Annotated in this window: 46 protein-coding genes (2 of these 46 cut by a window edge); 20 read left to right on the top strand and 26 right to left on the bottom strand. The window is 71.1% G+C overall.

Going from position 1 to position 57671, the window contains the following annotated elements; all coding sequences use genetic code 11:
• Together ung and RGI145_RS20095 are read right to left on the bottom strand one after the other, a co-directional pair.
• On the bottom strand, window positions 1-455 hold the 5' portion of the coding sequence (gene ung, locus RGI145_RS20100) for a uracil-DNA glycosylase (protein ID WP_075800323.1). It extends 313 nt beyond the left edge of the window; only the first 455 of its 768 coding nucleotides appear in the window; its start codon is at window positions 453-455; its stop codon lies off the left edge, out of view.
• 65 nt (window positions 456-520) lie between these two features.
• A complete protein-coding gene (locus RGI145_RS20095; protein ID WP_075800322.1) occupies window positions 521-1771 on the bottom strand; it encodes an MFS transporter in 1251 nt (416 codons plus the stop codon).
• A 354-nt stretch (window positions 1772-2125) separates the two neighbouring features.
• Here RGI145_RS20095 and RGI145_RS20090 point away from each other — a divergent pair, with 354 nt between their 5' ends.
• Both RGI145_RS20090 and RGI145_RS20085 read left to right on the top strand, forming a co-directional pair.
• Window positions 2126-3067 (top strand): DMT family transporter, encoded by a 942-nt coding sequence (locus RGI145_RS20090; RefSeq protein ID WP_075800321.1) that lies wholly within the window; start codon window positions 2126-2128, stop codon window positions 3065-3067.
• Between the two features lie 412 nt (window positions 3068-3479).
• On the top strand, window positions 3480-4274 hold the full coding sequence (locus RGI145_RS20085; protein ID WP_237183338.1) for a hypothetical protein: 795 nt from the start codon (window positions 3480-3482) through the stop codon (window positions 4272-4274).
• A 39-nt stretch (window positions 4275-4313) separates the two neighbouring features.
• On the opposite strand, the gene RGI145_RS20080 is transcribed toward RGI145_RS20085, so the two are convergent.
• The 5 genes from RGI145_RS20080 to RGI145_RS20060 all read right to left on the bottom strand — a co-directional run bounded on the left by RGI145_RS20080 (window position 4314) and on the right by RGI145_RS20060 (window position 12723).
• Window positions 4314-7013: a bifunctional diguanylate cyclase/phosphodiesterase gene (locus RGI145_RS20080; protein ID WP_156878697.1), complete on the bottom strand. Its 2700-nt coding sequence runs from the start codon at window positions 7011-7013 to the stop codon at window positions 4314-4316.
• A gap of 169 nt (window positions 7014-7182) precedes the next feature.
• Window positions 7183-8838 carry an acyl-CoA dehydrogenase family protein gene (locus RGI145_RS20075; protein ID WP_167668382.1) on the bottom strand — a complete coding sequence of 552 codons (1656 nt, stop codon included), beginning with the start codon at window positions 8836-8838 and terminating at the stop codon, window positions 7183-7185.
• A 13-nt stretch (window positions 8839-8851) separates the two neighbouring features.
• Window positions 8852-10351, bottom strand: coding sequence for an AMP-binding protein (locus RGI145_RS20070; protein ID WP_075800318.1), 1500 nt, complete (start codon window positions 10349-10351; stop codon window positions 8852-8854).
• A gap of 37 nt (window positions 10352-10388) precedes the next feature.
• Window positions 10389-11222 carry a p-hydroxycinnamoyl CoA hydratase/lyase gene (locus tag RGI145_RS20065; protein WP_075800317.1) on the bottom strand — a complete coding sequence of 278 codons (834 nt, stop codon included), beginning with the start codon at window positions 11220-11222 and terminating at the stop codon, window positions 10389-10391.
• Between the two features lie 40 nt (window positions 11223-11262).
• Window positions 11263-12723 carry an aldehyde dehydrogenase gene (locus RGI145_RS20060; protein WP_208864030.1) on the bottom strand — a complete coding sequence of 487 codons (1461 nt, stop codon included), beginning with the start codon at window positions 12721-12723 and terminating at the stop codon, window positions 11263-11265.
• 90 nt (window positions 12724-12813) lie between these two features.
• Between RGI145_RS20060 and RGI145_RS20055 the strand changes: the two genes are divergently transcribed.
• From RGI145_RS20055 to RGI145_RS20040, 4 genes are all read left to right on the top strand, one after another.
• Complete coding sequence (locus RGI145_RS20055; protein ID WP_075800316.1) at window positions 12814-13296, top strand: MarR family winged helix-turn-helix transcriptional regulator; 483 nt, start codon at window positions 12814-12816, stop codon at window positions 13294-13296.
• Window positions 13297-13365: 69 nt separating this feature from the next.
• Entirely contained in the window at window positions 13366-14592 is a 1227-nt protein-coding gene (gene mhpT / locus RGI145_RS20050) for a 3-(3-hydroxy-phenyl)propionate transporter MhpT (RefSeq protein ID WP_075800315.1), read from the top strand.
• A gap of 15 nt (window positions 14593-14607) precedes the next feature.
• On the top strand, window positions 14608-15192 hold the full coding sequence (locus RGI145_RS20045; protein WP_237183337.1) for a DUF3237 domain-containing protein: 585 nt from the start codon (window positions 14608-14610) through the stop codon (window positions 15190-15192).
• A 4-nt stretch (window positions 15193-15196) separates the two neighbouring features.
• Window positions 15197-16855 carry a tannase/feruloyl esterase family alpha/beta hydrolase gene (locus RGI145_RS20040; RefSeq protein ID WP_075800313.1) on the top strand — a complete coding sequence of 553 codons (1659 nt, stop codon included), beginning with the start codon at window positions 15197-15199 and terminating at the stop codon, window positions 16853-16855.
• Window positions 16856-16921: 66 nt separating this feature from the next.
• Here the strand turns inward: RGI145_RS20040 and RGI145_RS20035 are convergent, their stop codons facing one another.
• A complete protein-coding gene (locus RGI145_RS20035; RefSeq protein WP_075800312.1) occupies window positions 16922-18208 on the bottom strand; it encodes an MFS transporter in 1287 nt (428 codons plus the stop codon).
• Window positions 18209-18389: 181 nt separating this feature from the next.
• Window positions 18390-19586, bottom strand: a complete 1197-nt coding sequence (locus RGI145_RS20030; protein WP_237183336.1) for a citrate synthase family protein — start codon at window positions 19584-19586, stop codon at window positions 18390-18392.
• 45 nt (window positions 19587-19631) lie between these two features.
• Here RGI145_RS20030 and RGI145_RS20025 point away from each other — a divergent pair, with 45 nt between their 5' ends.
• The 5 genes from RGI145_RS20025 (at window position 19632) to RGI145_RS20005 (ending at window position 23971) form a co-directional block, all read left to right on the top strand.
• Window positions 19632-20699: a DUF2332 domain-containing protein gene (locus tag RGI145_RS20025; protein ID WP_075800311.1), complete on the top strand. Its 1068-nt coding sequence runs from the start codon at window positions 19632-19634 to the stop codon at window positions 20697-20699.
• A 107-nt stretch (window positions 20700-20806) separates the two neighbouring features.
• Window positions 20807-21181 (top strand): DUF2946 family protein, encoded by a 375-nt coding sequence (locus RGI145_RS25230; RefSeq protein WP_075800310.1) that lies wholly within the window; start codon window positions 20807-20809, stop codon window positions 21179-21181.
• Between the two features lie 178 nt (window positions 21182-21359).
• The gene (locus tag RGI145_RS20015) at window positions 21360-21830 is read left to right on the top strand and encodes a copper chaperone PCu(A)C (RefSeq protein WP_075800309.1); all 471 of its coding nucleotides are present in this window, start codon (window positions 21360-21362) and stop codon (window positions 21828-21830) included.
• A 34-nt stretch (window positions 21831-21864) separates the two neighbouring features.
• A complete protein-coding gene (locus tag RGI145_RS20010; RefSeq protein WP_075800308.1) occupies window positions 21865-22365 on the top strand; it encodes a YcnI family copper-binding membrane protein in 501 nt (166 codons plus the stop codon).
• A 10-nt stretch (window positions 22366-22375) separates the two neighbouring features.
• The gene (locus RGI145_RS20005) at window positions 22376-23971 is read left to right on the top strand and encodes a copper resistance CopC/CopD family protein (protein WP_075800307.1); all 1596 of its coding nucleotides are present in this window, start codon (window positions 22376-22378) and stop codon (window positions 23969-23971) included.
• A gap of 29 nt (window positions 23972-24000) precedes the next feature.
• Here the strand turns inward: RGI145_RS20005 and RGI145_RS20000 are convergent, their stop codons facing one another.
• Together RGI145_RS20000 and RGI145_RS19995 are read right to left on the bottom strand one after the other, a co-directional pair.
• A complete protein-coding gene (locus tag RGI145_RS20000; RefSeq protein WP_075800306.1) occupies window positions 24001-24672 on the bottom strand; it encodes a potassium channel family protein in 672 nt (223 codons plus the stop codon).
• A complete protein-coding gene (locus RGI145_RS19995) occupies window positions 24665-26083 on the bottom strand; it encodes a TrkH family potassium uptake protein (protein ID WP_083671230.1) in 1419 nt (472 codons plus the stop codon). The genes RGI145_RS20000 and RGI145_RS19995 overlap by 8 nt, the downstream gene beginning before the upstream one ends.
• 154 nt (window positions 26084-26237) lie before the next feature.
• Here RGI145_RS19995 and RGI145_RS25480 point away from each other — a divergent pair, with 154 nt between their 5' ends.
• Both RGI145_RS25480 and RGI145_RS25475 read left to right on the top strand, forming a co-directional pair.
• Entirely contained in the window at window positions 26238-26477 is a 240-nt protein-coding gene (locus RGI145_RS25480) for a hypothetical protein (protein ID WP_075800305.1), read from the top strand.
• A 448-nt stretch (window positions 26478-26925) separates the two neighbouring features.
• Window positions 26926-27438, top strand: a complete 513-nt coding sequence (locus RGI145_RS25475; protein WP_167668380.1) for a GrpB family protein — start codon at window positions 26926-26928, stop codon at window positions 27436-27438.
• A 564-nt stretch (window positions 27439-28002) separates the two neighbouring features.
• On the opposite strand, the gene RGI145_RS19980 is transcribed toward RGI145_RS25475, so the two are convergent.
• The 3 genes from RGI145_RS19980 to coxB are packed head-to-tail and all read right to left on the bottom strand — an operon-like array spanning window position 28003 to window position 31783.
• The gene (locus RGI145_RS19980; protein ID WP_075800303.1) at window positions 28003-28383 is read right to left on the bottom strand and encodes a hypothetical protein; all 381 of its coding nucleotides are present in this window, start codon (window positions 28381-28383) and stop codon (window positions 28003-28005) included.
• Window positions 28380-30941 carry a cytochrome c oxidase subunit I gene (ctaD, locus tag RGI145_RS19975; RefSeq protein WP_075800302.1) on the bottom strand — a complete coding sequence of 854 codons (2562 nt, stop codon included), beginning with the start codon at window positions 30939-30941 and terminating at the stop codon, window positions 28380-28382. Before ctaD ends, RGI145_RS19980 begins: the two co-directional genes overlap by 4 nt.
• On the bottom strand, window positions 30938-31783 hold the full coding sequence (gene coxB / locus RGI145_RS19970; protein WP_075800301.1) for a cytochrome c oxidase subunit II: 846 nt from the start codon (window positions 31781-31783) through the stop codon (window positions 30938-30940). The genes ctaD and coxB overlap by 4 nt, the downstream gene beginning before the upstream one ends.
• Before the next feature lie 36 nt (window positions 31784-31819).
• On the opposite strand from coxB, the gene RGI145_RS19965 reads away from it, so the two are divergent.
• Window positions 31820-32317, top strand: coding sequence for a DUF2231 domain-containing protein (locus tag RGI145_RS19965; RefSeq protein ID WP_027281168.1), 498 nt, complete (start codon window positions 31820-31822; stop codon window positions 32315-32317).
• On the opposite strand, the gene RGI145_RS19960 is transcribed toward RGI145_RS19965, so the two are convergent.
• The 5 genes from RGI145_RS19960 to RGI145_RS19940 all read right to left on the bottom strand — a co-directional run bounded on the left by RGI145_RS19960 (window position 32295) and on the right by RGI145_RS19940 (window position 39070).
• Window positions 32295-32810, bottom strand: coding sequence for a CopD family protein (locus tag RGI145_RS19960; protein ID WP_075800300.1), 516 nt, complete (start codon window positions 32808-32810; stop codon window positions 32295-32297). The two genes, RGI145_RS19965 and RGI145_RS19960, sit on opposite strands and share 23 nt — an antisense overlap.
• A complete protein-coding gene (locus tag RGI145_RS19955; RefSeq protein ID WP_075800299.1) occupies window positions 32807-33553 on the bottom strand; it encodes a cytochrome c oxidase assembly protein in 747 nt (248 codons plus the stop codon). The genes RGI145_RS19960 and RGI145_RS19955 overlap by 4 nt, the downstream gene beginning before the upstream one ends.
• Before the next feature lie 226 nt (window positions 33554-33779).
• Window positions 33780-34919, bottom strand: a complete 1140-nt coding sequence (gene solA, locus RGI145_RS19950; protein ID WP_075800298.1) for an N-methyl-L-tryptophan oxidase — start codon at window positions 34917-34919, stop codon at window positions 33780-33782.
• Window positions 34920-35016: 97 nt separating this feature from the next.
• Window positions 35017-37431 (bottom strand): transketolase, encoded by a 2415-nt coding sequence (locus tag RGI145_RS19945; RefSeq protein WP_075800297.1) that lies wholly within the window; start codon window positions 37429-37431, stop codon window positions 35017-35019.
• A 34-nt stretch (window positions 37432-37465) separates the two neighbouring features.
• Window positions 37466-39070, bottom strand: a complete 1605-nt coding sequence (locus RGI145_RS19940; protein WP_075800296.1) for an ABC transporter substrate-binding protein — start codon at window positions 39068-39070, stop codon at window positions 37466-37468.
• A gap of 160 nt (window positions 39071-39230) precedes the next feature.
• Here RGI145_RS19940 and RGI145_RS19935 point away from each other — a divergent pair, with 160 nt between their 5' ends.
• The 3 genes from RGI145_RS19935 (at window position 39231) to RGI145_RS19925 (ending at window position 44464) form a co-directional block, all read left to right on the top strand.
• The gene (locus RGI145_RS19935) at window positions 39231-40151 is read left to right on the top strand and encodes a LysR family transcriptional regulator (RefSeq protein ID WP_075800295.1); all 921 of its coding nucleotides are present in this window, start codon (window positions 39231-39233) and stop codon (window positions 40149-40151) included.
• 63 nt (window positions 40152-40214) lie between these two features.
• Window positions 40215-42473, top strand: coding sequence for a hydroxymethylglutaryl-CoA lyase (locus tag RGI145_RS19930; protein WP_167668379.1), 2259 nt, complete (start codon window positions 40215-40217; stop codon window positions 42471-42473).
• Entirely contained in the window at window positions 42470-44464 is a 1995-nt protein-coding gene (locus RGI145_RS19925) for an aconitase family protein (protein WP_075800294.1), read from the top strand. Before RGI145_RS19930 ends, RGI145_RS19925 begins: the two co-directional genes overlap by 4 nt.
• Before the next feature lie 8 nt (window positions 44465-44472).
• Here the strand turns inward: RGI145_RS19925 and RGI145_RS19920 are convergent, their stop codons facing one another.
• Entirely contained in the window at window positions 44473-45246 is a 774-nt protein-coding gene (locus RGI145_RS19920) for an alpha/beta fold hydrolase (RefSeq protein WP_075800293.1), read from the bottom strand.
• Window positions 45247-45414: 168 nt separating this feature from the next.
• Here RGI145_RS19920 and RGI145_RS19915 point away from each other — a divergent pair, with 168 nt between their 5' ends.
• Window positions 45415-47289 (top strand): glycoside hydrolase family 15 protein, encoded by a 1875-nt coding sequence (locus RGI145_RS19915; protein ID WP_075800292.1) that lies wholly within the window; start codon window positions 45415-45417, stop codon window positions 47287-47289.
• 68 nt (window positions 47290-47357) lie between these two features.
• Here RGI145_RS19915 and RGI145_RS19910 read toward each other — a convergent pair whose 3' ends face one another.
• Window positions 47358-47999 carry an aspartate/glutamate racemase family protein gene (locus RGI145_RS19910; protein WP_075800291.1) on the bottom strand — a complete coding sequence of 214 codons (642 nt, stop codon included), beginning with the start codon at window positions 47997-47999 and terminating at the stop codon, window positions 47358-47360.
• 91 nt (window positions 48000-48090) lie between these two features.
• Entirely contained in the window at window positions 48091-49032 is a 942-nt protein-coding gene (locus RGI145_RS19905) for an N-carbamoyl-D-amino-acid hydrolase (protein ID WP_075800290.1), read from the bottom strand.
• A 118-nt stretch (window positions 49033-49150) separates the two neighbouring features.
• On the opposite strand from RGI145_RS19905, the gene RGI145_RS19900 reads away from it, so the two are divergent.
• Window positions 49151-50053 carry a LysR substrate-binding domain-containing protein gene (locus RGI145_RS19900; protein ID WP_075800289.1) on the top strand — a complete coding sequence of 301 codons (903 nt, stop codon included), beginning with the start codon at window positions 49151-49153 and terminating at the stop codon, window positions 50051-50053.
• Window positions 50054-50127: 74 nt separating this feature from the next.
• Here RGI145_RS19900 and rbsK read toward each other — a convergent pair whose 3' ends face one another.
• The 3 genes from rbsK to RGI145_RS24765 all read right to left on the bottom strand — a co-directional run bounded on the left by rbsK (window position 50128) and on the right by RGI145_RS24765 (window position 56883).
• Window positions 50128-51093: a ribokinase gene (gene rbsK / locus RGI145_RS19895; protein ID WP_075800288.1), complete on the bottom strand. Its 966-nt coding sequence runs from the start codon at window positions 51091-51093 to the stop codon at window positions 50128-50130.
• 263 nt (window positions 51094-51356) lie between these two features.
• A complete protein-coding gene (locus RGI145_RS19890; RefSeq protein WP_075800287.1) occupies window positions 51357-52739 on the bottom strand; it encodes an aminotransferase family protein in 1383 nt (460 codons plus the stop codon).
• Between the two features lie 433 nt (window positions 52740-53172).
• A complete protein-coding gene (locus RGI145_RS24765; protein WP_083671224.1) occupies window positions 53173-56883 on the bottom strand; it encodes a PAS domain-containing protein in 3711 nt (1236 codons plus the stop codon).
• Window positions 56884-57336: 453 nt separating this feature from the next.
• On the opposite strand from RGI145_RS24765, the gene RGI145_RS19860 reads away from it, so the two are divergent.
• The gene (locus RGI145_RS19860) at window positions 57337-57549 is read left to right on the top strand and encodes a hypothetical protein (RefSeq protein ID WP_075800286.1); all 213 of its coding nucleotides are present in this window, start codon (window positions 57337-57339) and stop codon (window positions 57547-57549) included.
• Window positions 57550-57568: 19 nt separating this feature from the next.
• Here the strand turns inward: RGI145_RS19860 and RGI145_RS19855 are convergent, their stop codons facing one another.
• A protein-coding gene (locus tag RGI145_RS19855) for an arsenic transporter (RefSeq protein WP_075800285.1) crosses the window boundary here: on the bottom strand, window positions 57569-57671 show its final stretch. It continues 1157 nt past the right edge of the window; 103 of the gene's 1260 nt are visible here — the last part of the coding sequence; its start codon lies off the right edge, out of view; it ends in the stop codon at window positions 57569-57571.

Here is a 57671-nt window from a genome sequence, read left to right as displayed (position 1 = left end):
CTGCCGGGACGTCCTTCCTCCACGGTCAACGAGGTGTTGAGCAGCAGGACGCCGGCATCCGCCCAGGCGGTCAGGCAGCCATGGGAGGGCGGACGGAGGCCGAGATCGCTTTCCAGCTCCTTGTGGATGTTCCGCAGGGAAGGGGGCAGCTTCACGCCCGGCGGCACGGAGAAGGAGAGGCCCATGGCCTGCCCGGGCCTGTGATACGGGTCCTGACCGAGGATGACGGCCTTCACCGCGTCCAGCGGGGTCCGTTTCAGGGCGGCGAAGATCCGGTCGGACCGGGGAAAGATGGTCTTGCCCGCTTCCGCCTCGGAACGGAGGAAGACCGCGAGCGCCCGCATATAGGCGGCATCGAACTCCGCGCCGATCGCATCCCGCCAGGAGGCAGGGAGCGCCGCCCGGGCCTCCGCCCAGGGCGATTCCCCATCCGCATCCTTCCGATCCGGGACCATGCCGTGACTCCCCATTGCGGCGGCGCCTTATCCGCCAAACCGGCCGCCGGGGCCACCTTCCCGACTCAGCGCACCGCTTCCTGCGACACGCGGATGAGCTCCGTGCCCACCGGTGTCGGCGACTGTACGCGGAACTCCTCTTTCCGCGCCGGCGCGGCATGGCGTGTCATCCGCCAGATGCCGTAGAAGGCGATCAGCAGCTGCGCCAGCACCGTCATCCAGGGCAGGCTGCGCGGCCCGAAGGCGGACATCGCGGCCCCGATCGCCAGCGGCCCGACCGCCGCGCCGGCCCCCTGGACAAGCAGCATCCCGCCGGAAGCCGCCACGAATTCCTCCGGCGGCACGGAATCGTTCACATGGGCCAGGACCACGCTGTAGGTCGGCACCACCAGGCCACCGAAGACGAAGACCAGGCCGAAATACACCCAGGCCGAGGCACCGGAGGGGGTGAACAGGGCCATGGCGCCCAGCACGCCCACGGCGATCAGCGCGATGGCCACCACCAGCAGCCTGCGGTCGATCCGGTCCGACAGCAGGCCGAGCGGCCATGTCATCGCCGCGGCACCTAGGGCGCCGGCGGCCATGAAGATCGCGATGCCCTGCTGCTCCAGACCGATGGACTGCGCCAGCAGGGGACCGAGCGCGAAGAAGGCACCCGCGCTGATGCCGCAAAGGAAGGCCGCGACGAGGCCGAAAGGGGACTGCGCATGCAGCCTGAACAGGTCGATCCGCACTGGCTGGGCCGGCAGCGGCGGCGCCTGGGCCTGGGACAGCGTGACCGGCAGGACGGCGATGGTCAGGATGATCGACACCAGGGCGAAGAGCGCGAAGCCGCCAGGATCGGCGACCGGCAGCAGGAGCTGGCCGACCACGCCCGCGACCAGCCCGGTCATGCCATAGATGGACAGGATCTGGCCGCGCACCTCGTTGGCGGCGGCACCGTTCAGCCAGCTTTCCACAACCATGAACAGGCCGGCGAAGCAGAAGCCGGTCAGCATGCGTGCGATGACCCAGGCCGCGGGATCGACCCAGAGCAGATGGATCAGCGGCACCATCGACGCCGTCGAGGCCAGGGCGGCGAAGCTGCGGGTCTTGCCGACGCGCAGGATCAGCCGGCTGGCGACGAGCGAGCCGATCATGAGCCCGGCGGAGAAGGCACCGCCGATCAGGCCGATCGCCGTGGGCGAGAAGCCCTCCATGCCACCGCGCACGGCCAGAAGCGTGCCTTGCAGCGTGTTGCCCATCTGCAGCAGGCCGAAGCCCGCGAGCAGGGCGACGATCACCGACAGGGTCGAGGCGAAGGGGGCTTTCTGCATGGCGGCATGCCTAGCACGAAGCCGCCGAGGAGGAATGGCAGCGGCGGCCCGGAGGGTGTCCGGCCATGTCGGCGCACTGGAAAAAGCGCCATATTTTACATAAGAAATATTATCGAATTTACGGACTTGCCCCGAGACGGGAGGCTGTCTTTCCCACTGTCTCCCCCCTCGCTGCATGTGGTCCGGGCACCCACGCCACGCCTGCCCTGACTCCGGGCAATTCCTGCACGGGAAGGCGTTTCCGTCGATCCCCACCGCCTGCCGCGCTTGCTCCACTGACCTATAGTCGCCCGCAAACGATCATTCGCTGTCGCCGGGCATGGGCGTCCGCGTCGCATACAAAGGATCCGGCTCATGGAGGCTTCCGACACCGCGGGCGGCGTTTCGCCCGGATCGCGTGGCCGGGACGCCATCCGCACCGGCATCGTCCCGGAACCGGACCAGCGGAACCTGCGCAAGGCTGTGCTGATCATGCTGCTGGGCATCGCGCTCTTCTCCATCCTCAACGGCGTGGTCAAGGATCAGGCGGCCCGCTTTCCGGTGAACCAGATCGTCTTCTTCCGGAATGCCTTCGCCCTGCCGCCGCTGATCGTGGTTCTGGTGATGACCGGCAGCCTGCACCGGCTCCGGACGAGGCGACTGCCCCGGCACCTGACGCATGCGCTGACCATGACCGCGATGCTGATGCTGTCCTTCATCGGCTTCCGGCTGATCCCGCTGGCCGAGGCCACGGCTATCTCCTTCGTGCGGCCGCTCGTCGTCATCCTGCTCGCGGCGCCCCTGCTGGGCGAAAAGGTCTCCCTCCTGTCCTGGATCGCGGTTCTGGCGGGCTTCGCCGGCGTCCTGGTGGTGGTGCAGCCGGGCGGAACCGGCCTGGCGCAAGGCGGCGCGCTCTTCTCGCTCGCGGCCGCCTGCATCGGCGGCCTCAACATGCTCCAGCTCCGTGCCCTGTCGATGACGGATCACACGGCCGGGGTCGCGGTCTGGTTCCTCGCCCTGTCCTCGCTGCTGCTGCTGCCGACGCTGTTCTTCTCCTGGGAGACACCGTCAGTCGCCGACCTCGCGGGACTGATCGCCATGGGCCTGGCCTCCGGCCTGTGCCAGTACCTCATCATGCGCCCCCTCGCCTATGCCGGCGCCGCCGCGCTGGCGCCGGTGCAGTACACCAGCCTGCTCTGGTCGATCGCCATCGGCTGGCTCTGGTTCGGGGACGCGCCCACCCTGGAGGTGCTTCTGGGCTCGGCCATGGTCGTCGGTGCCACCATGCTCGTCCTGCGCGGCGGCCGGCCGGCCTGATCCGGTGCCGGGCTGTGGCCGCCGGATCACAGTGTGTTCAACGCCTGTGCGAGACCAGGGAATCCGGGACTGCGATGCTAGGGTGACGGTCATTGCAACAGGCCAGTCCGGCATCCGGGCGGCCAAGCGAGTGTCGATGACCACCTCGTCGCATCACCCCCCTTCCCGGCCTGGTTCCGGCTCGCGAAGTCTCCTCCCACGGTGCCTCCCACGGGGCCTCCCTCTGGGTTGCCCTCCGTTCGGCTGGGCGCTGGCGATCGCCCTGGCGGGCTGCACGCCATCCGTGGCGCAGTCCTCCGGAGACCTTGTCGCAACCGCGCCACCGGGCTTTCCGACAGTGACCCCGCCCGCCGCTTCCCCGCCGCTCCCGCCCGGAACGGACCCGGCTGCCTTCCCGGTGCCGCTGCCCGGGATGCCGGCTCCCGCCGTCCCGCCGGAGGAGCCGCCCCTTTCCGCTGCCGCCACGGAAGCCGAGATCGGGCGTCTCAGGGCGGATTTCGCCCGCGAGGTGCCGTCGCGGCTGACAGCGGCGGCCCCGGGCGAGGCCCTGATGCCGCAACGCGCCGCTGCGGTGGTGGCGGCCAGCGGCCGGCTCGCCATCGACCGGCCGCAGCTGGCCGTCGTGGTGGACCGGAACCCCCGCGTGCAGACCCTGTGGCTGGTGGTGGCCCGGCCCGATGCCCCCTGGGCGGTGATCGGCCGTTCGCGGATCTCCACCGGGGAGACCAACCACTTCGACCACTACATCACGCCGGTCGGCGTCTTCCTCAACACGGACGCCATCCTGGGCTTCCGCGCGCAGGGCACCTTCAACGAGAACCACATCCGCGGCTATGGCGTGAAGGGCATGCGGGTCTGGGATTTCGGCTGGCAATCGGCCGAGAAAGGCTGGCGGGCCGATCGCGAGCGGGGCGACATCCGGCTGGAGATGCATGCCACCGACCCGGACCGGCTGGAGCAGCGGCTGGGACGGCCGGACAGCCAGGGCTGCGTGCGCATCCCGGCGGCACTGAACCGCTTCTTCGACCGCCACGGCGTGATCGACCGTGACTATGAGCGGGCGGCGGTGGAGGACATCCGCTTCCGGGCGCTGCTGCTGCCCGATCGCAGCCCCTCGCTCCTGGCCGGGCAGGCGATGATCGTGATCGATTCCGCCCTGCCCCTCGTCACGCCGCCGGCCGGGGCGAAGGTGGCCGCCCTGCCGTGACATCCTCGCGGTGGCGGCCCGACATGTCATGCCTTGCTGTCAGGCCGCCTCGCTGCCCCGCTTCCGGGTGAAGGACGCGAGCAGGCCATTGATCTCCGCGGCCGGGCGCGGCGGGCTGAAAAGATAGCCCTGCCCCTCGTCGCAGCCCTCGTCCAGCAGCAGCCGGCGCTGCTCCTCCGTCTCGATGCCTTCGGCCTGGGTCAGCATCCCCAGGCTCCGGCCCAGTCCCACCACGGCATGGACGATGGCGGCGCTGTCAGGGTGCTCCCCCATCTCCCGCACGAAGGACTGATCGATCTTAACCTTCGTGAAAGGAAAGTTCCGTAAGTAGCTGAGTGAGGAGTAACCCGTACCGAAATCGTCCAGGGCAATGCCGATCCCCAGGGTTCGCAGTTCCTGCAGCACCGCGAGCGTTTCCGCCGTATCGGCGAGCAGCGCACTCTCCGTCACTTCCAGTTCCAGCCGGGTGGGCGGCAGTCCGGCCGTTTCCAGCGCGGCCCGGACCTGCGCCACCAGGGCACGCCCCTGGCCGAACTGCGCGGCCGACAGATTCACCGCCACCTTGAGCCCGTCCGGCCAGCCCGCCGCCTCCCGGCAGGCCTCCCGCAAGGCCCAGGCGCCAAGGGGCAGGATCAGGCCGCTTTCCTCCGCGAAGGCGATGAAATCCCCTGGCATGACCAGGCCCCGGATCGGATGGCGCCAGCGCAGGAGCGCCTCGAAACCTGTCACATCACCCGAAGAAACACGCAAAACCGGCTGATAATAAAGCAAAAACTCACCATCCCGCAGCCCGCGCCGAAGATCGGCCTCCAGTTGCCGGCGAAGCTGGATCTCCGTTTCCATCGACGGAGCGAAAAGGCGGTGGCAATGCCGGCCGGCACCCTTGGCGTGGTAGAGGGCGAGGTCAGCCCGGCGCAGCAGCGTTTCCTCGTCGCCGGCCTCTCCCGGTGCGAGCATGGCGATGCCCAGGCTGGCGCTGATCGTCGCCGGCCGGCCACCGATGTCATAGGGATGGCCGAGCGCCGCGACGATCCTTTCCGCGAGCGGGACGGCCGCCTCGCTCCGCCCCGCATCGGCCAGCAGCACGGCGAACTCGTCGCCCCCGAGACGGGCCACGGTATCGGCCTCGCGCAACTGGTGCCGTAGCCGTTCCGAGACGATGCGGAGAAGCGCATCACCGGCCGGATGGCCCAGCGTGTCGTTGACTTCCTTGAAGCCGTCCAGGTCGATGCAGAGCAGGGCACAACCCCGCCCGGCCGCCGCGCCCGCCACTGCCTCCCGCAGCCTTTCGCCGAACAGCGTCCGGTTGGGCAGCCCGGTCAGCGGGTCGTGCCGCGCCATGTGGACGATGCGGGCTTCCGCCAGCCTGCGCTCCGTCACATCCTCCAGGCTCGCCATCCAGCCGCCATCGCCCATGCCGCGGAGGAGCACGGACAGGGCCCGGCCATCGGCCAGCACCCAGGTGAAGGAGGATTGCTCCTCCGGCGGCAGGCCATCCCCCAGCCTGGCCCGCAGCCAGGACGCCAGCGACCTCACGTCCTGCCGGCGGAGTCCGCGCCGCGCGAGGCTGCGCCGCGCGACCCGACGCAGCGGCTGGCCCAGCACAGGCTCGTCCGGCGGCAGGCGCAGCATGGCGAGGAGGCGGGGATTCATCACCTGCACCGTCCCGGCCTCGTCCACCATGCAGAGACCCTGGATCATGTTGTCCAGCGCGGAGCCGAAGCGCAGGTCCCGCAGCCGCAGCGCACGCTCGGCCCCTTCCCGCTCCCGCGCCAGGGCCAGCTGCGCCTCGACCGCGTCATGGGCGGCCTTCGCCTCCGCGGCTTCCGCCCTAGCGAGCAGGAGATGCGCGCGCATCTGGCGCCGCCCCAGCAGGACGACCCCCGCCAGCCCCAGCTCCAGCAGCAGCGTGCCGACCGCCAGGGCCGTCACCTGATGCCGCCAGTCCTCCAGCATCGCCGCCTCGGTGGTGCTCGCCGCCAGGATGACCGGAAGGTGTTCCAGGATGCGAACCGCGAAGACGCGGTCCCGGCCGTCCAGAGGGCTGCGCAGCCAGAACACGGCCGCCTCCCCCGGGGCCGGCAGGCTCAACCCGGCCAGCGTATCCCGGAAATCCCTCGGATGCGGCTGGGTCACCGGGGGATGACGCGCCAACAGCACGCCGTCGCGGCGGAGCAGCGTGATCGCCTCGTCCGGATGGCTGGCGACATCGCGGTAGAAAGTCTCGAAGGAGCTCAGGCGGATGGCGCCCATGACGAAGCCCAGGAACACCCCGTCCTGGTTCTTCAGGCGCCGGGCCTCATAGATGGTCCAGTTCCCGGTGCTTCGGCTCAACACCGGATCGCTGATCAGGCTGTCCGGCGCGTCCGGGCGCGACAGCTCCTGGAAATAGCGGCGGTCGGCGAAGCTGACATCGGGGACGGGGAAGAGCCGCGAGGAGTTCAGCGGCCGCGCCTCGTGGTCGAAAAGGGCGATCGTCTCGACCTGCGGCAGGCGGCCGGCCTGTTCGCGCAGGGCCTCGTGCAGCTCCACGGAACCCCTGAGCTGCGCCAGCCCCTCGGGCGTCCCCGTCCCGGGGCGGGCGCGGATCTGCTCGATCAGTCCGGCTTCGACAAGGTCCAGGGACTGGAATATCCGTTCCGACTGGTCGGCCAGCATCAGGGCCGTCCGGCTCAGTTCCTCCGTGGCGGACGCGATGGCGCGGGCGCGCAGATCCCTCGCCAGGATGAAGGCTGCCACGGCCAGCAGGAGAGCGAGCGCGATGCCACAGGCCGTCAGGAGCCTGGATGGATCCCGCTCCCTCCTAGTCGCAACCGGCGCGCGCAGATGAGAAATCCCGCAATGGTTGCGCCTTGTACAATGCTCTCAATGGAGGGGATTATATCCCCCGTTCATTTCGCTGCCAAGCCTAAGCACGCGAGGAGCCGGGCAGGGCTCCGGCCTCCGGGAAAACCAGATCGAAGGCCGCATCGAGGTCATCGCGCTCGCACTGCGCGGCGAGCAACGCGGCCTGCCCGGAAGCGCCGGCGCCATGGAACCCGGACAGGGCCTCATAGCGATCCGCCAGCGCACCGGCCTGCCGGCCCGCGCGGCGCAGCAGCCCGTCCACGCAGGCCAGGCCCAGCAGGCGCAGGAAGGGCAGCGCCGCGGCCTCGCGCTTCCGGGCCGGAGCCTCCGCCAGCGCCGCCGCCGCCTCCAGCACCGCCATGGACAGCGTGGCCAGGGGTTCCAGCCGGTCCAGCAGGTCGCGCAGCACCGGCATCCCCCCTTCCCCCAGCACCCGGCGTTGCAGCAGGTCCAGCGCCTGGATGGCCGTCGTGCCCTCGTAGATCGAGAAGACCCGGCTGTCCCGCAACAGGCGCTCCGCCGGCCATTCCCGCACATAGCCGGCCCCGCCCAGGACCTGGATGGCGGCATCGGCATTGGCAAAGCCCGCCTCGGCCCCCAGGCTCTTCGCCAGCGGCAGGAGCATGGCCGCCCGCGCCGCGGCCGCCGCATCCCCGGCATCGCCCGCGTCCAGCCAGGCCGCGGCCTGGAGGGCGAGAAGCCGTGTCCCCTCCGCCCGCACGCGCATCTCCAGAAGCAGGCGGCGCAGCTCCGCATGGCGCGTGATCGACACCGGCGGCAGGGCGGGATCGCCCCCCTGGAAGCGTTCGCGCGCATAGGCCTCGGCCAGGGTCGCGGCCGCCTGCGCCACCGCCGCGCCCTGCGCCGACACGCCCAGACGCATGGCCTGGATCATCGCGAACAGGGTCGGCAGCCCGCGCCCGGCCGGGCCGATGGGCCAGGCCCGCGCGCCCTCGAAGGACAGGGAGCAGGTGGGCGAACCGTGCAGGCCAAGCTTCTCCTCGATCCGCAGGACCTCCACGCCATTGCGCCCGCCTCCTTCCAGCCGGTCGGGGACAAGGAAGAGCGAAAGGCCACGCGTGCCGGCCGGCGCCCCGGGGATGCGCGCCAGCACGAAATGCCCGATCCGTTCCGCCAGATCATGGTCGCCGTACGAGATCCAGCACTTCTCCCCGCTCAGGCGCCAGGAGCCGTCATCCTGTTCCACCGCGCGCGTGCGGATGCGCCCGACATCGGAACCCGCCTGGGGCTCCGAGATGCAGATCGTCGCCCCCCAGCGCCCGGAAGCGAGCGCCGGCACCCAGTTCTCCCGCATCCCCGGCTCGCCATGCCGCTCCAGCAGCCGGATCGCGCAGCGGGCGTTGAGCGCCAGCATGCCGAAACCTGGGTTCGCGGCATCGAAGACCTCCTGCACCGCCGTCGCCAGGGCCAGGGGCAGCCCCTGCCCGCCCGCTTCCTCGGCGGCCGTCAGCCCTGCCCAGCCCGCTCCGGCGAACTCGGCCCAGGCCGCCGCATGGCCCGGCGCGGTGCGCACCCGCCCCGCCTCCAGGCGGCAGCCTTCCCGGTCGGCCACGCCCGCCAGCGGCGCCAGCCGCGCCTCGGCGAAGCGGCGGGCTTCCTCCAGGATCGCGGCCGTGGTCTCCGCATCCGGGCGTGCGGCGGCACCGTCGATGACCCGCTCCAGCAGCAGCGCCAGCGTGACGGCGGCGTCGGTCACGGCAGCCTCCCCATCAGCCGGCATCCCGGCGCAGCACGTGCTTCTGCAGCTTCCCCGAGGCCGTGCGCGGCAGGCTTTCCACCACGATGAACTCCTTGGGGATCTTGTAGCGGGCGAGCCGTGACTCGCAGTGCGCGATCAGGCTCTGCGCGGGGATGTCGCCCCGCCCCGCCCGGGGCACGATGAAGGCGCGCCCCACCTCCCCCCAGGTCGCATCCGCCACGCCGAGCACCGCGGCCTCCTGCACGTCCGGATGCTCGCCGAGCGCGATCTCGACCTCCGCCGGATAGACGTTCTCGCCGCCCGAGATGAACATGTCCTTGCGGCGGTCCACCAGGGTGACATAGCCGTCCGCGTCGCGACGGCCGATATCGCCCGTGCGGAACCACCCGTCTCCGGTGAAGGCACGCCGCGTCTCTTCCGGCCGGTTCCAGTAGCCGGGCGTGATGCTCGGGCCGGACAGCAGCAGCTCGCCCGCTTCCCCGGCCGGCACGTCCCGCCCGGCCTCGTCCACGAGGCGGCACTCGATCATGGGCGCGGGCAGGCCGGCCGCGCCGGCCTTCGCGGCGATCAGCCCGGGTTCGATCGGCATGCCCAGCACCGTACCGGCCTCGGTCATGCCGAAGCCATCCACCATGGGCACGCCCTGTTCCAGCCACCAGCGGATATCCGCCGCGGGGTTCGGGGCGCCGCCGGTAAACAGCGCGGTGAGCGTGCGCCAGCGGCCGGGGTCGAAATTCGCCTGCTCGCGCAGCCGCTTCGCCATCTGTGGGACGCAGAAGTAATGCGTGGCCCCCAGCGCCGGGTCGCCCAGCCGGTCATTGGTGGCGGCGGGGTCGAAGCCGGATGAGATCAGCATCGAGCCGCCCGCCAGCAACGGCGCGCGGAAGCTGGTGATCAGGCCGATGACATGGAACATCGGGGAGTCGCAGAGAAAGACGCTGCGATGGCTGACACGCCCCAGCACGCCGAAATTCACCGCCGTGGCCATGGCGTTGGCCTCGGTGATGATGACACCCTTCGGACGGCCGGAGGTGCCGGAGGTGTAGAGGATGATCGACGGCGCCCCGGCATCCGGCAGGGGCGCCGGATCGGCCGGTGGGCTGTCCTCCGCCCAGGCGACCAGTTCCGCCAGCGGGAGGGTGCGTCCATCCGGCAGGGGAATGGCGCCTTCGTCGCTGTCATGCACCAGCAAGGAGGGCTCGCAATCCGCGAGGATCGCCTCCAGCTCCGGCCGCGACAGGCGCCAGTTCAGCGGCACGAAGATCAGTCCGCGGCGCAGGCAGGCCTGTTGCAGGATCACCAGATCGGCGCTGTTGCGCGCCAGAACCGCCACGCGCTGCCCGGCCGAGAGGCCGAGCCGCGTGGCGAGCACCGTGGCCATGCGCTGGATCGCCGTGTGCAGCGCCGCATAGGTCCAGTGCCGGCCGGTGGCGAGGTCGGTGCAGGCGGGACGGTCCGGCTGCAGGCGCGCATGCAGCGCCACCGGATCCGGTGAAGCCCGGAGAGGCATGGATCGGTCTCCCTCGTTTCCCTGGACGGCCCGTTGCTCAGGCTTCGCCGCGGCTCTTGTCATAGGCGCCGAGGCCGGGCTTGTAGCTCTTCTCGTCGATGAACTGCCGGATGCCTTCCTTGCGGCCGGTGTTGTCGTGGAAGTTCGCGGCCTCCTGGGCGCGGACGAGATAATCCTCCGCATTCTCGTAGGTCATCTCGGAGACGCGCCGGATCGCATCCTTGGTCGCCTTCAGCGCCACCGGGTTCTTCTTCAGCAGCGTATGCGCCACCTCCGTGACGCGCTCGCGAAGCTGCGCCAGCGGCACGCTCTCGTTCACGAGCTTCCACTCGGCGGCCTTGCGCCCGTCGATCAGCTCGCCGGTCAGGGCATGGTACATGGCGTCGCGGAAGGACAGCAGGTCCACCACCACCTTGGTGGCGCCGCCGCCCGGCAGGATGCCCCAGTTGATCTCCGACAGCGCGAACTTCGCCTCGTCCGCGGCGAAGGCGAGATCGCAGGCGAAGAGCGGGCCATAGCCGCCGCCGAAGCACCAGCCGTTGACCATGGCGATGGTCGGCTTCTGGTACCAGCGCAGCCGGCGCCACCAGCCATAGGACTCCCGCTGCGAGCGCCGCACGGCACCGAGCCCCTGCGCCTCCGTCTCGCGGAAATACTCCTTCAGGTCCATGCCCGCCGACCAGGCCGTGCCCTCGCCGCTCAGGACCAGCACGCCGACATCGTCGCGGAACTCCAGCTCGTCGAGAACCTCCATCATCCGGCGGTTCAGCGCAGGGCTCATGCAGTTGCGCTTCTCCGGGCGGTTGAAGCGCACCCAGGCGATGCCGTCCTCGACATCGAAGGCCACCGTGCTGCCGTGTTGCTGTTCCATGGCAGTCTTTCTCCTCGTGAATGTCAGATCGGGGTGAGTGTCAGATCGGGAAATTGCCGGGCTGGGTCTCGACGGTGATCCAGCGCAGCTCCGTGAACTCGGCGATTCCGGCCTTGCCGCCGAAGCGGCCATAGCCCGAGGCCCCCGTGCCGCCGAAGGGCATCTGCGCCTCGTCATGCACGGTGGCGCCGTTGATATGGCAGATGCCGCTGCGGATGCGGCGCGCGACGCGCAGGCCGCGCGCCGTGTCCCGCGTGAAGACCGCCGCGGAAAGCCCGTACTCGCTGTCATTGGCGAGGCGGACCGCATCCTCCTCGTCCTTCGCGCGCAGCACGGCGACAACCGGCCCGAAGCTCTCCTCGGCATAGAGCTTCATGCCGCTGGTCACGCCGTCCACCACCGTGGCCGGCATCAGCACGCCCTCGGCCTCGCCGCCGGTGAGCCGGCGCGCACCCTGCGCGACCGCATCCTGCACCAGCGCCTGCACATGCTCGACCGTCCGCCGGTCCACCACCGCGCCCAGCGGCGCCCGGCCCTCGCGCGGATCGCCGGCCACCAGCGTCGCGGCCTTGGCGCGGAACTTCTCCAGGAAGGCCTCGGCCACGGATTCCACCACGATGATCCGCTCGGTGGACATGCAGATCTGGCCCTGGTTGAAGAAGGCGCCGAAGGCCGCGGCCTTCACCGCCTCGTCCAGGTCGGCATCCTCCAGCACCAGCAGCGGCGCCTTGCCGCCCAGTTCGAGCAGGACGGGCTTCAGGTTGCGCGCGGCACGCTCGGCGATGATGCGGCCGACCTTGGTGGAACCGGTGAAGTTGATGCGCCGCACGGCGGGATGGTCGATCAGCGCGCCGACCACCTCCCCCGCATCCTCCGGCGCGTTGGTGACGAGGTTGACGGTGCCCGGGGGCATGCCGGCCTCCTCCAGCGCCTCGACGATCAGCGCATGGGTGCGCGGGCAGGTCTCGGAGGCCTTCAGCACCACCGTATTGCCGCAGGCCAGCGGCGTGGCGATGGCGCGCGTGGCCAGGATCACCGGCGCGTTCCAGGGCGCGATGCCCAGCACCACGCCCGCCGGCTCGCGGATCGCCATGGACAGGCAGCCCGGCTTGTCGGACGGGATCACCTCGCCCGCCACCTGCGTCGTCAGCGCCGCCGCCTCGCGCAGCATCCCGGCGGCGAGCATGACATTGAAGCGCGCCCAGCTTTCCGTCGCGCCGGTCTCCTCCATCATCGCCGTGACGAACTCCGCGGCCTTCGCGGCCACGGCATCCGCGGATTTCAGCAGCAGCAGGCGGCGGGCGTTCGGCCCCATCCCGGCCCAGTCCGGCAGGGCCTTCGCGGCGGCCTCGGCGGCCTCCCGGGCCTCCGCCGCCTGCGCGGCCACGGCACGCGTCGCCGCCTCTCCGGTCACCGGGTTGCGCCGCTCGAACCACCGCCCGTCGGCGGCCTGCCTCTTCTCGCCTGCGATCCGCAGGAACACGGCGTCATTGCGCTGCATCTCGACCTCCCCGTAGCCACCAAACCCAATAGTTATGTCTCATAACATTTTCGCCTTGACAAGCACCGATTGCGGATCGCCTCATGGGCCATGGCTGGAATCACGGATCGCAAGCGCGGCAAGGCCGCGGCACAGGCAGGGCGGGAGGGCGAGCGGCTCGGGGAGCTGATCGGCTACAACCTGCGCCGTGCCTCGGCCTTCGCACTCAACGACTTCGTGGTGGAATTCGCGGATATCGGCCTGCGCCCGGTGACCTACGGCATGCTGTCCACCATCGCGGAGCATCCCGGCATCACCGCGACGGAGCTCTGCCGCCGCCTCGGCATGAAGCGCGCCAACATGGTGCCGCTGATCAACGAGATGGAGGAGCAAGGCCTGGTCGAGCGCGTGGCGCATGAGGAGGACAGGCGCAGCCAGCTCCTCTTCCTCACCACGGCCGCGAAAACCGCCATGCCCCGGATCCGCGCCCGGATCCGGCAGCACGAGGGCCGTTTTCTGCATCGCCTGACGGAAGCGGAGCAGGCCGTCCTGCTCGACCTGCTGCAGCGCATCTGGAAGGACGACGAAGACTAGGCGGTTCCGAGACGGGACCGCAGGGGACGGGCAGCCGCGCACCGGACTGCCCGGATAAGGGAAGGAAACATGGACAAGACACTCTCCGGGGCCCCGGACCGACGGGCCCTCTGGCTGTGCTTTCTCGCCGCGATGATCGAGGGCTTCGACATCCAGGCCGCCGGCGTGGCGGCACCGAAGCTGGCACCGGCCCTGGGGCTGACGCCGGCCCAGATGGGCATGTTCTTCTCGGCGGCGACCTTCGGGCTGATCTTCGGCGCGATCGCCGGCGGCCGCATCGCCGACCGCTTCGGGCGCCGCATGGGCCTGGTGCTCGCCCTGCTGGCCTTCGGCGTCTTCTCGATCGCCACCGCCTTCGTCAGCGGCTTCACGGAACTCGCGGTGCTGCGCTTCCTGACCGGCGTGGGCCTGGGCGGCGCCCTGCCCAACCTCGTCGCCATCGCCGCCGAGGCCGCCCCGCCGGAGCGTCGCGGCTCCGCCGTGGCCGTGATGTATGCGGGCATCCCGCTGGGCGGCGCCGTCGCCAGCCTGGTTCCCCTCGTCGGCCTGCATGGCGGCTGGCAGGAAGTCTTCCTGATCGGCGGCATCCTGCCCCTCGCCATCATCCCCGCTCTGCTCGCCCTGCTGCCCGACCTGCGTGTTCCGGCGGTCACGGCGGCCGATACGGCGCGCACGGCCGGCGCGATGCGGCAGATCGTCGGCCCGGGGATGCTGGTCTCCACGCTCTCGCTGTGGATCGGCTTCTTCTTCTCCCTGCTGGTGCTCTACCTGCTGCTCAACTGGCTGCCGGCCCTGCTGGTCTCGCGCGGCTTCAGCCCGGCGCAGGCCGGGATCGTGCAGATCGCCTTCAACGTCGCCGGTTCCGCCGGCAGCCTGCTGACGGGCCGCGCGCTGGACAGCACGCGCCGCCGCAGCACCGTGGCCGCCGCCTTCGGCGCGCTGGTCCTCGCCCTGGCGCTGCTGGCGATGCTGCCGGCGAACCTGCCGCTGACGATCCTGGCCGGCGCCTTCACCGGGGCCGCCGTGATCGCGGTGCAGGCGATCCTCTATGGCCTGGCGCCGCAATGCTATCCGGCGGCGGTGCGGGGCACCGGCGTCGGGCTGGCCGTGGCCGCCGGGCGGCTGGGCTCGGTCGCCGGGCCGCTGCTCGCGGGTGGCCTCGTGGCCTCCGGCCGTTCGCCGGGCGAGGTGCTCCTGGGCATCGTGCCGATCGCCATCCTGGGCGGCCTGTCCGCCTATGTCCTGGTGACGCGGCGGCCCTCGGCATCCCCGTTGCAGCCGGCCAGGGCGGCTTGAGTCATGGAGCAGGACATGCAGAACCCCATCCCCGGCCGCGAGGCGGCGCATGCGGCACCCGGCCGCCGGAACCTGCTGCTCGCCGCACTCGCGGGGGGCGGCATGGCCGCCACCCTGCCCGGTGCCGAGGCCAGGGCGGAGGACTACGTTTCCCTGGCGCCGCAGATCCCCATGGCGCCGCCCCGCACGGAGTTCGTCTACGAGGCGATCTGCGACCTCTCGCCCACCATGGCGCTCGGCAACGGCCCGCTGGGCGAGAGGCGGATGGTCCCGATCACCGGCGGCGAGTTCCGCGGCCCCCGGCTGCGCGGCAAGGTCCTCCCCGGCGGCGCGGACCGGCAGCTCGTGCGGCGGGATGGGGTGCGCCAGCTCAACGCCCTGTACGAGTTGCAGACGGAGGACGGCGCCGTCATCACCGTGAACAACCATGTCACGGTGGACGATCCGCCGGGCGGCCCGCGCTACGCCTTCTCCGTGCTGGACATCACCGCGCCGGAAGGCCCCCATGGCTGGCTGAACAAGGGGGTCTATGTCGGCACGCTCGACAGCCTGCGGCCGGCGCGCGCCGCCGTGCTGATCCGCGTCTTCAGGCTGGCCTGACGCCATGCGGATCGACACGACGCGCGGCCCGCTCGTCGCGGGGCTGGCGGTGGCGCTGCTGACGGCGCCCGCGGCCCTGGCCGCCGCGCCACGGGACTGCGCCGGTCTCACCGCCCTGGCCGGCCCCGACCTGCGGATCGCCCGCGTGGAGGCCCTGCCCGCCGGGCAGCTTCCCGCCGAGAACCCGGGTCGGGCCGCCCTCACCGGGGCGGCGCGCGCTCAGGCGGCCATGCCGGCGCATTGCCTCGTGGAAGGGATGATCGCGCCGCGCCAGGGCGTGGACCAGCGGCGCTACGGCATCGGCTTCCAGCTCCGCATGCCGGAGGACTGGAACGGCCGCTTCCTCTTCCAGGGCGGCGGCGGCATGGACGGAGTGGTCAGCGATGCCGTCGGGGCCATCCCGGTCGCGGGCGCGACGGCGGCACCGGCCCTGAACCGGGGCTATGCCGTCGTCTCGACGGATTCCGGCCACCAGGGCGCCGACAGCAGCGATGCCTCCTTCGGCGTCGATCAGCAGGCGCGGATCGACCACGCCTATGCCGCGATCGGCCGCGTGGCCGAAACGGCGCTCAACCTGATCGGCGCCTATGAGGGGCGGCCGCCCGAGCACCGCTACTACATGGGCTGCTCCAATGGCGGGCGGACGGCGCTGATGGCGGCGCAGCGCTTTCCCACCCTCTTCGACGGCGTGGTCGCGGGCAATCCGGGCTTCCGGCTGAGCCGCGCTGCCATCGCTCAGGCCTGGGACGTGCAGGCCCTGAACCGCGCCGCGCCACGCGACGAACAGGGCCGCCCGATCCTCGCCTCGGCGCTGACGCCGGAGGACCTGCAACTCGTCTCCCAGGGCGTGCTGAAGCAGTGCGACGCGCTGGACGGCCTGGCGGATGGCAGCATCGATGCGATGTCCGCCTGCCGCTTCGACCCCGCCACCCTGGCCTGCGGCGCGGGGCAGACCCAGTCCTGCCTCGCCCCGGCGAAGCTGGAAGCTCTGCGGAGCGTCTTCGGCGGCGCCCGGGACGGCCAGGGCCAGCCGCTCTACAGCACCTGGCCCTGGGATGCCGGGATCTCCGCGCCGGGTTGGCGCGCCTGGAAGCTCGGCACCTCCCCGACGGGCACCCCGAACGCCCGCAACGCCACCCTGGCCGCCGCCTCGCTGGGCCTGTACTTCATGACCCCGCCGAAGCCCGACCTGCGGCTGGAGGAAGTCGATTTCGGCCGCATCGCGGCACAGACGGCCCAGACGGCGGCGATCAACGACGCCACCGCCACGCTGCTGTCGAGCTTCGTGGCGCGCGGCGGCAAGCTGCTGGTCTTCCACGGCAACAGCGACCCGGTCTTCTCGGCGGACGACCTGCGCGCCTATTGGCGGGCGCTCGGCCAGGACAATGGCGGCGAGGCGGCCCTGTCCCGCTGGGCACGCCTGTTCATGGTTCCGGGCATGAACCATTGCGGCGGCGGCCCGGCCCTGGACGACTTCGATCCTCTCGCCGCGATCGAGGCCTGGGTCGAGACGGGAAAGGCACCGGAGGCCCTGCCGGCCAAGGGCCGCGCCTTTCCGGGACGCAGCCGCCCACTCTGCGCCTATCCCCTGGAAGCGCATTACAAGGGACAGGGCGATCCCCAGGACGGCAACAGCTTCGAGTGCCGTCCGCCCGCGCCCTGACACCCGGCCGGAGAAACTCGTGCCCGGCGCCGCAAACCGCGACGCCGGGCACGGGACCTGCTCCCGTCAGCCTCCGGCCGTGGCCGCTTTCCCGTGGCCAGGGACGACGACCTCCTCCGATACCTTCGGCGCCCATTCCGGCCGCAACAGGATCCAGGTCGTCGCCGCGCCGATCAGCAGGAAGACGAAGATCACCATCATCGGCAGCTCGTAGCCGCCGCTGACATGCAGCAGCCAGCCGGACAGGCTCGCCGCCACGCCACCGGCCAGGCTGGTGGCGACCTGCTGCACGCCGGTGACGAGGCCGACGGCCGGCTTGGGGATCAGGGTCAGGCGGCACAGGGCGAGGTTGTTCGCCGTGTTGAGCCCCAGGAAGGACAACGAGAACACGTTCCAGAACAGCGCCCATTGCAGCGTTTCCGCCCGCGCGCCCAGCAGCACGGTGGAAGCGCCGACAAAGCCCGCGGTGACGAAGGCCTTGCGCACGAAGACCGGATCGCCGCCACGCTCGATCAGCTTGTCGGCGGCCCAGCCGGCGGCCACGGCAACGATGGCGATGCCGGCGAAGCTGAAGAAGGTGTAGAGCCCCGATTCCTCAAGCGACAGGCCGCGCTGTTCCACCAGATAGGCCGGCATCCAGCTCATGCAGTAGAACGTGAAATAGCCGTAGCAGAAGTTGTTGATCATCGCGCCCCAGACGACCGGGCTCCTGATGATGTTGGCAAAGGGAACGGTGGAGCCTTTGGTCTGCGTGCCGGCCCGCTTCTCGGCGCTCGGCCAGTCGCTCCGGACCACCAGCAGCCAGGGGATCAGCCATACGACACCGGCGATGCCTGTCAGGATGAACATGGTTCGCCAGTCGTAGTTGACGATCAGCCAGGCCGCGGCCGGGGCGCCGATGGCGGGGCCGAGCTTGTTGCCCATGGAGAAGATGCCGACCGCGGTGCCGCTCCGCTTCTCGCTGAAGTTGTCCCGGATCCAGCGATAGCTGGCAGGCACCACGATGGCCTCCGCCGCGCCGATGGCCAGGCGCAGGAGCAGCAGGCTGCCGAAGGCGTCGGTCAGGCCGATCGCGGCCGTCGCGGCACACCACAGCGCGAAGCAGACGGTGTAGGGCCACTTCACGCCATAGCGGTCCACGACCCAGCCCATCGGAATCTGGACGAGCCCGTAGGACCAGAAGAAAGCCGAGTTCAGCCAGCCGCGATCGACGTTGGACAGGCCGAAGTGCCGGATGAAGGACTGGTCGGCCAGCGCGGAGGAAATGCTGGTCCGGTCCACGAAGGCGATCAGCACGCCGATCGCGAGCAGCACCAGCACCAGCCAGCGCGCGGCGGAGGAAAGCTCGGGCATGTTGCGAACCGATGAGGTTCTTTCGTTGGGTCGTGATGACGATGCCATCGGCCCCTCCCTGTTGGTTACTCGCGGCCCGGCCATCTTGCTGCGGCGGGATGGCCGGCCGGGTATTCGTTTTCGGTCGTGGCCATTCGTTTTCGGCCCCTGGCGCCCCCGGAATGGCCCCCAAGACCGGCCCTCAACCCCCGCCCCCGGCCCCCGGCCCGGCATAGAGGGCGCGCGGCCGGATCAGCCTTCCATCGGCGCGCTGCTCCAGCGCATGGGCGATCCATCCAACCGTCCGGCCGGTGGCGAAGATGCCCAGCCCGCCCCCCGGCGGCAGGGGGAGGCATTCCTCCATCAGCGCCAGGGCGACATCGACGGTCGGGCGGAGCCCCGTCAGGGTCTCGGCCGCTCGCATCATCTCCCGCCACGCTTCCGGGACCGGGAAACCTTCCAGCAGCGCCATGGCCCTCGGATCGCCCTGCGGATAGAGGCGGTGGCCGAAGCCCGGGATCTCCTCCCCCCGCGCGAGCCGGGCGCCGAGGGCCCTGACCGGATCGCGCCGCACCTCCGGGTCCGCCGCCAGGGCGCGGACGCGGTCGGTCATGCCGCCATGCCGGGGGCCGGACAGGGCGGCGAGGCCGGCCAGCACGCAGGCGGCCAGGGAGGCGCCCGTGGAGGCGACGACCCGCGCGGCATAGGCGGAGGCGTTCAGCTCATGGTCGGCGCAGAGCACCAGCGCCCGGCGCAGCAGCTCGCCCCCCCGGCCGTCGAGGCCCCAGGCGGCGGCCAGCCGGTCATGCGCGGCGCCTTCCCCTTTCCTGCTTTCCCCGGCCACCGCCTCCACCACGAGGCCCAGCAGCCGGGCCGCCCCCGCCGCGATCCGGGGCGGGTGCAGCGCCCAGTCGCTGCGGGCCGCCTCGGTGGCCACCGCCCGCAGCGCCCGTTCGAGCGGCCGTTCCCCCGCCGGGACAGGCCCCTCCGGCGGGGCGGCGGGCGCGACCGGGAAGCCCCAGAGCAGGGCGGCCGCCTCCTCCAGCGAGGCCCGCCGCGACAGGGCGACCGCATCCTGGCCGCGATAGCGGAACCCACCGCCATCGATCAGCGTCAGGGAGGAGCGCAGCACCGGCTCCCCCCAGTCGGTGGTGGAGGCCGCGATGTCCCGCCTCGCCCGGCCCCGTCCCCGCCGTTCCAGCAGCAGGGCCACGTCCTGCGCATCATAGAGGCTGCGCCGCGGATCGTCCGGCGCCGCGACGGCACGCACCAGGCCACGGCTCACATAGCTGTAGAGGGTCTGCCGCGAGACGCCGAGGCGCGCCGTGGCCTCCTGGGCAGTCAGATGGGGCGGGCCGGTCTCGGTGATGTTGATCATCTCGATCAAGATTGACGACAACCCGTGCCGCGATCCTCCTTGCCGCGTCAAGCGCAGGAGATGCGGATGCCCGAGACACCGCCGGAACGGGACAGGATCCTCGCCAGCTTCGCCAAACAGATCGGCTGGTGCGACAGCCTGGGCTCGCCCTTCACCGCCGGGCTGCTGCGCCTGCTTGCCGCCGATCTCGCCGCCGGCGGCCGCACGGCGGCGCTGCTGGGCCACTGGCCCGGCGACCCGGTGGCCGATGCGCTGCCGCTGCGGCTGGCGGGGGCGCTGCATGCGCTGGTGCTGGGCGGCGCGGCGCCGGAACTCGCCGCCGCCTATCCGCCCCGGGCGGAGGCAGGCCCGGAACGCCTCGCCCCGCTTCTGCCCAGTGTCCTGACAACCCATCATGCCTTCATCGAGGGCTTCCTGGCCTCCGCGCCGCAGACCAACGAGGTCGGACGATCCGGCGTGCTGCTCGGCGGATTCCTGCGGATCGCGCGGGATACCGGCCTGCCGCTGGACCTGCTGGAGATCGGCGCCAGCGCTGGCCTCAACACGGTCTGGGACCGCTTCCACTACCGTCTGGGCGGCGCGTCCTGGGGCGACCCGGCCAGCCCCGTGCATCTGGCTCCGGCCTGGGAGGGCGGCCTGCCGCCGCTGGATGCGCCGCTGCGCGTGGCGTCGCGCCGGGCCTGCGACCTTTCGCCGATCGACCTGGAGGACCTTGCCCAGCGCCTTCGCCTGCGCGCCTATGTCTGGGCGGACCAGCGCGAGCGCCTGGCCCGGCTGGACGGCGCCATCGCCGTGGCGCGGGCCGCCGGGCAGCGCGTGGAACGGGCCGACGCGGCCCCCTGGGTCCGGGAACGTCTGGCCGGAACGGCGGCCGGGCGCGCCACCGTCCTGTACCATTCCATCATGTGGCAATACATGCCCGGGGAAACGCGCGAGGACATTGCCGGAACGCTGCGGGAGCGCGGAGCGCGGGCCAGCCCGCAGGCACCGCTCGCCTGGCTGCGCTTCGAGCCGCCCACCCCCGAGGCCCGGCCGGAGCTGCGCCTGACCCTCTGGCCGGGCGGCATGGAGCGGCGGCTCGCCACCGCGCAGGCCCATGGCAGCCAGGTGGCCTGGCTGGACGGCACGGCGTGACGGGCGCGGCCCCCGGGCCGGGGAAAACGCGCCGAGTGCTGACGTCCGAACACCGGCCCTCGGGACGGTGACAAGGCCTGCCGCGGCTGATAGGGATACCGTCCCCCATGCGCCAGGCCCGCCGCCCTTTCCTGAGCCTTGTGGCCGTGCTGCTCCTCCTGCAGTGGTCGGCGGCGCTCCCGGCCTGCCTTCGCCCCTTCACCGGCACCGCCGCGGCGCAGCTCGTGGAGCTGTGCAGTCCTTCCGGCCCCCATCGCACCATCCTGGTGGGGCCGGACGGCCAGGAGGTTCCGAAGGCCAGCCCGCATCCGGGTTGCCCGATGTGCCACCACATGGGCGTCGTGCTCCCGCCGGCACCTCCGGCGGTCCTGCTCCAGCCCACCGGCTTCGCGGTGGTCACGCATGACGCCACCCGGCCCGGCCTGCCGCCGATCCCGCCCCGCGGCCCGCCGCAGCAACCCCGCGCCCCACCCATCGCCTGAACCCTGACATGGCCGCCGCCCGGGCTCTCCGCCCGTGCGGCCATTCGCCATGCGGGCCGCGCGGCCGGGTTCCTTTCCGGCCCGGCCCCGGCCCTCCGGCCTCCCCCTCATGCATCGCTGCCGCCCACCGGACATCCGGCCGGGCCAGTCTTCCGTCCACGCAAGGAACCCCCCCGTCATGGCGCCGTTTCGCCGCCGGCTGCTGCCGGCCCTGCTCCTCCCGCCCCTCCTGGCCACCCTTCCCGCCCTGGCACAGCAGCCGGGCACCATCGGCATCGAGCAGCCCTGGGCCCGGGCGGCGGTGCAGGGCGGCACGGGCGGCGTGTTCCTGACCATCCGGAACACCGGCACCGCGCCGGACCGCCTGCTCTCCGCCAGCAGCCCCCTGCCCCGCGCGGCGGAGCTGCACACCACGGTGCGCGACGGCGACGTCATGCGCATGCAGCCGGTCCAGGCCATCGAAATCCCGGCGGGCGGCAGCGTCACCCTGCGCCCCGGCGGCCTGCATCTCATGCTGGTCGGCCTCTCGGCCCCGATGCGGGTGGGCGAGGCCGTCCCTGTCACCCTGACCTTCGAACATGCCGGCGCCATCACCGTACAGGTGCCGGTGCAGGCGGCGGGTGCCACCGGCCCGCATGGCCATCACTGATCCCCCGCCACGCCCGACACCACGGAGACCGCCCATGCTCAACCGCTTCGCCGTCGCCTTCGGCGCCAGCCTCCTCGCCCTCCCGGCCGCCGCGCATGTGACGCTGGACCAGTCCGCCATGCCGGCGGACAGCTACCTCCGCGTGGCCATCCGCGTGCCGCATGGCTGCGACGGCGCGTCCACCACCGGCATCCGGGTGCAGATCCCCGAGGGCTTCCGCAACGTGAAGCCGATGCCCCTGGCCGGCTGGACCCTGACCACCGTGACCGAGGAAGGCACCGCCGCACCCGGAGGCCATGGCGAGAGCGCGCCGGTCCGGGAGGTCGCCTGGCGGGGCGGCAACCTGCCCGACGCCTTCTACCAGGAGTTCGTCCTGCGGGTGCAGACGCCGAAGGAACCCGGCCAGACGGTCTATTTCCCCATCGTGCAGGAATGCGAGGGCGGCAAGGTGACCCGCTGGATCGAGCGCCCCTCCGCATCCGGCGGGACGCTGCGCGCCCCGGCCTTCGCCGTCCGCATCACGCCCAAGGGCTGAGGCGGGACCTGTGCGCCGCCTGCTTCCGCTGCTCCTGCTGTGCGGCCTGTGGCTGGTGCCTCTTTCCGGTGCCTGGGGCCATGCCGCGCTGCTGGGCAGCGACCCGGCGGACGGCGCCAGCCTCGCGCAGCCGCCGGACCGGCTGGTGCTGCGCTTCGACGAGGCGGTGACCCCCCTCGACCTCCGGCTGGCGGGGCCGGGCGGCGTGACGGTCCTGTCCCACGGGACGGGACAGGACAGCGCCACCATCGGGGCGCCAATGCCCCCGCGGCTGCCCCCCGGCACCTACCTTGCCAGCTTCCGGATCATCTCCGCCGACGGGCACCCGGTCAGCGGCGCCATCGCCTTCGGCATCGGCATGGCACCGGAAGGGACCGCCACCGCCCCGGCCGAGGGGACGATCTGGACCGAGGCGGCGGAGATCCTGCGCTTCGCCCTGTATCTGGGCTTCATGCTCGGCGCGGGCGGCGCCCTGTTCCACGCCGCGATCGCGCCGCCGTCCGCGGCCATGCTCCGTTGGATGCAGGCCGGTGCCTGCGCCGGCATCCTGGCGGCGGTTCTCGGCATCGGAGTGCAGGGCGGCAGCATGCTGGCGGCCCCCGGCCCCGGCGCGCTCCTGCAGGGCGGGACCTGGATCGCCGCCCGGGCCTCCACCGTCTTCGCGCGGGACGCCACCGTGGCGCTCGGCCTCGCCCTGGTGGCGATCGCCCTCGGCGGCCGGGGCACTCGCCTCGCCCGTCTCCTCGGCTTGGCGGGCGCCGTCCTGGCGGCGGGCGGCCTGAGCCTGTCCGGCCATGCCGCCACAGGCGGCCTTCCGGCCCGCCTCCTGCTCACCCTCCATGCGCTGACGGCGGCCTTCTGGCTGGGGGCCTTCCTGCCCCTCTGGGCCCTGCTGCGCCGCGACGGGGCAGGCGCGTTGCCGGCGGTGCGGCGCTTCGCCACCATCGCCATCCCCGCCGTCGCCCTGCTGCTGCTGAGCGGCGTGACCCAGGCGGCGCTGCACCTGCCGGGCCCATCCGCCCTGCTGGAAACGACCTACGGGACGCTGCTGCTGGCGAAGGCCGGCGGCGCCCTGCTGCTGCTCGCCCTGGCCGGGCTGAACCACCGGCGCCTCACCCCGGCCCTGGCCCTCGGCCGCCCCTCCGCCCCCTCGTCCCTGCGCCGCAGCATCATGGCCGAGGCAGCGCTGGCGACGCTGGTCCTGGCCGCCACCGCCGTGCTGAGCATGACCTCCCCCCACCAGGCGGGAGCACAGGACCACCACCACGCCGCGCCGGAGGACGGCGTCACCGTCGCGACCGAGGTGGCGGGGCTTTCCGTCACCCTCCAGGCGAGGCCGGCCCGGGCCGGGCCGAACCGCATCGATCTCTGGCTGGCCCGCCCGGATGGCACCGCCTTCGCCGCGAAGGAAGTCTGGCTGGAGATGTCGCGGCCCGGGGCGGGCATCGCCGGCCTCCGCCGCCCGATGCGGGAGGAGGCGCCGGGGCGCTTCGTGCTGGAAGGACCGGAACTGGCCCTGCCCGGGGACTGGACCCTGCGCGCCGAGATCCTCCTCAGCGATTTCGAACAGGCCGATGCGGTGGTCAGCCTGCCGGTGGCGCCCTGACCCCATCGGGCGGGTATGCCCCCACCCGCTCAGGTCAGCGCGGCAAAGGCTTCCACCAGCTTCGTCGGGCCGGACACGATCAGCAGGTCCCCGGCCTCCACCCGCGTTTCCGGCCGGGCATAGGTGAAATCGGCCCCGCGCCGCTTCACGCCCACGATGGTGATGCCGTGCCGCGACCGCAGCGCGGATTCCTCCAGGGTCCGGCCCACCGCCTCGGCCGGGGCGCGGGTCTTCACGATGGCGAATCCGTCGTCGAACTCGATGAAGTCGATCATCTTGCCCGTCACCAGATGCGCCACGCGCTCGCCCATCGCCATCTCGGGATAGACGACGTGGTGCGCGCCCGTGCGCTCCAGGATGCGCCCGTGGTTGATGGTCAGCGCCTTGGCCCAGATCTGCGGGATGGCCATCTCGCTCAGCGCCAGCACCGTCAGAACGCTGGCCTCCAGGTTGGTGCCGATGCCCACCACGACATGCTGGAACTCCGCCACGCCCAGGCTGCGCAGCGTATCGGCATCGGTCGTGTCCGCCTGCACCACATGCGTCAGGTCGTCCGCCCAGCGCTGCACCAGCTCGGGGTCCTCGTCGATCCCCAGCACCTCATGCCCCGTGCGGATCAGCGACTGCGCCACGGCGCCGCCGAAACGGCCGAGCCCGATCACCACGACCCCCGCATCGGTCTTCACGGGATTCCTAGCCAACGATGGTGCGCTCCTCCGGATAGCGGTAGGTGGCCCGGGTGCCACGCAGCGCAAGGGCCGTGGCGATGGTCACCGTGCCCACCCGGCCCAGGAACATCAGCCCGGCCAGGATCACGAGCCCGGGCATGGGCAGGTCGGCGGAAACCCCCGCGGACAATCCGACCGTCGCCAGGGCGGACACCACCTCGAACAGCACCTTCTCCGTCGGCAGATCCGTCATCGACAGCAGCAGCAGCGTGGCGATGCTGACCACCCCGATCGCCAGCAGCGCGATCGTCAGCGCCTGCCGCAACAGGGATTCCGGCAGCCGCCGGCCGAAGACGTTGACATCGGGCGACCCCCGGACCTCCGCCCAGACGGCCAGGCCCAGCAGCATGAAGGTCGTCACCCGGATGCCGCCCGCCGTGCTGGCGCTGCCACCGCCGATCAGCATCAGCGCGCTGCTGAGAAGCAGCGTCTCCGGCCGCATCGCCGCGACATCCACGGTGTTGAAGCCGCCCGAGCGCGTCATCACCGCATGGAACAGGGCACCATGCACGCGCTCCGGCACGGACAGCCCCGCCAGCGTGGCCGGATTGCCCCATTCATAGGCCAGCACCCCCGCCCAGCCGAGCAGCAGCAGCGCGCCGCTGCCGATCAGGGTGAGCCGCGTGTGCAGGCTCCAGCGTTCCGGCGCCCACGGCGCGCGGCGCAGGTCATGGACCACCGGCACCCCGATCCCGCCCGCCAGCACCGCCAGCATCACCGGCCCCGTCACCGCGAGGTCCGAGCCGAAGCGCACGAGGCTGTCGCCATAGGTGGACAGACCCGCATTGGTATAGGCGGAGACCGCGTGGAAGACCCCGGTCCAGGCCGCCTCCCCCCATCCCATGCCATAGGCGAGGCGCAGCCGCAGGCAGAGCGTCCCCGCCACCAGCAACTCGGTCCCCAGCGTCATCGCCAGGACCAGCCGCAGGATCGCGGCCACATCCCCCGGCGCGATCACCTGCATCTCCGCCTGGGTCATGAGCCGCGAGGACAGCCGGATGCGCCGCCGGACCAGCAGGCCGAGCAGCGTCGCGCCCGTGAGGATGCCGAGCCCGCCCGCCTGCATCAGCAGCAGGATCACCACCTGCCCCGGAAAGGCCCAGTAGGTCGCCATGTCCACGACCGAGATGCCGGACAGGCTGGTGGCCGAGGTGGCCGTGAAGAGCGCGGTGACAAGCGGCGCCCCCTCCCCGCCGCTCCGCGCCGGGGGCAGCATCAGCAGCGCGGTGCCCAGCAGGATCACCACCAGGAAGGCGAGCGGGATCACCCGCGTCGGATGCCGCAGCATGCTGCCGAAGGCGTGCCGCGGCAGGGGCGCCGCGCGGAGCAGCGCCGGCGGCAGGCCGATATGAGAGGCACCGCCCTTCCCGCCGCGTGGTCGCAACCGTGAGCCTCCCCAGGACATGGCAAATCTCAGCTTGTTGACCAATCCGCCGCAGGGTCAAGCCAGGGACGGCGCCGCATCCCCGGCGCCCCGCCTTGACGCGATCGTCGCCGCTCGTCCAGGCTTCCCGCGCCAACGATAAGGAAACGATCGCATGACCGCCGTTCCGGATGTCGTCGAATACCCCACCCAGCCGACTGACTACCTGCCGCATGTCATCACGCGCTGCGTCGAGAAGGCCGGGAAGCTCGGCAGGCCGGTCCGCTTCGCGCTGCACGGCGCGGAGGTCACCGTCCGGCCCGGGCAGTCGGCCGACGAGGTGGATGCGGAGGTCCAGCGCCAATGGCGGGCGGCGAACACCCATCCCGTGCCGCAGGCGGCCTCTCCCGGCTGATCCGTCCCGTCGCGCGGACTGCCTCGTATGGCGGCCGCGCGATCGCGCCCCTGTCGCCACGGCCGCGCCGGCCAGGCCCGGACGGCCGTACCCGCCGAGGGCCAGTTCCCGCAGCGGCACGACCAACTCGGAATCCGGATCGGCGCCCACGACCGGCCCCCCTTCGGCCAACCGTGCGGATCGGCACGCCGTCGTTCTCCCGCGTGACCGTGACGTCCTGGTCGTGGCGTCCTCGGCCTTGTCCTCCCCGAAGCGGTTACGGCGGCACGGTCCCGCCATGCCGCCACCCGGGAGAAGCCCGCCCCTGCCCGGATTCCGGCAGCCCCGGATGTGCGCCAGGTCACAGCAGACCCGCCGCGCGCCATGCCAGTTTCCCCACCACATTGCCGGGATGATGAGGCTCCGGTGCCTGCTCGGCACCCGGGTCGGAACAAGGGGGCGAAGCCGCTTGCTGGGTTTGGACGATGGCCGCGTTTTCCTGGTGGGACATGACCCCATCTGGGCTTCGCTCTATGCCTCGGAGGAGCGGCTCATCCGCTCCGCGCTGCAGGGCCTGCTGGTGGATGTCCAGCATTTCGGAAGCACCTCGATCCCGGGCATCCGCGCGAAGCCGATCCTGGACCTGATGGTCGGGGTCCGTTGCCTTTCCATCGCCGACCGGTTCCGGCCCCTGTTCGACGGCATCGGCTACGAGTTTCAGGCCGGCCGTCAGGTTCCGGGCGGGGCGTTCTTCGCCAAGGGGATGCCGCGCACCCACCACCTCCACGTCGTGGAATGGAACGGCTGGAAATGGCGGCAGAACCTCGCCTTCCGCGACCGCCTTCGCAGCGCGCCCTGCCTCGCACGGTCCTACGAGGCGGAGAAGATGGCGCTGGCGAGCCGCTATCCGGGGGACCGGGCCTCCTATACAGCGGCGAAGGCCGATTTCATCAAACGCAGTATCGACGCCTCCACGCTTTGACACGAACGGCGGAACGCACCGGCCCATGGGCGCGCGAGGCTCCGGCGTCGCGCTCCATGGCCAGCCCCGTTCGAGAGGCCCCGCCCTCTCGCCAAGGCCGCGCGTCCAGCCACCGCCCGGATCGAGGCACGCCCCGCAAACGCCCCTTGCTTCCCGGACCTACCCCAGGATATAGGAATAAAATCAACACACCGCCACACGATCCGCCGACGCCTCCAGCAGCGCGTTCCGGGTCGATCCCCGGCCGGCCGAACATCGTCCAACCTCGCTCAACATGGGCGACAGCACAGAATCCCGCTACCACGCGTGGTTGGATGCCTTGCGCCTGTCCCGCCACGGCGTCACCGTGCCTGGAACATGTGTCTCGGCGGCACTCGCCCACCCCACGGACGGATAAAGGTCTAAATTCCTAAAACCCTAAAATGTTAAAATGCCGGAAACGGTCCGCATGCCGAAAGGCCCTGGCCCGTGAGGGCGGAGGAGCGGGCGGCGCGGGATCGTGACGTGCCTGAGGGTCCATGCATCCTGCTGTTCGCATGATGCCCTCGGGCCCGCATGGTCCGCTCAGGCGCAGACCGAGAGGCCCAGCACGGGCAGGCCCGTCCAGAGCGTGGCCACCAGCGCGGCCCCCGTGGCTGCCAGGGAGGCCAGGCCGAGGAAGCGCCAAGGGGAAGGCCAAGGGGAGGGCCCACCCCGCACCCCCCGGCCGGAACCGGGGGCGACGGATCGCCAGCACCACCAGAGCAGCAGCGCGAGCACAAGCAGATGCGCGGCGAGGATCAGCAGCAGCACGCCCCGGAGCAGGCTGAAGGGGCCGAGCGGCTCCTCGTCCCACCCCCAGGCGCATCCCAGCGACACGCCGCCATAGAGCGCGACGAAGGCGGAACCCCAGACCGCGAAGCCGCCCAGCAGCAGCAGGCCGGAACGGCGTCCGGAAGCACTCATGCACCGCCTCCGGCGTCCGGCAGGCCGCCCCAGCACAGGGCCATGGCCGCCAGCAGGGCCATGGCCCCGGTCATGGCGGTATAGTCGTGCCACAGGCGGCCGATCCGCAGATCCAGGCCACGCCGCGGCGAGAGGTAGCCCGCATAGCCGCGATACAGGCCGAAGCCAGCAAAGAGCAGGCCCAGCGCCGCGTGCAGCGCCGCATAGGCCAGCAGGGCGGCACCCAGCGCCCCCACGGCATGGGCCGTCGGGTCCGGCACCAGGCGCAGCAGCCGCAACAGCGCGGCCAGCGCCATACCATGGCCCAGCAGGGCCAGCAGCAGCCCGGCAGCACGCCCGGCGGTCCGGCCACGGGCATTCGCGGCGACGGCCCATCGCCCCCCCACGGCCGCCAGGGCCAGGGCGAGCAGGACGAGGCCCCCCGGCAACCACCCCCCGGTCGCCCGGCCCACGGAAAGCATGGCGGGTGGCGGCCAGTTCGGCGCGACCACATACAGGAAGGCAGCCCCGAAGAGCAGCGAGGCGAAGAGCGTCGCATCCGCCACCAGGGTGAAGCGCATCGCCCAGAGGGAGGGCGCGGAACCGCTTTCCGCATGCGGGGGCAGCATCAGCCCGCGCCCGGCAGGGATGGGGCCGCTGTCGCGCCGCGCGGCCGGGTCCGGCGTCCAGCACAGCAGCAGGATGACCGTCGCCAGCAGCCCCAGCGGCGCCAGCCAGTAGATGCCGAGAAGCAGCGCCACGAAGACCACGCCTGTGGCCAGGGCGGACCAGAGCGGCAGGAAGCTGGGCCGGGGCAGCACCACGATCTGCTCGGGCTTTCCGGTGGCGATCTCCACCGCCAGCGTTTCCTGGTGCCCTTGGCGGGCAAAAGGCAAATAGCCCTCCCCCGCCGCCAGCCTGCGGCCCAGATCCGGATCGTCGCGCAAGGGGGCACGCCCCGCCACTTCCGGCAGGGATGCGAAGGCATAGCTTGTGGCGGGGGTGGGCATGGCCCATTCCAGCGTTTCCGCCTCCCAGGGATTGCGGCGGAACCGCCGTCCGAAGCGGAACTGCAGCACCATGTCCAGCAGGAACAGGGCGAAGCCCATGGTGAGGATGAAGCCCCCAACCGAGGAGATCAGGTTCAGCCCCTCCCAGCCGATCCCGGCCTCATAGCTGTGGATGCGCCGGGGCATGCCGCGCAGCCCCGTCAGGTGCATCAGGAAGAAGGTCGCGTTGAAGCCCAGGAAGATCAGCCAGAAGGCCGCGACGCCCAGGCGCTGCACCGGCATCCGCCCGGTGACATGCGGCAGCCAGTAATAGGCGGCGCCCAGCATGGGGAAGATGAAGCCGCCCACCAGCACGTAGTGCAGATGCGCCACCACGAACTGCGTGTCGTGCACCTGCCAGTCGAAGGGCACGACGGCGAGCATCACGCCGGTCAGCCCGCCGCAGGTGAAGACGAAGAAGAAGCCCAGGATGTAGAGCATCGGCAGGGTCAGGCGCGGCCGGCCGCTCGCCAGCGTGCCGGTCCAGGCGAAGATCTGCACCGCCGTCGGCACCGCGACCAGCGTGCTGGCGGCGGAAAAGAAGGCCTGCGCCAGATGCGGGATGCCCACGGTGAACATGTGGTGCACCCAGAGGCCGAAGGAGAGGAAACCCACCGCCACCACGGCCACCACGATCCAGGTATAGCCGAGCAGCTCCCGCCGGGCGAAGACCGGCAGCATGGTGGAGATGGCGCCGGCGGCGGGCAGGAAGATGATATAGACCTCGGGATGGCCGAAGAGCCAGAAGAGGTGCTGCCACAGCAGCGGGTCGCCGCCGCGCGTCGGGTCGAAGAAAGGCAGGCCGATGGCGCGCTCCGCCTCCAGCAGCAGCGATCCCAGAATCAGCGGCGGGAAGCCGACCAGCATCATCCCCGCCGTCACCAGCAGGTACCAGGCATAGATCGGCATCCGGTCGAGCGACATGCCGGGCGCGCGCAGCTTCAGGATGGTGACGGTGATCTCCACCGCTGCCGAGACCGCCGAGATCTCGACGAAGGTGATGCCGAGCAGCCAGACATCCGCGTTGATGCCGGGCGTGTAGGGCTTCGAGGACAACGGCGTGTAGAGGAACCAGCCGCTGTCCGGCGCCACGCCGGCAAGCAGCGCCACGATCAGGATCGAGCCACCGAAGACATAGCACCAGTAGCCATAGGCGCCGAGGCGCGGAAAGGCCATGTCGCGCGCGCCGAGGATCTTCGGCAGGAGGTAGATCGCCAGCCCCTCGAACATCGGGATGGCGAAAAGGAACATCATCACCGTGCCGTGCATGGTGAAGACCTGGTTGTACACCTCCGGCCCCAGGAAGGCCGAGCGCGGCGTAGCGAGCTGCGCGCGGATCAGCATCGACAGCAGCCCGCCGATCGCGAAGAAGACGAAGGCGGTGACGATGAAGCGCTTGCCGATCACCGTATGGTTCACCGCCGACAGCGCGCCCCAGCCCTTCGGCGTCGCCCAGATGCGCTCCAGCTCCTTGTGCAGCCGGACCGGCGACGGACGGTTGCGTTCCGGCGGGTCTTCCCGCGCGATCACGGCGCCTGCCCTCCCTGGGTCTGGCCGTCCAGCCGCTGTCCGTCCGGCGACCGTCCGACCGGCACGGAACCTACCGCGTCCCTCCCCCCTGCATCCGGCTCCGGCGCCCCGCGTGGCAAGGCCGGCAGCGGCAGGCGGCTGGCGAGGCCGGCCAGGATGGCCTCGTATTCCTCCGCCGGATGCGCCTGCACCGCGAAGCGCATCTCCGCATGGAAGGTGCCGCAGAACTCTGCGCAGAGACCGTCATAGAGGCCGGGCTCCGTCGCCTGTAGGCGCAGGATGTTGGTATGGCCTGGGATGGCATCCATCTTTCCGCCCAGCCTCGGCACCCAGAAGCTGTGAATCACGTCTCCCCCGATCACATGGACATCCACCGGCCGCCCGGCGGGGATATGCAGCAGGCCGGCGGTCTCCATCCCCCCCTCCGGCCCCTGGACCGCCCTTGGGGCCTCGGGATAGGTGAATCGCCAGACCCATTGCTGCGGCCGCGCCTCCACCCGCAGCACGCCGGGCGTGCCCGGATGCGCCAGCAGCCTCTCGCCGCTCGCCAGGGCGAAGACCAGCAGCGCCGCCAGCACGAGGCCGGGCATCACGAGCCCGGCCCAGAACAGCCAGAGCCGCTCCCCGGTGCGCGCCGCGATGCCGGGCCGCAGGAAGGCCAGAAGCAGTAGCGCCATCACCAGAAGGAAAAGGAGCGCCGAGCCGCCCAGCATCACCCACCACAGCCGCGCCACCGAGGCCGCCATCGGCCCGGCGGGGTCGAGGGTGGAGAAGGGCCCGCCGCACCCCCCGGGGGCCAGCAGGAACGGCAGGAGGCCCGCGCGGCGAAACCCCCGTGCCACCGCGGACTTCTGCCGTCGGGCAGAAGGAGAAGCGGCATGGCCGAGGGCACCGAGACCAACCCGGTCATCCAGAACCTCTCGGAGGAGGATGTTTCCTCCGCCGTGGCGGTGGCCGGCCATCCCCTGCATGCCATGGCGGTGCATTTCCCCATCGCCCTGGTCTTCGGCACGCTGGGCTGCGACCTGTTCTACTGGTGGTCGGCCGATCCGTTCTGGCTGCGCGCCGGCCTCTGGGCCTGCGGCGTCGCCTTCGTCAGCGGCGTGCTCGCGGCGGCGATCGGCACGGCGGAGCTGCTGCTGGTGCCCGGCATCCGGGGCCGCGCGGCGAGCTGGATGCACGCGATCGTCGCCATGGCCCTGATCGCCATGATCGGCATGAACTGGGGCCTGCGGCTGGTGGACCTGGCGGCGGTCCTGCCGCTCGGCCTGCTGATGTCGCTGCTCTGCGCGGCCTTCACCGGCGTCGCGGGCTATCATGGCGGCAAGCTGATCCTGGATCACGGGATCGCCCTCATGGTGTCGTCGCGCGACTGAAGGACGGCACCACCCCGCCCAGCAGGTCGCGCAGCCCGCCCGGGCGGCGCAGGACCTCCGGCACGGCGTCGAGACCGGCTGCGGGCTTGTCCAGCACCAGCCAGAGGATGGCCAGGATCGTCAGCAGGGTCAGCCCCGTCAGCCCGGCATTCGCACCGCGCCACAGCAGGTGCGGATTGCTGAAGAGATGCAGCACCACATAGCCGTTCAGCAGGTGCAGCAGCGCCAGCACACCCACCGCGAGCAGCTTGGCGGCGAACCACAGGGTGAAGGTGTCGCGCAGGAAGATCAGCGCCGTGCCGGAGCCGATGGCCAGGAAGGCCGCGGGCGAGACCAGGGTGACGAAAAGGAAGCGGGTGAAGGCCTGCAACTCGAAGAGCGGCCCTCCCTCCGCCACGAGAGGCCGGCGGGCATAAAGCAGCGGCAGCCCCAGCAGACCGGCGCACCAGATGCTCAGCGTCGCGATGTGGAGGATCTTCAGCCAGAGGATCATGCCGCGCGGCGGCTTTCCGTGCCGAGCAGGCTTGCGAGACGCAGCAGCGCCGCCGCGAGATAGGGCAGGCTGGCCGGCACCCACATGATCAGCCCAGCGAGCTGTTGGTCCTCCAGCGGCGAAAGGCCATAGGGCGCCGTGCTCGCCAGGTGCGGCGCGTAGAGCGGCTGCCCGGCGAAGGTCAGCAGCGCTCCAAGCAGCCCCATCTGCATGGTGGTGAAGAGCAGGGCGGCCAGCACCGGTCCCGCAGCGCGTTCCGGCGAGAGCACCGCGCGCCAGAGCAGCAGGGCCGGAAGAAGCAGGGACAGTTCCATGATCCAGTACAGCGCGTCGCTGCCAAGGGCCGCCGCATAAGGGGACGGGGCGTGCCAGAACCAGAGCAGCACGGCCTGCGCCCCCGCCAGGGCGGGCAGGAGCGCGCGGCCGCCGCTCCCCCGATCCGGGGGGAGGCCCGCGGCCAGCAGGGGCGCCGCCACCGCCACGAGCAGCATGTGGTGGGCCACCCGGGCCGAGAAGAGCGCCGAACTCAGCGCGCAGAGAGGGGACACAAAGGCAGCGAGGAGGACCAGCCACCCGGCCAGGGCGAAGCGCGCCTGCCGGCCCCGTCCCTCCCGCCCCAGCCACCAGCCGTGGGCCAGGCCGGCCACCGCCAGGATCGAGAGCAGGACCGGATCGAGGTTCCAGCGGCCCCAAAGCTCCTCCGGCAGCGGGGCACTGCCGCAATAGGGGATCGTCGGGTCCATGGCCGCCTGCCTCCTTCTCGCTGCGGAGGCCGGCCCCGCATCGCCCTGGATGTCCTGTCCGTGTTCCGGCGGCGCTTCCCGGCCCCGGCGGAACATTCTCCAGGGCTATCGCGCGAAGGAACCGGTTGGCTGCATGGAGGGAAGCCGGTTTTCCGGATTCAGGCGTTCCGGGGCGATCGAGGCCCCGGCGCGTGCCGCACCGTGATCCTCCTGCCGATGGCGGCGGTCATGCCGCCAGGGGCTGGCGGTTCAGGCGCAGGAAATCGATGGCATGGCGCGTCCGGCCGTCGCCAGTGGCGAGGTCGGCCAGGATCTCTCCCACCACGGAGCAGAACTTGTACCCGTGGCCGGAACAGGGGGAGGCCAGGACAACTTGCGCATGCCCTGGCAGGTGGTCGAGGATGAAGTGCTCGTCCGGCGTGTTGGTGAAGAGGCAGGAGCGCAGGGCCATGGTCGGCCCGTTGCCCTCGGGGAAATAGCGCCCGGCGAAGTCGCGCAGCAGCGCCTCGTCGCGCGCATCGGGCTCGCGCCGCAGCGCCTCGGGCGCCCCCTGTTCCTCCAGATGGTGGTAGCGCCCGAACTTGAAGCCCGGCACCTCGTAGATGGGAAAGCCGTAGAAGCGGCCCTCCGGGACATCGAGGTTGAAGACCGGGAAGCGGGAGCGGTCGAAGAGCTCCGGCCGCAGCGGTTGCAGCCAGGCCAGCACCTGACGCTCCGGCACGGCCAGCCGCGACAGTTCCGGCACGAGCTGCCCCATCCAGGGCCCGGCGGCCAGGATCAGCCGCTCCGCCTCGTAGCGCCCCTGCTCCGTCTCCACCTCCACGCCGCCCGAGGGCATCGCCCGCCACGCGCGGACCGCCTCGCGGGCACGGATCTCCGCGCCCAGGGCCTGCGCCGCCCGCACATGCGCCACGATGGCGCGCTCGCTGGCGATCAGCCCGCCCTGGGGCTGGAACACCGCCCGCGTGCCCGCCGGCAGGCGATAGGCCGGGAAGCGCTCCCCGACCTGCGCCGCGGTGAGCACCTCATGCGGCAACTCGTGCTGCAAGGCCGAGGCCAGCGCACCCTGGAACAGGCCGCCATCCTCCGGCCCCGCGTCGATGGAGCCGGTGGTGACCAGCAGCTCCTCGCCGCTGGCGTCCTCGATCTCCCGCCATAGCTCGTAGGCCCGGCGCAGCAGCGGCACATAGGCCGGGTCCTCGTAATAGGGCAGGCGGATGATGCGGCTGATGCCATGGGAGGAGCCCATGGCATGCGGGATGTCATAGCGTTCCAGCCCCAGGACCCGCTGGCCGCGCCGGGCGAGCTGCCAGGCGGCGGCGCTGCCCATGCCGCCGATCCCCACAACAATCACGTCGTAACGCATGCCCTGGCCTTCCCTGGTCCCTCCCCGGTCCGGAGGCCGGGCGAATCCCATGGTGCCCCGGCGACTGGCGGGTGACCAGTGGCGGGGACCGTGCCGCTCAGGAAACCCGGCGCAGGTGCCGTACCGGCCTTCCCCGTGTCAGCGCCTGCGCCGAGGCCGCGATGCTTTCCGCGTCCAGCCCATGATGGCGGTAGAGGTCGCCGATTGTGCCGGTCTGGCCGAAGCGCTCCACGCCCAGCGCCCGGGTCCGGTGCCCATGGACGGCCCCCAGCCAGGCCAGAGTGGCAGGATGCCCGTCCAGCGCCGTGACCAGGCCGCAATGCGTGGGCAGCCGGCCGAGCAGGGTCTCCACATGGCTGCTGGCCTCGGGATGGCCCGACTCACGCAGGCGCTGCGCCGCTGTCCAGCCGGCATGCAGCCGGTCGGCCGAGGTGATGGCGAGAAGCCCGATATCGCGGCGGTCCTCGGCCAGGAGGCCCACCGCCTGGATGGCTTCCGGCGCGATCGCCCCCGCATAGGCCACCACCACCTCCGGATTGGGCCCGGGCGGCCGCATCCAGTAGGCGCCCTGGAGGATGTCCTGCTCCAGCTCCGTGGTCATCTGCCGGCGCGGCTGCTCCAGCGGGCGGGTGGAGAGGCGCAGATAGGCCGCCCCGCCGGCCTCGTCGCGCAGCAGGCTGCCGGGCGGCGGTGCATCGTGGCGTTGCAGGTGCGCGAAGGCGAAGCGCAGCGCCACCGCCAGTTCGTCCACGAAAGCCGGCTCGAAGCTGGCCAGCCCGTCCTGCGACAGCCCGATCAGCGGCGTCTTGATGGACTGGTGCGCCCCGCCCTCCGGCGCCAGCGTCAGCCCCGAGGGCGTCGCCACCACGACGAAGCGCGCATCCTGATAGCAGGCGTAGTTCAGCGCATCGAGGCCGCGCTCGATGAAAGGGTCGTAGAGCGTGCCGACGGGCAGCAGGCGCTCGCCATGGATCGCGTGCGACAGGCCGAGGGCGGACAGCATCAGGAACAGGTTCATCTCCGCGATGCCCAGTTCCAGGTGCTGCCCTTCCGGCGAGAAGCGCCAGTTGAAGGTCGAGGGGATGCGCTCCTTTCGGAAGGTATCGGCCATCTCCTCCCGCGCGAAGAGGCCCCGCCGGTTCACCCAGGCGCCCAGATTGGTGGAGACGGTGACGTCCGGCGAGGTGGTGACGATGCGCCGGGCCAGCGGCGTGTCACCCTTGGCGATCTCGTGCATCAGCAGGCCGAAGCCCTGCTGCGTGGACATCTGCGGCTGCATCGGCACGGACAGTGCCGCCGGCACCGGGACGGGCACGGCGGCGAAGCGCCGGGCCGGGTCGCGAGTGAAGGGCACCGCGTCGAGGAAGGCCGCGAGCCGTTCCTCCGGCAGGTCCAGCCCCTCGAAACGGTCCCACTCATGTCCCTCGCGGACCCGCATGGCGGTGCGCAGGGTCTCGAACTGCGCCGGGGTCATCAGCCCGGCATGGTTGTCCTTGTGCCCCGCCAGCGGCAGGCCGGAACCCTTGATCGTATAGGCGATGAAGCAGACCGGCCGGTCGTGGAGCCGCGCCGCCTCGAAGGCCTGAAGCAGCGTCGGCAGGTCATGGCCGCCGAGATTGCCCATCAGCCGCGCCAGTTCCTCGTCGCTGCGCCGGGCGAGCAGCGACGAGACCTCGCCCTGGTCGCCGAGATCGTCCATCAGCCGCCGTCGCCAGGCCGCCGCACCCTGGAAGGTCAGCGCCGAATAGAGCTGGTTGGGACAGTTCTCGATCCAGGCCCGCAGCCGCTCGCCGCCCGGCTCGGCGAAGGCCGCCTGCTGCAACAGCCCGTGCCGCAGCACCACGACATCCCAGCCAAAGTTCCGGAAGGTCGCCTCCAGCCGCGACCAGAGCCCTTCCCGCACCACGGCGTCCAGGCTCTGGCGGTTGTAGTCCACCACCCACCAGCAGTTCCGCAGCCCGTGCTTCCAGCCCTCCAGCAGTGCCTCGAAGATGTTGCCCTCGTCCATCTCGGCATCGCCGATCAGCGCCACCATACGTCCCTCGGGGCGTCCCTCGGAGCGCTCATCGGGCCGGTCCGTGCCCAGCCCTTTGGCGCGCACATAGTCCTGCACCAGCGCGGAGAAGAGCGTCTGCGCCACGCCCAGCCCGACGGAGCCGGTGGAGAAGTCCACGTCGTCCGTGTCCTTGGTGCGCGAGGGATAGGACTGCGCCCCGCCGAAGCCGCGGAAATCCTCCAGCTTCGCGCGCGTCTGACGGCCCAGCAGGTACTGGATCGCATGGAAGACCGGGGAGGCGTGCGGCTTCACCGCCACCCTGTCCTCCGGCCGGAGGACCGCCAGATAGAGCGCCGTCAGGATCGTCGCCATGGAGGCGGAGGAGGCCTGGTGGCCGCCGACCTTCAGCCCGTCCGTGTTCGGGCGGAGATGGTTGGCGTGGTGGATGGTCCAGGTCGCCAGCCAGAGAACCTTGCGCTCCAGCTCCGCCAGCGCCTGAAGATCGATGCCCGTCACGCCTTCCCCCCCTTTCCCGGTGGACTGGAACCGGCTATCCGCGCCGCACGTTCCAGAACTTCGCGAAGCCCGGCAGCACGCCCGTCACATCGGCGCGCAGCACCGTCGGCAGGAAGACCTGCGCCACGGGGATCCAGTTGGCCTCGCGCAGCGTCTGCACCTGCAACTCGCGCGCGATGCGCTGGCGGTCCGCCTGGTCCGAAGCCAGGAACCAGTCGCGATACAGTTCCTCCACGCGCGCGCTGGTCGGCCAACCAATCCAGGCATCCTTGCCATTGGCGCGGATCGCCGGAACCACGGTCGGGTCGGTGAAATAGTCGCCATCCGCGCTGACGCCGAAGATGTTCCAGCCGCCCTTGTCCGGCGGCTGCTGGTTGACGCGCCGCTGCACCACGCTGCCCCAGTCCATCGCCTGGTAGTCGAGGTTGAAGCCCATCTTGCGCAGCAGGTCGCCCATGACCTCGCTGACGGCATTGTTCACCGGGCTGTCGGTGCCGACCAGCATCACCACACGCTCGCCCTTGTAGCCCGCCGCGGCCAGCTCACGCTTCAGGGCGTCGAAGTCGCGCCGGCCGCGCATCTCCTCCAGCCCCGCCCCGGTGGCCATCGGGCCGCCCGGCAGGAAGATGCCGACCTTGCCGCCGCGCAGGCTGGGATCGGTGCCGCTGATCATCTGCTCGAACTCGTTCTGGTCCACCACGGACAGGACCAGCCGGCGGATGGCGGCATTATCGAAGGGCGGATACAGGTGGTTGAACTGGATGAAGGCGATCGTGCCGGCGCGGTTCGTGATCTCCGCACGCAGCGACTTGTCGCGCCGGACCAGGGGCAGCAGGTCGGGGATCGGCCGCTCCCACCAGTCCACCTCGCCGTTCTGGATCGCCGCCAGGGCGGTGGAGGCGTCCGGGATCACCTGCCATTCCACCCGCTCGAAATGCACCTGCTTCGGGCCGCTGGAAAGGCCGGGCTCGCCACCAGAAGCCGTGCCTCCCTGGCGCGGCACATAGCCGTCGAAGCGTGCATAGGCCACGCGCGCGCCCGGCAGGCGGTCGGCGGGCAGGAAGCGGAAGGGGCCGCTGCCGATCATCTCCGTCATCGGCGCACTGGGATCGGAGGGGATCAGCCGCGCCGGAACGATGAAGGGCGTGTAGGGCGTCGTCTTCGCCAGGGCGAGCGTCAGCAGCGGGAAGGGACGCTTCAGGCGGAACTGGATGGTCCTGTCATCGGGCGCGGACAGCTCGTCGGTCGCGGCCATCAGCGTCTTGCCGAACGGATCGCGGCGCGCCCAGCGGCGCAGGCTGGCCACGGCATCCGAGGCCCGCACCGGCTCGCCATCATGGAACCGCAGCCCGTTGCGGAGCCGCAGCAGCCAGCTCCGGCCGTCATCGGCGACCTCGTGACCCTCCACCATCTCCGGCACCGGCTCGCCGGCGGCGTTCAGGCCATAGAGCGTGTCGAAGATCATGAAGCCGTGGTTGCGCGTCACCGTGGCCGTGGTGATGCCCGGGTCCAGCACCGCCAGATCCGCCTGCGGAATGACGCGCAGCACGGAGGACGGGCGTCCTCCCGTCTGGGCGCCGGCCAGCCGCGGGGCCGTAAGCGAGGCCATGCCCGCCGCGAGGAAGCTGCGCCGCCTCATGCCTTGTTCTCCTCCCTGCCGCCGGGTTCGTCCCGGTCGGATGATGTCTTGGCCCAGGTCTAACCCCCCGGTCATCGCAAGCCAAGCCGGTCTTTCGGCACCCGTCCGCAGCGGCCATCATCGCGCCGCGCCAACCCCGATCCCGTGATGGGCATCTATCATGAACCCTTTCCAGGCCGATTGGACGACCCTGCGCATCCTGCTGGCGACGGTGGAACTCGGCAGCATCACCCAGGCGGCGCAGCGCTGCGGCATCGCCACCTCGGCGGCGGCGAAGCGGCTGCAACTGCTGGAACGGGACTGCGGCCTGCCTCTCCTGGAACGGAGCGCGCGGGGGGTGCGCCCGACCGCGGCGGGAGAGGCGATGGCGCAGCATGCGCGCGCGCTCTTCGACCTCTCGGCCCGCTTCGCCGAGGATTTCCGCGCCTTCGCCAGCGGCGGGCAGGGCAGCGTCCGGCTGGGCGCCTCGGCCTCGGTGATCGCGGGCCACGAGCTGGGGGCGGTGCTGGCCGGCTTCGCGTCGCGCCATCCCGCCATCCGCGTCGAGCTGAGGGAGGAAACGAGCAGCACGATCCTGCACGACCTCGTGGAAGGGCGCGGGGATCTGGGACTGATCACCAGCGCGAGCGAGGTCCCCCCTCCCCTGGAGGCCCGCCCCTGGCGGCGCGACCGGCTGGTCGTCCTGTGCCGTCCGGACCATTCCCTGGCCAAGGCCCGGTCCCTGCGCTTCGGCGCGTTGCTGGAGCATCCGCTCATCGGCGTGCAGGAGGGCGGCGCGCTGTCGCTGATCCTGGGCGATGCGGCGCGCAGGCTGGGCCACCGGCTGGAATTCCGCTTCCAGGTCGGGGCCACGGAGGCGGCGCGCGGCTTGGTCGCGGCGGGCCTGGGCCTCGCCGTGGTTCCGGAGGGGCTGGCCGGGACGGGCGCCGGCACGCCTGCTCTCCAGGCCGTGCCGCTGGACGAGGATTGGGCGCGGCGGCAGTTGCGGCTGGTCACCCGGCCGGCAGCCATGCTTCCCCCCGCCGCACGGCTCCTGCGGGACCATCTGGCCGCGACAGCATCCGCAGATGGCGGACGCTGACCTCGCCAATCGAGACTTCATCTCCGTGCTCCACGGGGGCATGATGGGCGGATGAGGAACGCCATGAGCAAACCCACCGTCACCGTGCGGGAAGTCGGGCCGCGCGACGGCCTGCAGATGATCCGGTCGGTGATGCCGACCGAGGTGAAGCTGCGCTGGATCGCCGCCATGGCCGAAGCCGGCATCCCGGAGATGGAGGTGGCGAGCTTCGTGCCGCCCGCCGCCATGCCGCAGATGGCCGATGCCGCCGAGGTCGTCGGCAGCCTGCGTGCCTCGCATCCGGGGCTGCATGTGATGGCCCTGGCGCCCAATCTGCGCGGGGCGCAGAACGCCGCCGCGGCCGGGGCGCAGGCGATCGTCCTGCCCGTTTCCGCCAGCGAGGCGCATAGCCTCTCCAATGTCCGCCGCAGCCGCGCCGAGCAGGTGGCGGAGTTCCGCCGCGTGGTGGAATGGGCCTGCACGCTCGGCCCCGCACGGCCCTCCATCGAGGCGGGGATCTCCACCGCCTTCGGCTGCTCCCTCCAGGGCGAGGTGCCGGAGCGCGAGGTGATCGCCCTGGCCACCGAACTGGCCGAGGCCGGCGCCGATGGCGTCGCCCTGGCCGATACGCTGGGCTATGCCAGCCCCCGGCAGGTCCGCCGGCTGGTGCGCGCCGTGCGGCTGGAACTCGGCCCCGTGCGCCTCGGCAACCTGCACCTGCACGACACCATGGGGACCGGGCTGGCCAATGTGCTGGCCGGGCTGGAGGAAGGCGTGCGCGGCTTCGATGCCGCGCTGGGCGGCCTCGGCGGCTGTCCCTTCGCACCCGGCTCCGTGGGCAATATCGACACGGAGGATCTGGTCTATCTCCTGGAATCCGAGGGCTTCGACACGGGCATCGACCTCGCCGCGCTGATCGGGACGCGCGCGCTGTTGCAGGAGGGCCTGCCCGGCGAGGCGCTGCACGGCCGCGTGGCCAGGGCGGGCATCCCGCGCACCTTCCGCCCGGCGCGCGAAGCCGTCGCCCGGCCGGAGGACGCGGCACCCGAGGCAGCCCCGGCGAAGACCGCCCCGGCCACGGTGCGCGGCACGACCGGCCCGCTGCATGGCATCCGCGTGCTGGAATTCACCCACATGATCATGGGGCCGAGCTGCGGCATGGTGCTGGGCGATCTCGGCGCCGACGTGATCAAGATCGAGCCCGGTCCGGAAGGCGACAACACGCGGCGCCTGATGGGGGCGGCGATCGGCTTCTTCCCCAGCTTCAACCGCAACAAGCGCAGCCTGTGTCTCGACCTCAAGTGCCCCGAGAGCCTGGAGCTGGTGCGCCGCCTCGCCGCCGAGGCCGATGTGGTGCTGGAGAATTTCCGCCCCGGCGCGATGGACAAGCTCGGGCTCGGCTATGCCGATCTTTCCGCGCTCAATTCCAGGCTGATCTATTGCTCCTGCAAGGGCTTCCTGCCCGGCCCCTACGAGCACCGCGCGGCGCTGGACGAGGTCGTGCAGATGATGGGCGGCCTCGCCTACATGACCGGGCTGCCCGGCAGGCCGATGCGCGCGGGTTCCTCGGTCAACGACATCATGGGCGGCATGTTCGGCGTGATCGGCATCCTGGGCGCGCTGCGCGAGCGCGATGCCACCGGGCGCGGCGCGCATGTGCAGTCGGGGCTGTTCGAGACCAACATGGTGCTGATGGCGCAGCACATGGCCGCCACCGCCATCACCGGTCAGAACCCGCCTTCCTTCGGCGATCCGGCCATGGTGAAGCCCTGGTCGGTCTATGACGTCTTCGACACGGCCAATCCCGGCGAGCAGGTCTTCGTCGGCGTCGTGACGGAAACCCAGTGGCGCGGCTTCTGCGAGGCCTTCGGCCTTTCGGACCTGTTGCGCGACCCGGCCCTGGCCACGCAGGCGCAGCGCGTGCTCGACCGCTCCCGCTACCTGCCCCGCGTCGCGGAGGTCTTCCGCAAGCTGCCCAAAACCGAGCTGATGGCGCGCTGCGAGGCGCTGGGACTGAGCTTCGCGCCGATCGCCCGGCCAGGCGACCTCTTCGACGACCCGCATCTGCTGAATTCGGGCGGGTTGCTGGAGACGGAGATGGCGAGTGCCGAGGGCGCCGCCCGCGTCGTGCCCGGAGGCACGGCCGCGCATCCGCTGGCCGGGCTGCCCGCCCTGCCCGTGGCCGTGGATGGCGTCCGCCTGGGATTGCGGCGCCAGCCGCCGCGCAGCGGCGAGCACAGCCTGGAGATCGCGCGGGAGGCCCGGCTGACGGAGGCGGAGATCGAGCGCATGGTGGCGGCGGGCATGCTCTGGGCGCCCACCCTGCCGATGGCGGCGGAATGAACGCCCGCCTGGATCTGCCGGGCCGCGTCCTCTTCCTGTCCGGCGACCCGGAGCTGGTCACGGCACAGCTCGGGGGCCGTGACCTGACGCTTGCCGAAGCGGGGCGGCTGCGCGACGACGTCTCTACCGACGAGATCACCCCCCTGCCCTCGCTCGTCCATTTCGACGAAGCGCTGGCCGACCATGCCTATACCGGGGTCAAATGCGGTGCCGTGCTGCCTTTCCGCCCGGGGATGGCGCGGGCAGGCGGCTTCTCGGTCACCGTCGCCGGGGCACGCTACGGCAAGGGTTCCTCCCGCGAGCACAGCCCGCTGGCCGAGAAGATGGCCGGCATCCGGCTCGTCATCGCGGAGAGCTTCGAGCGCATCTACCGCCAGAACGCCGACAATCTCGGGCTCTTCACCTCGACGGATTTGGGGCTGGTCGAGCGCATCCGGCGCGGTGAGGCGATCGGGGTGGAGGAGCTCGTCGCAGGCCGGGACGCGGTCACCGCCGCCGTGCTGCGGGCCGGCGGGCTGCTGGCCTATGGGCGGAGCGTGCTGCAGCACGCATCCGGCGCACGCCCGGCGGTGTCGCCGGGACCGCAGACCCTGGCCGCCAAGATCCTGGCCCGCCATGCCGTGGCGGTTCCGGGTGCCGGGGAGCGGCTCGAACCGGGCTCGGGAATCTTCGTGCGCGCCGACCGGCGCTTCATCCACGACATCTACACGGCGATGTGCCGCTTCATGCTGCGCGGCGCTTTCGGCGAAGCACCGGTGCTGGAGGACCCGGCCTCCATCCTGACTTTCGAGGACCATTATTCCTACGCGCACCGGAGCCCGGCGCATGTGGAACGCGGATTGCTGCCGCATGTCCGGGCGCTGTCGGAGGCGCACCGCGCCTTTGTCGCCGAGCACGGGCTGACGGATCACGGATATCTTTCGGGCGGAGAGGGTTCCGAAGGCATCTCCCACGCGCTGGTGGCGGAGCGCTATGCCCTGCCGGGGCAGCTCATCGTCGGCACCGACTCCCACACGCCGCACAGCGGCGCGCTGGGCTGCCTGGCCTTCGGCGTCGGCACCACGGACATGGCGAATGCCATGGTGACCGGCATGGTGCGGCTGACCGTGCCGGAGGTGCTGCGCATCGAGATGCGGGGCAGCCCGCCACCCGGCGTGACCGCGAAGGATATCGTGCTGCATCTCCTCGCCCTGCCCGGGCTGAAGGCCGGCACGGGCGTCGGGAAGGTCTTCGAGTTCGCGGGGCCAGGCATCGCCAGCCTCGGCGTCGATGAGCGGGCCACGCTGACCAACATGACCGCCGAGCTGGGCGGCTTCGCCGGGATCGTCGCCCCCGATGCCGAGACCCGGCGCTTCCTGCGCGAGCGGCGCGGCATCGACTTCGAGCTGGAACCCTGGATGTGCAGCGATCCGAGGGCACCCTATGCCGAGGTGATCCCCCTGGATTTGTCGCGGTTGTCGCCCATGCTCGCCGCGCCCGGCGATCCGGGCCGGGGCGTGCCCGTCGCGGCCCTGGACGGGCCAGTGCGGATCGACATCGCCTATGGCGGCTCCTGCACCGCCGGGAAGCGCGAGGATTTCGACCATTACCACGAGGTGCTGGCCTGGGCCCTGGCACGCGGCCTGAAGCCACCGTCGCATGTCCGGCTGCTGCTGCAGTTCGGAACGGCGGCGGTGCGGGACTATTGCGCGGCACGCGGCTATCTCGACACCTTCGCGCGTATCGGCGCCGAGATCCTGCAGCCGGCCTGCGGCGCCTGCGCCAATTGCGGCCCCGGCGTCTCGGTCTCTCCGGCCCAGGTGACGGTCAGCGCCATCAACCGCAATTTCCCGGGGCGGTCAGGCCCTGGTCAGGTCTGGCTTGCCAGTCCGCCGACCGTGGCCGCCAGCGCCGTCGCGGGGGAGCTGATCTCCTTCCAGGCGCTCCAGGAACGGTATCCTCTTCCCGTGCCGGATCTCGCGGATGCCACCGGGCCGGGCGCGCCCGGCTGACGCGGCGCCTATCGCACGCAGCCGGCCAGGAAGTCCCGCATCAGGGCCGCGACCCGCTCCGGCCCTTCCAGCGGCAGGAGGTGCCGGAGGCCCGACAGGGTCTCCACCCGTGATGCGGGAAAGTGCGGCGCCATGAGCCGCCGCTGCGCGGCCGGACCCAGATCCGCGTCCTCGCCACCGGCCAGGATCAGCGCCGGACAGGAGAGGATGCCGACGCGCCGGCCCCAATCCTCCCGGCTGCCGGATTCGAGCCAGTGGCGCCAGGCGGCGGGGTTGGCGCGCAGCACGTCCTCGATCGCCAGGCGGCGTGACTCGGGCGGCAGCGTGACGACATTGCTGTCGATGAAGCGGGCCGCCTGGGCCTGCCGCTCTTCTGACGGGCCCTGGAACCATCCGAGCATCTCGGCGCGCCGGGTTTCCGCCATGGGTTCCGGCGAAGGGGGCGAACCCGCCATCAGGACGAGACCGGCCAATCCCTCCAGCCCGGGCTCCCCGTCGAACGCCCTCCGCGCCAGCACCGCCGCCAGCTTGGCCCCCATGCTGTGCCCTGCCAGGACCCACCGGGCGGGGGGCTGGGCGGCGATGACCCCGGCGAGGTGATCCGCCATCCCGGCGACGGAGTAGCCCGGCTGCGACGCCGCCGCGCCGAAGCCCGGCAGATCGAGGGCCAGCGGCCGGACCCCTTCCCCCAGCTGTTGCGTCACCGCGTGCCATTCCCGGGCGCTGCCGCCGAGGAAATGCAGCAGGACGAGGCGGATCGCGCCTGTATCCTCTCGGTCCATGGGCGAGGCGGCGGAAAGAGGGCTGGGAGGGTCTGGTTCCATGCAGGGCAACTGGGGGCGCATCGCGCGGCATCAAGCGGCAGCCAGGCGCCTGGTCCCGGGCCTTTCCGGCAGGGGTCGGGCCGCCGCGGCGGTTGCGCTTTCCGCTTTGCTCCCCACAGAAAGGCGATGCCGCAAGAAAAACTCCGAACCACCATTCCCGACCCGGCGGAAAGCCCGCCCGAGGGTGCGGGCTTTCCCATCCAGGATTATGCCGCGCTGGGCGACGGGCGTTCCGTGGCGCTGATCACGCCGGACGGGGCGGTGGGCTGGTGGTGCGTGCCGAACATGGACTCCCCGCCCCTCTTCGACCGGCTCCTCGATGCCGGGCAGGGTGGCTATTTCCAGATCCGCCCCGAGGGCGCCTTCGAGGTCGAGCGGCGCTACCGCCCGGACAGCAACATCCTGGAGACGCTGATCGCCACGCCGGACGGGCGTGCGCGCGTGACGGAATCCCTGAATAGCAGCCTAGCCGGGCGCCTGCCCTGGAGCGAGCTGGCCCGTCGCATCGAGGGCCTCGATGGCACGGTGCGCTTCCGCATCAGGGCGATCTTCGGCACGCGCGGCGATACGGCCTCGCCCTGGCTCCAGCCCAATCCGAACGGCTGCGTCTTCCATGTCGGGCCGCTTCTCGGGATGATGCGCTGCACGCCGAACATCCGCATCCTGGAGGAGGAGGACCGCAGCATCACCGCTACGGTGACGCTGTCCGAAGGCGAGCGCGCGACCGTCGCCATTCTGGCCGCCGAGGACGAGCCGCTGGGCGTGCTGCCGATCGAGGAGATCGATGCGCGGATCGATACCAGCGACGAGGCCTGGCGCAGCTGGGCGGGGGACCTGCGCTATGACGGACCGCACCGGGAGGCGGTCAGACGCAGCGCCCTGGCTCTCAAGCTGCTGCTCTATTCACCCTCCGGCGCCATCGCTGCGGCCGCCACGGCCGCGCTGCCGGAACGGATCGGCGGCGACAAGAACTACGACTACCGCTATGCCTGGATCCGCGATGCCGCCTACACGGTGAATGCCTTCCTGCGCATCGGCGCCATGGCGGAAAGCAAGGCCGCCTTCACCTGGCTGATGCAGCGGCTGGGCGAGCACGGTCCCCGGGTGCTCTATACGCTCTGCGGCGACAAGGCGCCGGAGGCGAGGGTGATCGAGGCACTGCCGGGCTATCGCGGCTCCGGCCCCGTGGTGATCGGCAATGCCGCCGCGCACCAGCATCAGCACGGCGTCTATGGCGACATCTTCGAGACGGCGGCGCTTTTCGTCGGCGGTGGCCATATCATCGACCAGCGCAGCGCCCGCGTGCTGTCCGGGCTGGCGGATGAATGCGCCGATCGCTGGCGGCAGAAGGATTCCGGCATCTGGGAGCTGGAGGAGCCGCAGCACTACACCATGTCCAAGATCAGCGCCTGGCAGGCCCTCGCCCGAGCGGTGGAGCTGGCGGAAGCCGGGCACCTGCCCTCCACCTGCGTGCCGCGATGGCAGCGTGAGCGGGACCGGATCGCGGCATGGATCGACGCGCATTGCTGGTCCGAGAAGCGACGCGCTTATACCTTCTTCCCCGGCACCGAAAGGCTGGACGCCTCGCTGACCCTGGCCGTGCGCTTCGGCTTCGACGGGCGGGAGCGACTGTCCTCCACGCTGGACGCGATCCGGGCGGAGCTCGGCCGTGGCGCGCTGCTCTACCGCTATTCGGGTGCCGAACAGGAAGAGGGAGCCTTCCTGGCGTGCTCCTTCTGGATGGCCGAGGCCCTGGCCATGCTGGGCCGCGACGCGGAGGCCGAGGCGGTCTTCACCGGCACGCTCGATGCTGTCGCCCCCGGGGTCGGCATCATGAGCGAGATGGTGGACCCCCTGACCGGCGACCATCTCGGCAACACGCCGCAAGGGCTGAGCCACCTTGCGTTGATCCACGCCGCCTGCACGCTTCAAGGCGACCGGAAGCGGCCTTTTGGGAGCACGGAGGGCGGCGCGGGCCCACCGGGGACGGCGCGGGGCTGAGTGAGACGGCAGTCTCCGGCGCCGTCCGGGCGTTCCTGAATCCGGCGCACCCGTTTCCCGTTCCAAGGCTATGGCAGGGTAGCGAGCAGGGCCTGGGCGACGGCCGCCTGGCAGGGTTCGATCACCGGCAGGCCCAGCGCATCCTCCAGGAAGCGCCGGTGCCCGGCCATGCCGGCGCAGCCGAGGATCACGCTGTCCGCCCCCCGCGCCTTCAGCGCCTGCCCGAGTTCGAGCAGGCGGGGCCGGGGTCCTTCCGTGCCCGTCAGGACCTCCATGGGCAGGTTCAGCGGCAGGCTCGCGACGCAGCGCGCCTCCAGGCCCATGGCCTGCAACACGCGGCGCTGACGCTGCACGCTCGCCTCGACGAAGGCGACGATGCCGAAACGCTCGCCCCGCGCCACCGCGGCGGCGATGCCGGAACGCAGCGCGCCGAGGACCGGCCGCGGGGTCACGCTGCGGAGCAGGTCGATGGCCGGGTCGGAGACGCAGGCGATGACATAGGCCTCGGCCGGCTCCGCCTCCACGAGACGGCAGAGCGGCTCGGCCACTGCGTGCCAGTCGCTCCAGGTCGCGATGGCTGGCGGCCCCTCCGGCAGGCCGGTCACCTCCAGCCGCGGACCATGCGCCAGGACCAGGGATTGCACCGCATCCCGGATCGTGTCGGTGCAGCTCGCGGAACTGTTCGGGTTGACCACCAGGATACGGGACATGCCGGGAGCCTCTCCTGCGGAACGGGCCGTTCGCCTTCAAAGGCCGCAGGTGCCGCGAGGCGATCCTCCGGCCCCGTGTAAGTCGAGCGGATCAGTCGGGAGTGATGGCGCCGCCCTGCTCGGTGATGCGGCGGTAGTGCTCGGGGCGGCGATGGGCGGCGAAGTTGAACATCTTCTCCTTGCCCTGGCGGCAGGCGTCGAGGTCGCAGTCGGCCACCACCACCTCGTCGCCCAGGGTTTTCGCCTGCGCCACGATCACTCCGTTCGGATCGACGATCACCGAGCTGCCGATCAGCCCCGAACCGTCCTCGTTGCCCGCCTTGGCCACGCTCACCGCCCAGGTCGCGTTCATGTAGGCATTGGCCTGCGCCGCCAGGTTGGAGTGGAAGGTGCGGATCTCCTCGTTCTCGGTGCTGCCGCCATTCGGGTCATAGGCGGCGGAGTTGTAGCCGATCAGCATCAATTCCATGCCCTGCAGCCCATAGGCACGCCAGGCTTCCGGCCAGCGGCGGTCGTTGCAGATCAGCATGCCCATCACCGGCCTGCCCCAGGCCTTCGGACCCCGGAAGGCCTCGAAACCCTGGTCGCCGTATTCGAAGTAACGCTTCTCCAACTGCTGGAAGCGGTCGCCCGGGCGTGGCTCGACCGAGCCGGGGAGATGCACCTTGCGATACCTGGCCAGGATGCTCCCGTCCGGCCCGGTGGTGATGGCGCTGTTGAAGCGCTGCCCCTCCGGCGTGCGCTCGGCATAGCCGACATAGAAGCCCACCCCGAGCGCCTTCGCGCGGTCGAAGAGCGGCTGCACCTGCGGGTTGGGCATGGCGCTCTCGTAGTACTGGTCAAGCTCCGCCCCCTCCAGCAGCCAACGGGGGAAGAAGGTGGTGAAGGCCAGTTCGGGGAAGACCACGAGCTGCGCCCCCTGGCCCGCCGCCTGTTCCAGCAGCGCGATCAGGCGGGCCAGCACCGCCTCCCGGCTGTCCGCGCGCTGGGTGGGTCCCATCTGGGCGGCGGCGAGGCGGAGGGTGCGGGACATGCAGGGAAACCTTATCTGGCCGGAACTGACCCGATCATGCGGAGCGATGCGGGGCATCGCAAGGATAGATTCTATGGAATAATCGCTAGAATTATAGAGTTCCTTTATAGTTTGCCTCATGCTTACGCTGCGCCAACTCGAAATCCTCCGCGCCATGGTTCGCTTCCAGACCACCATGGCCACGGCACGGCACCTGAGCCTGTCGCAGCCCGCGGTCAGCACCGCCATTCGCCAGATCGAGATGCAACTCGGCTTTCCACTCTTCGAGCGCGTCAACAACCGCCTCCATCCGCTGGAAGCGGCGAGCATCGTGCAGGAGGAGGCGGAGCCCCTGCTCGCTTTGCATGCGGCGCTGACGGAGCGCCTCCAGGACCTGCGCGAGGCCAAGACCAGCCGGCTGCGCATCCTCTCGACACCGCCCCTGGGACAGGGCGTGGTGCCACGGGTGCTGGGCGGCTTCGCCCGGCGCCATCCGAAGCTGAAGATCCATTTCGACATCCGCGACCTGAACGACGTCGTCCGCGCCGTGGAGAGCGGGGCCGCCGATCTCGGCATCGGGCTCGGCCTGGGGCCTCAGGCCACGCTGGAGGTGGAGGTTCTGGCCGAAGCGCGGATGGTCGCCATCTGCCCGCCGGGCCATGCGCTCGCCGGGCTTGCCGTGGTGACACCCGGGGATCTGGGCGCGCACAGCCTGGTCGCGCTGGATGCCGATACGCGCATGGGGGCCGCCGTCCGCCATGCCTTCCAGTCGGCGCGGCAGCCCTTCCTGTTCCGGGCGGAGGTCCGCACCTGCAGCACCGCCTGCGCCCTGGTCGGGACCGGCACGGGCGTTTCGGTGGTGGACCCGTTTTCCGCGGCGCCGCTGCCGGCCGGAACGCTGGAGATCCGTCCCTTCGAGCCGGCCATCCCTGCCACCGCCTGGGCCTTCTGGTCGAACCGCAAGCCGCTCTCGCCGCTGGGCCGCCGCTTCATCGGCGAGATGCGCCTCGCCCTGGTGCAGGAGCCGGTCCCGAAGCCTTAGGCGCCTCCCGTCCAGTGCCGGGACAGGCTCTTCACGCCAATCGGTGAGGTCGCGCTGCCCGAAACGGATGCCGGTTACGGCAGGCTGGCGCGGAAGGCTTCGAACCTCTCGGCATCCGCGAAGGCCTTCTGCGTGCCCGGCCGCGTGATGGAATCCGCGGCATAGGCGGCGCCCCAGGCCATGGCGGCCTCGATGTCATGCGAGCGGACGTAATGCTGCGCGAAGGCCCCGATGAAGGCGTCGCCGGCACCGCTGGTGTCGCGTGGCCGGACCGTCACGGGCGGCACATGCCGCACCGCCTCCGCCGTCACCAGCAATGCCCCCTCGGCGCCGAGCGTGACGATCACCGTGCGGACCCCCTTCTCCACCAGCACCCGCGCCGCCCGCTCCGCCTCTTCGCGCGTACCGGTGGGCAGGCCGGTCATGATGGCCAGTTCGGTCTGGTTCGGCACCAGGAAGGTGGCGGCGAGGACCCGTCCGACATCCAGTTCCGGCGTCGCCGGCGCCGGGTTCAGCAGAACCTCGATCCCCTCCCGCGCCGCCCATGCGATGGTGTGGTAGACCGTCTCCAGCGGGATCTCGAGCTGCAGCAGGATCAGGCCGCAGGAGCGCAGTTCCGCCGCCGCTGCCTCGACATCGGAGGGCAGCAGGTGCTCGTTGGCGCCCTTGACGATCAGGATGCGGTTCTCGCCGGAGGGTTCGACGAAGATCGGTGCCACGCCACTCTGCGTGCCCGGCACGGCGCGGACATGGCGCGCGTCGATGCCCGCTTCCTGGAAGTTGCGGATCGTGCCTTCGCCGAAGAGATCGTCGCCGACGCGGCTGACAAGCATCACCTCGGCCCCCAGCCGGGCGGCCGCCACGGCCTGGTTGGCGCCCTTGCCGCCATGGCCCATGGAGAAGGAGGGCGCCGCCAGGGTTTCCCCGGCCTCGGGCATGCGCTCGATATAGGTCACGAGATCGACCATGTTGCTGCCCACCACGCCGATACGGCTTCCGGCCGCCGGGCGCCCGGAATCCCGCTTGCTGCTTTCGACCATGGTTTCCTCTTCCCTTGTCTCTCTTGTCGGTGGCTGGTTGGCGGCGCCGGTTCCACCGGTTCCCGGGGCAGCCGGACCGGATACGCCAGGCGCCGGCATCTGCCGGGGGCGCGGCGCCGACGGTCTCACGGGGAGCGGCACGCAGCGCGGCGAGCCTGGCGGACGGAACGCCGGAGCGGCTTCCGTTCGCTTCAACCGTTCCGGCTTGCTGCTTCCTGAGCGTCTTTACCCGGTCAGGCGATCCCGCCTGACCGGGGTCCGCTCTAGGCAGCCACGGCGGTCAGCGCCTGGTCGATCGCGTCGGTGATGCGATCGATGTCCTTCTCCGTCGCGATCAGGGCGGGGCTGAGGGTCAGGGTGTTGTTCAGTCCCGGCAGGGAGCGGTTGGTGGCGCCGATGATGACGCCGGCCTCCATGCACTTCGCCACCACGGCCTGGACCTTCGCCTCGGCCAGCGGCTCCTTTGTCTTCCGGTCCGCCACCAGCTCCGCGCCGTAGAACAGGCCGCAGCCGCGCACATCGCCGATCACCGCATGGCGTTCCATCAGGGCCAGCAGGTTGTCGCGCAGGCGCTGGCCCATGCTGGTGGTGTTCTCCAGCAGGCCCTCATCCTCGATGATCCGCATGTTCTCCAGTGCCGCCGCAGGGCCGGCGAGGCAGCCGCCGAAGGTGGAAATGTCGCGGAAATAGCTCATCGGGTCGGCGGCGTTGTCCTTGAAGAGGTCGAAGACCGCCTCGGTCGTCACCGTGCAGGAGATCGCCGCGTAGCCCGAGGCCAGGCCCTTCGCCATGGTCACGAAATCCGGCTGCACGCCATACTGCTGATAGCCGAACCAGACCCCCGTCCGGCCCAGGCCGCAGACCACCTCGTCGATGTGCAGGAGGATGTTGTACTTGCGGCAGATCTCCTGCACGCGCGGCCAGTAGCTCGCCGGCGGGGTGATGACGCCGCCGCCCGCGGTGATGGGTTCCAGGCAGATGGCGCCGATCGTGTCCGGCCCCTCGCGCAGGATGACCTCCTCGATCGCGTTGGCGGCAGCGATGCCGTAATCCTCGGCATCCGGGTACTGGCTGCGGTATTCCAGGCAGTGCGGCACCTCCACGAAGCCCTCGGGGAAGGGGCCGTAATCGGCATTGCGCTGTGGCTGGCCGCAGGCGGCCAGGGCGCCAAAGGTGGTGCCGTGGTAGTCGCGCTCGCGGTAGAGGATCTTCCACTTCCGGCCGCCGTGATGGCGCGCGGCGATCTGGCGCACCATCTTGAAGACCTTCTCGTTCGCCTCGGAACCGGAGTTCGAGTAGTAGACGCGGCTCAGGCCCGGCATCTTCTCGATCAGCCGCTTCGCGAAGGCCGCGCCCGGCGCGCTGCCCTTGGCGCCGGCGAAGTAGTTCAGCTTCACCAGTTGGTCGCGCACCACATCGGCGATGGACTCACGGCCATAGCCGACATTGACCGTCCAGACCCCGCCGGAGGTGGCGTCCAGGTACTCCTTGCCCTTGGCATCCCACACGCGCATGCCGCGGCCCTCGACCATCAGCTGCGGATCGACGGTCTCGTAGGCCTTGTGCTGGGAGAGGTGGTGCCAGACATGGGCGCGGTCGGCCTCGATCAGCCCGGCGATGTCGTTGGTCTTCGGAACGTAGTTCATGATCAGCCCTTCGCTGGATCGTCCGGACCGGACATGCGCCGTACGATCAGATGCCCCGCCATCATGCCCCCGCGCGGTGCGCTCCCGGCCAGCGCGGGCGAACACCATTGCCCTGCCCGGCTGCCACGGAACCCAGGAAGGCCGCACGGCATACCCCCTGGGGCAAGGTGCGACAGCCCATGGCCCGGTGGAACACCCGGCCGCGATGCCAGGAACATACTGGAATGACGGCACCGGGGAGCGTAACGCGATGCGGCACCAGGCCTCAAGCCCCGGGGGCGGCGGGGGATGCGGAATGCCGCTTACCGCACCAATGGATGGATGCCGGCGCCCGGCTGCACAGGCCCTCGCGCGGGCGGTCCCGCCACCGACTCCGGTTGCCGGGAGCGGACCGGAGCGCCGGTCCACTATCCGTTGTCGTGGCGGGAGCGGCCTATCCCGCGGCGATCAGTTCCCTGATGCGGTTGGCCAGGGCATCCATGGCGAAGGGCTTGGTCAGGACATGCATGCCCGGCTCCAGGTGCCCATCGCCCACCACGGCGTTCTCGGCATAGCCGGTGATGAACAGCACCTTCAGCGCCGGCCGCCCGACCCGGGCCGCATCGGCCATCTGCCGCCCGTTCATGCCGCCCGGCAGCCCGACATCGGTCACCAGCAGGTCGATGCGGGTGTCGGATTGCAGCACCCGGAGGCCCGAGGCACCGTCGCCCGCCTCGATGGCAGCGTAGCCCTGCTCCTCCAGCACCTCCATCACCAGCATCCGCACGGTGGGATCGTCGTCCACCACCAGGACCGTCTCCCCGCACTCGGCCCGGGGTGCCTCCACCGGCACGGGCATGGCCTCGGCCGCCTCGGCCTCGCCCTGGTGCCGCGGCAGGTACAGGCACACCGTCGTGCCCCGCCCGACCTCCGAATAAATGCGCGTCTGCCCGCCCGACTGCCGGGCGAAGCCATAGATCATCGAAAGGCCCAGCCCCGTGCCCTGCCCCAACGGCTTGGTGGTGAAGAACGGATCGAAGGCCTTGGCGATCACGTCCGGCGGCATGCCCGTGCCCGTGTCGGAGACGCAGAGCGAGATGTACTGGCCGGGCGCGATGTCGCGTTCGCGGGCGGTGCGCTCGTCGATCCAGCGATTGGCTGTCTCGATGGTCAGCCGGCCGCCATGGGGCATGGCATCCCGCGCGTTGATGCACAGGTTCAGCAGCGCGTTCTCCAGCTGGTTGGGATCGACCAGCGTCGGCCACAGCCCGGCTGCCCCGACCACCTCCAGCTCGACCGAGGGACCGACGGTGCGGCGGACCAGCTCCTCCATCCCCGCTACCAGGCGGTTCGCGTCGGTCGGCTTGGGGTCGAGGGTCTGGCGGCGCGAGAAGGCCAGGAGGCGATGGGTCAGGGCGGCAGCGCGCCTGGCCGCCCCCTGGGCGGCGCCGACATAGCGCTCGACATCCTTGTAACGCCCCTGGGCGATGCGCGTGCCCAGCAGTTCCAGCGAGCCGATGATGCCGGTCAGCAGATTGTTGAAGTCATGGGCGATGCCACCCGTGAGTTGACCGACGGCTTCCATCTTCTGGCTCTGGCGCAGTTGCTCCTCCGCGAGCAGCAGGTCGGCCGTGCGCTCGGCGATGCGCTGTTCCAGCGTCTCGGTCAGGGCGCGGAGCTCGGCGGTGGCGCGGTCGCGCTCGGCCTCCAGGGCGCGCCGCTCCTGTACGTCGACCAGCACGCCGGGAAAGCTCAGGGGCGTACCATCGGGCGCATGATCGACGCGGCCGTTCGCCTCGATCCAGTAGTACTTCCCGTCGGTGCGCCGCACCCGGTACTGGTGAGCATAGGCACCGCCGCGGGCGACGACCTCGCTGATGGCGGCGATGAGGCCAGCCTTATCGTCGGGATGGACATTCGCGACCACCTGTTCAAGGCTGAGGCCGACGCGTCCGAGCGCGGGATCGAGGCCGAAGCTGCGGGCGAAGGCCTCGTCCACCGTGAAGCGGTCGGTCGGCAGGTCCCAGAACCAGGTGCCCACGATGGCCCCGGCCGCGAGCGCGAGCTGGACGCGCTGGATGTTCTCCCGCGCCAGTGCCTCGCTGGCACGCAGGGCAGCCTCCGCCTCCCGCCGCGCCGTCACGTCGCGGAACAGCACCGACACCTGCCGCCGGCTCGCTGGCTCGATCCGGGCGGCCGAGACGTCGATATGGCGCCCTGCCGCAGCGAAATAGCGCTCGAAGCGGATCGGCTGGCCGGTGCGGAGCACCTCGCCGTAGAGCTCGACCCAGCCATCCGCCTCATCGGACGCGAAGCCGCGGATCGTCTTGCCGACGATGTCCGGGATGCCGGTATGCCGCTCATAGCCGGGATTGGCCTCGACATGGACGTAGTCGCTCAACGGTCCGTGCGGCCCGTCGAAGAACTCGATGATGCAGAAGCCGTCGTCCATCGAGTTGAACAGGGTGCGGTAACGGGTCTCCCTTTCGCGCAGGGCCTCCTCGGCCTTCTTGCGGTCGGTGATGTCGAGCACGGTTCCGATCAGCCGCACCGGCCGGCCATCCTCGAAATGCGTCTCGCCCTGGGCCGAGACCCAGCGCTCGATCCCGTCCTGCAGCCCGACGGTGCGATATTCGGCGGCGAAACGGCCCGACCCCGCCGGGTCCAGGGACTGCCGCACCGCCGCGTCCGCCCGCGTCCTGTCCTCCGGATGCAGCCCTGCCAGGAAGGTGCCCTCGTAGCTCACCGGAACCCCGGGCGGCAGGCCGAACAGCGCGCGGCAGCGGTCGTCCCAGGTCAGCTCCTCCGTCTGCACCCAATAGTCGAAGGTGCCGATCCGGGCCCCCGCCGTGGCCAGCCGCAGCCGGTTCTCCCGGTCCCGCAGGGCGGCATCGGCCCGGCGGCGCTCGCTCAGGTCGAGCAGGGCGCCGATCATGCGGATTGGACGTCCCGCCGCATCGCGGATGACGTAGCCGCGGTCCAGCACATCCGCGTAGCTGCCATCGGCCCGGCGGAAACGGTACTCCTCCGTCCAGCCCGTGCCGGCTCCGGCGATCACCGCATGGATGCTGTGGTCCACCCGCGCCCGGTCCTCGGGATGGATCTGGGCGATCCACCAGTCGCCGGTCGGCTCCACCTGCCCAGGGGTCCAGCCATAGGCATCTTCCAGCGCCTCGTTCCAGAGCACGCTGTTGTCCGTGAGGCTCCAGTCCCAGATCGCGTCGCGGGTCGCCCGCTGCGCCAGTCGGAAGCGCTCGTTGACCGCTTCCAGCGCTTGGCCCGCGAAGTGCTGCTCGGTCCGGTCCCGCAGCAGCTTGAGGTAGCCGGTATGGGCTCCCCGCTCGTCCCGCAGCGGCATCGTCTCGCCGGAAGCCCAGAAGCGGGAGCCATCCTTGCGCCGGTGCCAGCGTTCGTCGGCGGCCCGGCCGTTCCGGGCCGCCCGCTCCATCTCGACTTCCGGGAGGCCGGCCGCCCGATCCTCCGGCACGAAGATCACATCCGCCGGCCGGCCGAGAATCTCGGCCTCCGTCCAGCCCAGGATGTTCGCCGCCCCGGCGTTCCAGCCGCTGACCCGGCCCGCCAGATCCGTGCTGATGATGGCGAAGTCGTTGGCGCTGTCCAGGACCTGCCGCCGCAGCGCCTCGGACCGGGCCTGCCGCGCCAGGCTCAGCCGCAGGGTGAGCTGGCTCATCACCTGCCGGGCCAGCGTCTTCAGAACGAAGCGCTGCCGGGCCGTCAGGCCCTCCGGCCGGGGCTTCGTGTCGAGGACGCACAGCGTGCCCAGGGGTAGCCCGTCCGGAGTCTGCAGCAGCTCGCCCGCGTAGAACCGCAGCCCGGACCCCGCATTGACCAGCGGGTTGCAGCTGAAGCGGGGGTCCTCCAGCAGGTCCGGGACGATCAGCTCGCCGCGCTGGAGCAGCATCCGGGAGCAGATCGAATCGTCGAGCGGCATCTCCCGCACGCCGAGGCCAACCTCGGCCTTGAACCACTGCCTGCTCTCCGCGATCAGGTTCACCGCGGCCATGGGTGCTTCGAGCAACTCGGCGGCCAGACGGACGAGGTCGTCGAAATCCTGCTCCGGCGGCGTGTCGAGAATGGCGTAGCTGTCCAGGGCCGCGAGCCGTTCGGCCTCGGTCCAGGGCCGCTTCTCGTTCTGGTCGGTCACGGCGATCGGGACTCCACCGGCGCCTTATCCACCGGGCGGCTGGCCTGTCCGGAGGGTCGAGCGGACCGGCCATCGCCGATGGCCCTGGCCCGGACGACCACGCAGGCTGTCCGGCGTCCCCCCGATGCCCTCCACCCCCCGGTGAAGGGCGCAGCTCGGGCGCAGGCAGGGCTACGGGGAGATCTGGAAGGCATGAAGGCCGCCTATACCAATGGTACGACCGGGATGAAATCCTCCTGCCGGGAACGCCATGATACCTGCCGCGAGTTGCAGGAGTTTCTGCCATGACACGATCGGTCAGCTCCGCCTCTCCCGGCGGTCGCACCGATCCCGTCCCGTTCGCGACCGTAACCGGCCCCGCGCCCGGCACATGAGGGATGGAGCCCCGGGGGATCTTGTGAACCACCCCATGGGACGGCAGTAATCCATGCTCCGTGTTTCCGAGGTTCCTTCATGCGTTGGCTCTATCCGCTGATCCTGTGCTCGCTCGCGGGATGCTCCGATGGCTTCCGCACGGCGAGCACCCCGGCCAGTCCGGGCGACAGGGCGGCCTTCTGCGCGGAACAGGCCCGGCAGACAGAGGCGAACTACGCGGCGAAGGACCAGTTCGACGCCTTCGTCGCCGGCGCCCAGGCGCACCGGGATTGCCTCAGCGCGGGACGCTGAAGGCCGGCTCCCCCGCGCCCTAGAAGGGCCGGTGAATCAGCGCCGCGAGGGAGAGCAGCAGCGCCGGCGGCATGACCAGGGCGCCGAGCTTGAGGAAGCTCCAGGCGCTGACGTCCTGGCCC

The sequence above is a fragment of the Roseomonas gilardii genome (assembly GCF_001941945.1).
Lineage (GTDB): Bacteria > Pseudomonadota > Alphaproteobacteria > Acetobacterales > Acetobacteraceae > Roseomonas.
The sequence above is the reverse complement of the archived record's forward strand: the minus strand, read 5'-3'. Positions and strand labels throughout refer to the sequence as shown.

What these genes read in the sequence shown, in the direction of transcription:
- RGI145_RS20095 (WP_075800322.1), bottom strand. Translation starts at nt 1,771, where the DNA reads ATGCAGAAAGCCCCCTTCGCCTCGACCCTGTCGGTGATCGTCGCCCTG.
- RGI145_RS20090 (WP_075800321.1), top strand. Translation starts at nt 2,126, where the DNA reads ATGGAGGCTTCCGACACCGCGGGCGGCGTTTCGCCCGGATCGCGTGGC.
- RGI145_RS20085 (WP_237183338.1), top strand. Translation starts at nt 3,480, where the DNA reads ATGCCGGCTCCCGCCGTCCCGCCGGAGGAGCCGCCCCTTTCCGCTGCC.
- RGI145_RS20070 (WP_075800318.1), bottom strand. Translation starts at nt 10,351, where the DNA reads ATGCCTCTCCGGGCTTCACCGGATCCGGTGGCGCTGCATGCGCGCCTG.
- RGI145_RS20065 (WP_075800317.1), bottom strand. Translation starts at nt 11,222, where the DNA reads ATGGAACAGCAACACGGCAGCACGGTGGCCTTCGATGTCGAGGACGGC.
- RGI145_RS20060 (WP_208864030.1), bottom strand. Translation starts at nt 12,723, where the DNA reads ATGCAGCGCAATGACGCCGTGTTCCTGCGGATCGCAGGCGAGAAGAGG.
- RGI145_RS20055 (WP_075800316.1), top strand. Translation starts at nt 12,814, where the DNA reads ATGGCTGGAATCACGGATCGCAAGCGCGGCAAGGCCGCGGCACAGGCA.
- mhpT (WP_075800315.1), top strand. Translation starts at nt 13,366, where the DNA reads ATGGACAAGACACTCTCCGGGGCCCCGGACCGACGGGCCCTCTGGCTG.
- RGI145_RS20045 (WP_237183337.1), top strand. Translation starts at nt 14,608, where the DNA reads ATGCAGAACCCCATCCCCGGCCGCGAGGCGGCGCATGCGGCACCCGGC.
- RGI145_RS20040 (WP_075800313.1), top strand. Translation starts at nt 15,197, where the DNA reads ATGCGGATCGACACGACGCGCGGCCCGCTCGTCGCGGGGCTGGCGGTG.
- RGI145_RS20035 (WP_075800312.1), bottom strand. Translation starts at nt 18,208, where the DNA reads ATGCCCGAGCTTTCCTCCGCCGCGCGCTGGCTGGTGCTGGTGCTGCTC.
- RGI145_RS20025 (WP_075800311.1), top strand. Translation starts at nt 19,632, where the DNA reads ATGCCCGAGACACCGCCGGAACGGGACAGGATCCTCGCCAGCTTCGCC.
- RGI145_RS25230 (WP_075800310.1), top strand. Translation starts at nt 20,807, where the DNA reads ATGCGCCAGGCCCGCCGCCCTTTCCTGAGCCTTGTGGCCGTGCTGCTC.
- RGI145_RS20015 (WP_075800309.1), top strand. Translation starts at nt 21,360, where the DNA reads ATGGCGCCGTTTCGCCGCCGGCTGCTGCCGGCCCTGCTCCTCCCGCCC.
- RGI145_RS20010 (WP_075800308.1), top strand. Translation starts at nt 21,865, where the DNA reads ATGCTCAACCGCTTCGCCGTCGCCTTCGGCGCCAGCCTCCTCGCCCTC.
- RGI145_RS25480 (WP_075800305.1), top strand. Translation starts at nt 26,238, where the DNA reads ATGACCGCCGTTCCGGATGTCGTCGAATACCCCACCCAGCCGACTGAC.
- RGI145_RS19980 (WP_075800303.1), bottom strand. Translation starts at nt 28,383, where the DNA reads ATGAGTGCTTCCGGACGCCGTTCCGGCCTGCTGCTGCTGGGCGGCTTC.
- RGI145_RS19965 (WP_027281168.1), top strand. Translation starts at nt 31,820, where the DNA reads ATGGCCGAGGGCACCGAGACCAACCCGGTCATCCAGAACCTCTCGGAG.
- RGI145_RS19960 (WP_075800300.1), bottom strand. Translation starts at nt 32,810, where the DNA reads ATGATCCTCTGGCTGAAGATCCTCCACATCGCGACGCTGAGCATCTGG.
- RGI145_RS19955 (WP_075800299.1), bottom strand. Translation starts at nt 33,553, where the DNA reads ATGGACCCGACGATCCCCTATTGCGGCAGTGCCCCGCTGCCGGAGGAG.
- solA (WP_075800298.1), bottom strand. Translation starts at nt 34,919, where the DNA reads ATGCGTTACGACGTGATTGTTGTGGGGATCGGCGGCATGGGCAGCGCC.
- RGI145_RS19940 (WP_075800296.1), bottom strand. Translation starts at nt 39,070, where the DNA reads ATGAGGCGGCGCAGCTTCCTCGCGGCGGGCATGGCCTCGCTTACGGCC.
- RGI145_RS19935 (WP_075800295.1), top strand. Translation starts at nt 39,231, where the DNA reads ATGAACCCTTTCCAGGCCGATTGGACGACCCTGCGCATCCTGCTGGCG.
- RGI145_RS19930 (WP_167668379.1), top strand. Translation starts at nt 40,215, where the DNA reads ATGAGCAAACCCACCGTCACCGTGCGGGAAGTCGGGCCGCGCGACGGC.
- RGI145_RS19925 (WP_075800294.1), top strand. Translation starts at nt 42,470, where the DNA reads ATGAACGCCCGCCTGGATCTGCCGGGCCGCGTCCTCTTCCTGTCCGGC.
- RGI145_RS19920 (WP_075800293.1), bottom strand. Translation starts at nt 45,246, where the DNA reads ATGGACCGAGAGGATACAGGCGCGATCCGCCTCGTCCTGCTGCATTTC.
- RGI145_RS19915 (WP_075800292.1), top strand. Translation starts at nt 45,415, where the DNA reads ATGCCGCAAGAAAAACTCCGAACCACCATTCCCGACCCGGCGGAAAGC.
- RGI145_RS19910 (WP_075800291.1), bottom strand. Translation starts at nt 47,999, where the DNA reads ATGTCCCGTATCCTGGTGGTCAACCCGAACAGTTCCGCGAGCTGCACC.
- RGI145_RS19905 (WP_075800290.1), bottom strand. Translation starts at nt 49,032, where the DNA reads ATGTCCCGCACCCTCCGCCTCGCCGCCGCCCAGATGGGACCCACCCAG.
- RGI145_RS19900 (WP_075800289.1), top strand. Translation starts at nt 49,151, where the DNA reads ATGCTTACGCTGCGCCAACTCGAAATCCTCCGCGCCATGGTTCGCTTC.
- rbsK (WP_075800288.1), bottom strand. Translation starts at nt 51,093, where the DNA reads ATGGTCGAAAGCAGCAAGCGGGATTCCGGGCGCCCGGCGGCCGGAAGC.
- RGI145_RS19890 (WP_075800287.1), bottom strand. Translation starts at nt 52,739, where the DNA reads ATGAACTACGTTCCGAAGACCAACGACATCGCCGGGCTGATCGAGGCC.
- RGI145_RS19860 (WP_075800286.1), top strand. Translation starts at nt 57,337, where the DNA reads ATGCGTTGGCTCTATCCGCTGATCCTGTGCTCGCTCGCGGGATGCTCC.